Genomic DNA, 42,442 nt, shown 5'->3' on the forward strand with positions numbered 1-42,442 from the left:
CCGCCGGCGAAGAGGCCACGCTTGGGCTCCATCACCGCAAAGCGCGCGGCGGGTACTGCGATCCGGATGTCGGTGGAGCTCAGCATCTCGAAGCCGCCCGCGACGCAGGTGCCATTGATCGCGGCGACGATCGGCTTGTAGACGGGAAACCGGTGCAGGACGGCGTGAATGGCGTCTTCCTTGTTCCACCGACATCCGGATCGCAGTACCCGCCGCGCGCTTTGCGGTGATGGAGCCCAAGCGTGGCCTCTTCGCCGGCGGCGGTAGCACCGTGCGACTGCCGCGGCAAATGCCCTACCCGTTGGCGATGGAACTGCTGCTGACCGCCGACATGGTGGACGCGGACCGCGCCCTGGCGATGGGGCTGATCAATCGGGTGGTGCCGCCGGAGCGGCTGATGGACACCGCGTACGACTACGCCGAGCGCATCGCGGCGAACGCACCGCTGGCGGTGTACGCGACGAAGCAGTCCGCCGTCGAGGGGTTGGCGCTCGACCTCGAGTCGGCGTATGACAACGAAACCCGGCACAGCGACCGCATTTTCGAGACGCAGGACGCCAAGGAGGGGCCGCGCGCCTTCGCCGAAAAACGACCACCGCGCTGGCAGGGCCGCTGAGCCCTCAGGCCCGGGTGCGGCGGCCCACGTCGCGAATCACCAGCGACAGCAGCCAGCTCACGATGGACAACACGATCGCCGCCCAGATCGCCGTCCACCAGAAGTGATCGATCTGCAGACCCCAGTGCGTGGTGTGCTCGGTGATGCGGGCGGTGAGCCACAACATCAGCGCGTTGACGACGATGTGGAACAACCCAAGGGTGAGGATGTAGAGCGGGATGGACAGAATCTGGACGATCGGCTTGATGAACGCGTTGACCAAACCGAAGATGACGGCGACGACGAAGATGATGCCGACCCGCTGAAGCTTCGTGTCACCGCCGACGAACGTGATCCCGTGCACGAATTTCGTCACCAGCCACAAGGCGAAACCGGTCAGTGCGGCGCGAAGCAGAAAGGGGCCCATGCCCACGATCCTCTCACCACCGGTGCGAGAACGGCAGCCGTTCAGCTCACCGCCGCGCTAAGCGTCACCGCGCTGCGACGCCAAGTGCTTCACCATCTGGCAGAGGTTGACGACGGCGGCGCTCAACTTGGCAATGGTGGCGTCCCGATCCGCCACACAGGACTCCCAGTCGGGAAACTCCTGCGGGGGTCTCTGGTTGTCCGCATTGAGATGGATTTTCTCCTCGATCTGGTCGCAGACGTCCGCAAGGGTCAATTGTCCCGGCGCGCTGATGTCGGAGAACCACTTGTCAGCCATGCAGAACCTCGTCTCGACGCAAATTTCGGTATCGTCCGAGGCTATCGGGTCGCTTGACACGACGTTTGTGCGGGAGGCCGGCGACAACGCGGTACATCCGCGACCGTCATTGAGCCAACACCGGTCGCTGGTTGCCAGTCGCCAACCAGCAGAACCTAATTCAGGTTGTAGAAGCGCTGCGCGTTCAGCCCACCAATTTTTTCGCGCGCCTCTTCGCTGATGTCCGGGCGGGTCCGCAGGTGCTTGGTGCTTTCCGGCCATTCGCCGTCCCAGTGCGGGTAGTCGCTGGCGAACATGATGAAGTCGGCGCCGAGCACGTCGATCACCCCGGGCAGGATGGGCTCCTCCGGCTCGCACGTCACCCAGATATTGCCCGCGGCCAGATATTCGTGCGGATCGCGGCGCCAGCCGCGTTCGACCCAGTCGCCTCGCTTCTCGTAGTGCTCGTGCAGGCGATCCATGAAGAACGGGACCCACCCCGCGCCGGCCTCGAGGAAGGCGACGCGCAACTGCGGGTGGCGCTCGAAGACACCGCCGGACACCAACGCCGTCATCGCCGTCATCTGGTCGAACGGAAAACTGATGCAATGCACCTGAATGTAATTGGTGAACCGGTCCACGCCGATCTTCGGCAGGTGAATGCCCGGGGCGCCGTGGATGCCCAACGGCATCTCCAGATCCACCGCCGCGGCGTAGAAGGGGTCGAGGTCGGGGTGGTCGAGGTTTCGCGTCTTGAGCGCCGGCGGCACCAGGGTCGCCACCAGCCCAAGGTCTTTCGCTTCGGTCATGACGTCGATCGCCGCCTGGCCATGCTCGATCGGGGTGACGGCGACGCCCCGCAACCGTCCACCCGACGGTGCGCAGTAATCCGCGATCCACTGGTTGTAGAGCCGGGCGAACCCGGCGGCGAACTCGGGATCCTCGAGGGTGGGCGCGCACAGGCCGAGGCTCGGGTACAGCACCATCGTGTCGATGTGGTCGCGGTCGGCGTCGCCCAGCACGCCCTCGGTGGATCGACAGTTGATGTCGGGCGCATCGCTGATGCCGTGCTCCGGCGGACACCCCGCGCCCGGGCCCCGGTCCTCCGGGTAGTTGCGGCCTTCGAACGTCAACCGCATCCGCCCGTCGGAGCTGGGCTTGACGTACTGCGGCCAGCGTTTGATCGCTTCGATCGCCAGCGAGGGATTCTCGGCGACGTGTCCGTCGGCGTCGATGATGCGCATGTATCCGGAACTTACTCTCGCGGATTGCATGTGGAAACGGCTCTGCGACCGCGTGGTGAACTATTCGGATCTCATTCCGCTGCTACCGCCGTGCCCCTACGAGCACGTCGGCGCCGCGATCTACATCAACAGCGGCGGTCCCGGCGCACTATGGCGCCACAGCCTCTACGCCTATCGGCAAGGGCTGCGGAGGTTGGTGGGATGAGCGCGGTGTGAAACCCGCCGTCGTGGCACGCGGGCAGAAAGACTCGCCATCGCGCGCCCGGTAGGCCACGATGCTCAACGTGACAACACAAAGTCCTCGAAACAAGCTGACCGCCGATCAGCGGAACTCGTTCGTCGCGGCGTTGCTGGGCTGGACGATGGACGCCTTCGACTACTTCATCGTCGTGCTCGTCTACGCCGACATCGCCAAGACCTTTCACCACAGCAAGGCAGAGGTCGCCTTCGTCACCACCGCCACCCTGATCATGCGTCCCGTCGGCGCGCTGCTGTTCGGGTTGTGGGCCGACCGTGTCGGGCGCCGGCTGCCGCTGATGGTGGACGTGATGTTCTACTCCGTGGTGGGCTTCCTGTGCGCGTTCGCACCCAACTTCACCGTGCTGGTGATCCTGCGGCTGCTCTATGGCATCGGCATGGGCGGTGAGTGGGGCCTGGGCGCCGCGCTGGCGATGGAAAAGGTTCCCGTCGAGCGGCGCGGCTTCTTTTCCGGGTTGCTCCAGGAGGGCTACGCGTTCGGCTACCTGCTGGCGAGCGTCGCCTCGCTGGTGGTGATGAACTGGCTCGGGTTGTCGTGGCGGTGGCTGTTCGCGCTGAGTATCGTCCCCGCTCTGGTCAGCCTGATCATCCGTTACCGCGTGGAGGAGTCCGAGGTCTGGGAAGCCGCGCAGGATCAGATGAAACTGACCAGCACCAGGATCCGCGACGTGCTGCGCGACGGGGCGATCATCCGCCGATTCTTCTACCTGGTGCTGCTGATGACGGCATTCAACTGGATGAGCCACGGCACCCAGGACGTCTACCCGACCTTCCTGACCTCGACCGCCAACCACGGCGCCGGCCTGTCCAGCGCTACCGTCAAATTGATCGTGATCGTCTACAACATCGGCGCCATCATCGGCGGGCTTGTCTTCGGCACGCTGTCACAGCGGTTCAGCCGCCGCTACACCATCATCTTCTGCGCGATGCTCGGCCTGCCGATCGTGCCGCTGTTCGCCTACTCGCGCACGGCGGCGATGCTGTGCCTCGGTTCATTCCTGATGCAGCTATTCGTGCAGGGCGCGTGGGGCGTAATCCCCGCCCACCTGACCGAGATGTCGCCGGACGCGATCCGCGGCCTGTACCCCGGCGTCACCTACCAGTTGGGAAACCTGTTGGCGGCGTTCAACCTACCCATTCAAGAGCGCCTTGCCGAGTCGCACGGGTATCCCTTCGCCCTGGCGGCGACGATCGTGCCGGTGCTGATCGCGGTCGCGTTCCTGACGCTGATCGGCAAGGACGCCACGGGCATCCGCTTCGGCACCGCCGAAAGCGCGTTTCTGCCAACCGAAATGACGTGATCGGGCGTCGCTCCTAGTCGGCCGCGCTGAGCAGTCGCAGCAGCAGGTGCATCGCCACGGTCGTCGAGCGCTCCCGGATGTCGGAGCGGTTGCCGGGCAGCCGCAGGGTTCGGGTGTCCTTGCGGCCGTCGATGAGGGTCACGTTGAAACAGACCGTCCCGACGGGTTTTTCGGGTGTGCCACCGCCGGGGCCTGCGATGCCGGTGATCGCGACGGCGGTGTCCGCGCCGAAGCGGCGGATGGCGCCGGCCGCCATCGCCTCGGCCACCGGCTCGGACACCGCTCCGTGCGCCTCGATCAGCGCCGGGTCAACGCCGAGCAGCTCCGCCTTCGCCTCGTTCGAGTAGGACACCACCCCGCCGGCGACGTAGTCCGACGATCCGGGGCGGTCGGTCAGCCGCGCGGCCAGCAGCCCCGCCGTGCAGGATTCGGCCGTTGCGATCCGGCGGCCGGCCAGCGCCCGGGCCACCAGGTCGTCGACCGTGGAGCCGTCCTCGGAGAAGAGCTGCTGAGAGTGCTTGTCGCGCACCAGCTGCATCAGTTTCGCGTAGCTGGCTGCGGCGTCCGGCTCGTAGCGCGTCACCATCTCGACCTCGCCCCGCCGTAGGCAGGTGGTGATCTCGAGCGACTCGAAGCCCGGCACCGACGTCTCGGCGTCGCGCAACGTCTCGGCCAGACCCGATTCGGGCAGCCCGAACATTCGCACGGTTTCCTGCCGATAGAGCGTTCGGCCGGCGATCGCCTGCTGCGCCGCGGGCGTCTCGATGGCCCGGCTCCACATCGGCTGCAGCTCGCGCGGCGGGCCCGGAAGGACGATGACCGTCGGCTTGCCGGGGACGACCACACCGGGCGCGGTGCCCACCGGGTCGAGCACCTGCGCTCCGGCGGGAATCATCGCCTGCTTGCGGTTGGCGGCGCGCACCGCGTCGAAGTCGACGCCCTCGAAGCGGGCCATCAGCTTCTTGAGGATGTTCGCGATCTTGTTCTCGGTCTCGTCGTCCAGCACCAAGTCGCGGCCGCAGAAGCGCGCCACCACCTCGACCGTCATGTCGTCGGCCGTCGGGCCCAGGCCGCCGCTGGTGACGATCAGGTCCATGCCTTGTTCCGCCATGAAGCGCAGCTGCGCCTCGATGTCTTTGGCGCGGTCGCCGCAGATCGTGATGTGCGCCAGCTCGACGCCCAGCTCCAGGAGGCGATCCGCGATCCAGGGACCGTTCGCATCTTGGACGCGTCCGGTGAGGACTTCGGTTCCGGTGACGACGATGCCTGCGCGTGCGCTCACCGGCATGAGCCTACTGGCAGCGCGAGAAGGCATAGCCGAGCGAGGCGTTCTGGGTTAGCCGCCTTCGAGGTAACGCTCGACGGTGGCGACCTTCTGCGTGATCGCGTCGCTGACCCCGGCCCGCCAGTCCGCCTTGATCACCGTGCTGACCCGGGGCGCGCGGGCGGCGACCGCCTCCACGGCGCGCTGTACGACCCCCATCACCTCTTCCCAGGTTTCGCCCTCGATGACGGTGAACATCGAATCCGTCCGGTTGGGCAGGCCGGATTCGCGGACCACCCCAACCGCTTCGGCGACGATCTCGCCGACGCCCTCGCCCACCCCCATCGGGGTGACGGAGAACGCCACGAGCACAGACATCCAACGAGCCTACCCAAGCTCTTCCGGCCCGGCCTGGCAGCATCAAGGCCCATGCGGGTCCTGGTGCAGCGGGTGACGTCGGCGACGGTGGCGGTCGACGGTGCAGTGGTGGGCGCCATTCGGCCGGCCGGTCAGGGCTTGTTGGCCTTCGTGGGCGTCACCCACGGCGATGATCTCGACAGGGCGCGCCGGCTCGCTGAAAAGCTCTGGTATTTGCGGATTCTCGACGACGAACGATCGGCGGCCGACGTTGGCGCGCCCATACTGGTGGTCAGCCAGTTCACCCTCTACGCCGACACCGCCAAGGGCCGACGGCCGTCGTGGAACGCGGCCGCGCCGGGCGGAGCAGCCGAGCCGCTGGTCGCGGCGTTCGCCGACGCGCTGCGGCGGCTGGGCGCCGAGGTCCAGACCGGGGTGTTCGGTGCGAGCATGCAGGTCGAACTGGTCAATGACGGTCCCGTCACGGTGCTCCTCGAACTCTGAACCGACGGGTACGTTGGATACGTCTCTTGCCGGGGCCGATTGTTGATGGGAGGGGCGATCATGAGCCCGACGCCTGAGTTTGGGTCGCTCCGTTCCGACGACGACAACTGGGACATCGTCAGCAGCGTGGGTTACACCGCCCTGCTGGTGGCCGGATGGCGCGCGCTCCACGCGCTGAGCCCGCGACCACTCGTCCGGGATGACTACGCCAAGGTTTTCATCGAAGCGTCGCGAGACCCGTACTTGGCGGCCAAGCTCGCAAACCCGGGGACCTCCGAAGACGAGCTGGCCTTTCCTCGCCTCTACGGCGTGCAGACGCGGTTCTTCGACGACTTCTTCGTCGAGGCCGGCGCCGCGGGCATCCGCCAGGCGGTGATCGTCGCCGCCGGTCTGGACTCCCGCGCGTATCGGCTCGAATGGGTCCAGGGCACAAGGATTTTCGAGGTCGATCTGCCGAAGGTGCTGGAGTTCAAGGCCCACGTGCTCGCCCAGCACGGCGCCAAACCCAAGGCCCCCCGGGTCGAGGTCGCGGCCGACCTGCGCGCCGACTGGTCCAGAGCCCTGGAGGACGCGGGCTTCGACGTGGAGCGGCCCAGCGCCTGGTCGGTGGAGGGCGTGCTGCCCTACCTGACCGACGAGGCCCAGAACACGCTTTTCACCCGGATCAGCGGACTCAGCGCACCCGGCAGCCGAATCGCCATCGGGGCGTTGGGTTCCCGCCTCGACCACGACCAACTCGAGGCCCTGGAGACGGCCCATCCCGGCGTCAACATGTCCGGCGACGTCGACTTTTCCGCCCTCACCTACGAGCCCCAGACGGACCCCGCGGAACGGCTGGCCGCCCACGGTTGGTCGGTCGATCCCGTCCGCAGCACGCTCGACTTGCAGGCCGGCTACGGGATGACCCCGCCGGACGTCGACGTCAAGATCGACAGTTTCATGCGGTCCCAATACATAACGGCCACCCGGTAGCGGGCTACGGCGTCAGCAGGATCTTCACGTCGTCGCCCGACCGAGACGCCGCCGTGGCGTAGCCCTTCGCCGCCTCGTCCAGCGGCAGCGTCGTCGTGAAGATGCCGTCGACATCCAGCCGCCCGGACTGCAGCAGCGGGATCAATTCCGGCCAGGTGCGCTGCACGGGCGCGGTCGTCATCCGCAGGGTGATGCTGCGGATCAGGCAGCCCAGGGCGTTGAGCGGGAACGGATTCATGTCGTGCACGCCGACAACCGAGACGGTACCGCCCGCTCGCACCGCATTGAGAGCGTCCGTCAGGGAGGCGTCCGTGGCGACGGCATCGATCACCGCGTCCGCGCCGCGGCCACCGGTGGCGTCGAGGATGGCCCCGACCGCGGGGGCCTTCAGGGGTGTCGCCCCCCACTTGGCTGCGCGGTCCAGCCGCCCGTCCACCTGATCGACCGCGAAAACCGTTGCGGCGCCTTGGAACAGCGCGCTGCGCAGCGAGCACAGTCCGACAGCGCCCAAGCCGATGACCGCCACGGTGCCGCCGAACGGGATGTCGGCGCGTTGCGCCGCCGCCCAGCCGGTGGCGAGGTTGTCGGTGAGCAGCAGCGCCTGTTCGGTGCTGATCGATTCCGGCATCTTCAGCAGCTGGAAGTCGGCGGCGGGCACGGCCAGCAGATCGGCCTGCGCGCCACCGAGCAAGCCGCCGCCGAAGATCTGGAACCCGTTGTGGCACAAGACCGGATCGCGGGTGGCGCAGCCTGCGCAGGCGCCGCACCCGGTCACCGACGACACCATGACGAGGTCGCCCACCTTGACGGTGCGCACCTGCGGGCCCGCCTCCACCACGGTGCCGATCGCTTCATGTCCCAGCGCAATCGGCTCGGGCATCGGGAAATCGGCCTCGTAGAAGTGCAGGTCGGAACCACAGATGCCGGCAGCGGTGACCTGGACGATCGCTCCGTCGGGGCCGGGAAGGGCGGGATCTGGCCGGGTTTCCACCCGGATGGCGCGGGGCCCGTCGACGACTACCGTGCGCATGCTGGCGTGCTCACTTCCCTTGCCGTACCACGAATTGGGCCCAATCGGGCTCGCGGACCGCCGCCCAGTACTCGTTGAGGCGCCACGGACTGACGGTGTGGATCTCCCCGTCGGCGTTCTTGAAGTAGGAGTGTTTGACCGCGGGGTGCGCCCACACCATCTTCTTGATCTGGGTCTGCGTCCGCTCATGCCACGCGGCGGCGGCGTCGGGCTTCGGCTCCAGCGAGTGCACGTCCCCTTCGGCCAGCCGCGCCAGGCACTGGTCGATGTAGCGCATCTGCAGTTCGGACTGGAAGATCAGGCTGCCACCGTGGGCGAGGTGGGTCCCGGGCCCGTAGATGATGAACAAGTTGGGGAACTTCGGGACGGTGATGCCGAGGTAGGCGTACGGACGGCTCCCCCACATCTCGCGCAGGTCGACCCCGTCGCGGCCGGTGATCTTCAGCGGCCACAACACGTCGGTGTGCCGGAATCCCGTGGCGTACACGATGATGTCGGCCTCGTGCGTCTCGCCGTCTTGGGTGACGATGCCGTGTGGGATGATCCGCCGGATGGGCGTGCGCACCAGGTCGACGTTGTCGCGTCGCAGCGTCTGCAGCCAGCTGCCGTTGTCCTGCAGGGTCCGTTTGCCGCAGGCGGGATAGTCCGGCATCACCTTGCCCAGCAGTTCGTCCCCTTCACCGACCTGGCTGGTGATCCACTGGGAGAACATCATCTGGGCGGCGGCGTTGATGTCGCTGACGGCGTGGTCCTGGTCGGCGTAGTTCGGGTCGCTTTCCGCGGCGTCCAGGCCCTTGTCGGACCCGGGCCAGAGCACCAGAAACCGGTACCACCGTCCATAGAACGGCAGGTGGCGCATGGCCCAGCGCATGCCCTCGCCGACCTCGTCGTGGTACATCGGGTTGGGGAACATCCACTGCGCGGTCCGCTGGAACACGGTGAGGTGCTCGACCTCCGGGGCGATGCTGGGGGCGATCTGGAAGCCGCTGGCGCCGGCGCCGATCAGCGCGACCCGCTTGCCGCGCAGGTCGACCGAGTGGTCCCAGGCGGCGGAGTGAAATGACGGCCCCGCGAAGCTGTCGGCGCCGTCGAAGTGGGGGATGTTCGGCCGGTTCAGCTGGCCGACCGCGGTGATCAGGGCTCGCGCGCGCACGGTGCTCGTCTGGCCCTCGGCGCCGCGCAGCCGGATGCTCCAGGTGGCGTCGTCGTCGACCCACTCGGCGGCCAGCACCTCGGTGTTCCACAGCACGTGCTCGGCCAGGTCGTGCTTCGCCATGACCTTCGTGAAGTAGTCCTGCAGTTCGTGTTGTTCGGCGAAGAAATGTGTCCAGTCGTTATTGGGTTCGAAGCTGTAGCAATAGAAGTGGTTCGCGACGTCGACGCGCGCACCGGGATAGCTGTTCTCCCACCATGTTCCGCCCGGTCCGGCGTTCTTCTCCACGATGGTGAACGGAATGTTTGCCTGCTTGAGCCGGATTCCGGCCAAGATGCCCGATTCGCCGCAGCCGACGACGAGGACCGGCATGTCCGCCGCGTCGTCGGCCGGCAGGGCATGGGGGCGGCGGGGATCGACGCCGTCGAGGTCCATCTCTTCCAGGATCAGCGGCAGGTAATCGTCGGGCACGTGCTCGCAGGCCGCCCAGTCCATCATCTCCCGAATGAGGTCGAGGCTCAGGGGCTTTGGCTCTGGGCAACCGCGGTCCCGATAGTCGATGATCGCCGGCAGGGCCGCCGCGCGGGCCCGCGCCTTGTCCTCCTCGGACATGAACCCCTGAATCTCGTTGAGGAAGACGCCCATCTGTTTGAAGTCGCGGATGAACCGCGGGTCACCGGTGATGTGCACCAGCGAAAGCAACAGCGTCGGGATGCTGACGTCCGCGAGGGCGGCCTCGATCTCCGCCGTGGACGTGGTGAAGGGATCGCCGGCATAGGCGCTGCGCATCGAGCCGATCCTCTCGGAGACGGGCGTAACCCAATTACGCGACGTGCGGTGTCGTAATTGGCAGCACTACGCTACCCGCTGGCCACGGAGCGGATCAATAGTCCGATCGCTACGGCGGGTCGACGTCCTCGTCCCCGTCCGACATCAGCTTTTCGGGGTGGTGGAAGGTAGGAGTGGCCGAGAATGCGGGAAACGACATCGCTCAGCGCGGCATAGTCCGCGGCGATCTCCTCACGGTTACTCGAACGCATGTTCGAATAGTACGGCGGGCCACCGACAACAATCCGTTCGGCGACCAGACGGATGTCGAGCGGCCCCTGAATGACGAGTTTGAGCTGTCTGATCCCGCTCGCCCCGATCGCCGCTGAAACTCAAGTGGCAGAAGTGATTCCATTTCGACGTGGGGCTGGGAAACAATGGGTGCACGTCGACGCGTGCTCCCAGTGGCACGGAGATGGAGGAGCGCCATGGCCTCGTTGCTCACGGCCTGCGCCGGATTCCTGCTCGCAGTCTTGTGGATGGATCTGATCTTCGATGTGCAGGTGCTCCGATTCCGTTCTCCGCCAGCCGATCTGCCCGAGGAGGTGCTCGCTTCCATCGCGGCTTACTACCATCGCGCCACCACCACGTCTCGCCCGATGAATCGGCTGATCGCCGCCGTCATGGTGATCCTGGTGGCGGCGTTGACCTACCAGTCCGCGCTGGGGCCGGAGCCGTGGTGGCTGCTGGCACTGTCGGTCGTCCTGGCCGGGCTTCCGATCATGCTCGCGCTGACGCAAACGGTCCCCGACGCGGTGCGGCTGGGGCGGCGCGCGGACGATCCGCCCGAGCAGACCCGGCTGGCGCGCTCCGTCTGCCGGGATCACCTGGTGTGTGCCGGCTGCATGTTCGCGTTCGTGGCGCTGTGGGTCGTGCGCAGCGCCGCACTCTGACGGGGCCGACGGGTCGTAGTGACAAAACGCAGGTCAAGACCCGCTGGCCACGTCAATGCGGTTCGTACTAAACTAGAACACGTTTCAATTTGTTGAGCTTCGGTTCCGCGCCCCAGGAGTAGGCATGCACACCGCCATCTGCGATGAGCTTGGTATTGAGTTTCCGATTTTCGCGTTCACCCACTGCCGTGATGTCGTGGTGGCGGTCAGCAAGGCCGGGGGGTTCGGCGTCCTCGGCGCGGTCGGCTTCACCCCCGAGCAGCTGGAGATCGAACTCAACTGGATTGACGAGAACATCGGCGACCACCCCTACGGCGTCGACATCGTCATCCCGAACAAGTACGAGGGCATGGACTCGCACCTCTCGGCCGAAGAGCTCGCCGAGACGCTGCGCAAGATGGTGCCCCAGGAACACCTCGACTTCGGCAAGAAGATCCTCGCCGACCACGGCGTGCCGATCGAGGACAGCGACGGCGACAGCCTGCAGCTGCTCGGGTGGACCGAGGCGACCGCCACGCCCCAGGTCGAGGTGGCGCTGAAGCACCCGAAGGTGAAGATGATCGCCAACGCGCTCGGCACTCCCCCGCCCGACATGATCAAGCACATCCACGAGGCCGGGCTCAAAGTCGCCGCGCTGTGCGGCTCGCCGTCGCAGGCCCGCAAGCACGCGGACGCGGGCGTCGACATCATCATCGCCCAGGGCGGCGAGGCCGGCGGCCACTGCGGTGAGGTCGGCTCAATCGTGTTGTGGCCGCAGGTGGTCAAGGAAGTCGCCCCCGTGCCGGTGCTGGCGGCCGGCGGTATCGGCAGCGGCCAGCAGATCGCCGCGGCGTTGGCGCTGGGGGCCCAAGGCGCATGGACGGGCTCGCAGTGGCTGATGGTCGAGGAATCCTCGAACACGCCGGTTCAGCAGCAGGCGTACGTCAAGGCGGGCAGCCGGGACACCGTTCGCAGCCGGTCGTTCACCGGTAAGCCGGCCCGCATGTTGCGCAACGACTGGACCGAGGCGTGGGAGCAGCCGGACAACCCGAAGCCGCTCGGTATGCCGTTGCAGTACATGGTCTCCGGCATGGCGGTGCGGGCCACCAACCGGTACCCGAACGAGAGCGTGGACGTCGCGTTCAATCCGGTCGGTCAGGTCGTCGGTCAGTTCACCAAGGTGGAGAAGACGGCGACCGTCATCGAGCGCTGGGTGCAGGAATACCTGGAAGCGACCAACCGGCTTGACGAACTCAACGAGGCCGCGTCGGTCTGACGGCGGAACTAGACCTCGTCGTCGTCGAGCGCGTCGCGGCCGCTGAACATCTCCCTCGTCCTGTCGACCGCGTACGTGCCGATCTCGATCGAGTTCTGAACGATCCCGCTGGCGCCGCCGGAGATGTCACCGCGGATGATGTCGCTGGCGTGTTCGACGATGTCGGAGGCCTTTTCGACCGCGTTGGTCGCGATGTCCTTGGCCGCGTCGACCGCATCCTTCGGGTTGAAAGCCATCTCGAGTCTCCTTTGGTCGCAGGACAGTTGCTATGACTCTAGCCGGGGTGCGCCGGGCTAGTAGTTCACCAGGCTGCGCCAGTAGTCCTCGGGGATTTCGGCCCCGGACCGCAAGATTCGGGCCAGGCCGACGGCCATCGCGATCCCCAGCAGGCCGAGCCACAGCCCGGCCAGCCCGATGATTCCCCACAGCACGGCGGTGACCGCGGGCCACGGCGATAGCACTGCGAGGACCGGCGCGAAAAAGAATCCCGTCCCGATGTACCACGCCGAGCCGGCACGATCGGACGCGAGGACGAACCGAAGCCAGCGCGGGACGAGGGTCTCGCCGGGCCGGCCGTCGTTCATGACTCAGCCGCTCATCCGGCCGGAGGGAAGAATCCCGCCCCGGTGAACCAGCCCTCTTGCCAACCCTGCGCCCCCAGGCACAGCATCGGCAGCCCGCGATCCGACTGCGCCGCCGCCTGCGGTCCAGGGCACTTCGCGCCGGCCTGCTGCACCCCGTACAGGGGGTAGGAGATGACCCAATACCCGGTGGTGGCCGCGGGGAACTGGTTCGGCGGGGGGAAGTGGCACGCCTCGGCCTGGCCGCTGGGGCCCCGACCGAAGATGAAGCGCTCGTAGTTGTCGCACGGCGCGCCCAACGAGGCCTGATAGTTCATGCCTGGCACGTCGCCGTCGTACCCGGCTGCGGCGCTCGGCGCCATGCCGATCGCGATGCCCGCTATCGAAGCGGCGCTGAGCAGTTCCCGAATCATGTTCCACCCCGCCTGTCGTCGCCGGTGACCTGCACCAAAGCATATCCATCGAGACGCGGGCCACAAGACCGTATCGGCCAAGCGGCCCGAGAACGAGGAACACGTTTCAATTTGTGCCCGGCGATCTTGTGTCAACGCTTCCCAACCGTGGTGCGGCAATGGTTTATTTGCACAAAGACGACTAGACCACTTCGTCATCGAGGAGCGGGCAATGCCAACCGTCGAGCCAACCGCCAAGCCGGTCCCCAATCTTCCTCCCGGATTCGACTTCACCGACCCGGACATCCACGCCGAGCGGTTGCCGGTGGAGGAACTGGCCGAACTGCGGCGGACCGCGTCGATCTGGTGGAACGAACAACCGATCGGGGCCGGCGGATTCGACGACGGCGGCTTCTGGGTGGTGTCCAAGCACAAGGACGTCAAAGAGGTCTCGCTACGCAGCGACGTCTTCTCCAGCCTGAAAAACACCGCGCTGCCGCGCTACAAGGACGGAACGGTCGGCGAACAAGTCGAACGCGGCAAGTTCGTCCTGCTCAACATGGATGCGCCGCAACACACTCGGCTGCGCAAGATCATCTCGCGGGCGTTCACCCCCCGGGCCATCGAGCGCCTGCGCGACGACCTCGCCGAGCGGGCGCGGCGCATCGTCGCGGAAGCGGCGGCGGAGGGGCGCGGTGACTTCGTCGAGCAGGTCTCGTGCGAGTTGCCGTTGCAGGCGATTGCCGGGTTGATGGGTGTGCCGCAGGAAGACCGCAAGAAGCTCTTCCACTGGTCCAACGAGATGGTCGGCGACCAGGATCCGGAGTTCGCCAGCAACGACGCCATCACCGCGTCCGTCGAACTCATCATGTACGGCATGCAGATGGCCGCCGACCGGACGGCGAATCCCGGCGAAGACCTCGTCACCAAGTTGGTCCAGGCGGACATCGACGGCCACAAGCTCTCCGACGACGAGTTCGGCTTCTTCGTCATCCTGCTGGCCGTGGCCGGCAACGAAACAACCCGCAACTCCATCACCCAGGGCATGATGGCCTTCACCGACTTCCCCGATCAGTGGGAGCTGTTCAAGAGGGAGCGCCCCGCCACCGCGGCCGACGAGATCGTCCGGTGGGCCACCCCGGTGACGTCATTCCAGCGCACCGCGCTCGAGGACTACGAACTGTCCGGCGTGCAGATCAAGAAGGGCCAGCGGGTGGTGATGGTCTACCGCTCAGCCAATTTCGACGAGGACGTCTTCGACGACCCGTTCACCTTCAACATCCTGCGCGACCCGAACCCGCACGTGGGTTTCGGCGGGACCGGCGCGCATTACTGCATCGGCGCGAACCTGGCGCGCATGACCATCGACCTGATGTTCAACGCCATCGCCGACGGCATCCCGAACCTGGAATCGATCGGGAAGCCCGAACGGCTCCGATCCGGCTGGCTCAACGGGATCAAGCACTGGCAGGTCGACTACCACACCGACGGCGCGAAATCCCCTGCCGCCCAGTAGCCTCAACTGCATGGCAACCCATCGAGCAGTTCACGTAGCGTCGGCCGGGGCACCGTTGGAACTGGTCGATGTCGAAACCAAGCCACCGGGACGCGGTGAGGCGCGGATAACCGTGACCGCGTGCGGAATCTGCGGCACGGACGCACACTTTGTCGCCGGTGGCTTCCCCGGCATGACGTGGCCGTTGACGCCCGGGCACGAAATCGCCGGGACGATAGCCGAACTCGGTGCGGGTGTGGACGGTTTCGCCGTCGGCGATCGTGTCGCGGTCGGGTGGTTCGGCGGGTGCTGCTACCACTGCGATGAATGCCGGAAAGGCCACTTCATCCATTGCGAGAACGGGAAGGTCCCCAGCTACCAATATCCAGGCGGGTACGCGGAATCGGTGACCGTCCCGGGGAGCGCGCTCGCTCGCACACCGGAAGGGCTTTCCGACGCGGAAGCCGCGCCGATGGGATGCGCCGGTGTGACCACCTATAACGCGCTGCGCCATACGAAGGCGGTGCCGGGCGACCGGGTCGCCATCCTCGGTGTCGGCGGGCTCGGGCACCTCGGGGTGCAGTTCGCCCGGGCGATGGGCTTCGAGACCATCGCCATCGCTCGCGGCACCGGCAAGGAGGGGGACGCCCGGAAGTTGGGCGCCCACCACTATATTGACTCCACCGCCACCGATCCCGCGGAGGCGCTGAAGGCCTTGGGTGGGGCCGCGGTCGTGCTGGCGACCGCGGGCAACTCGCCGGCGATGGCCGCGACCGTCGGCGGGATATCGCCGCAGGGCGAGCTCGTCACCATTGGCGTCACGCCGGAACCGTTGCCGATCAGTCCCGTCCAGCTCATCACACCCGGGATCAGCATCGTCGGGCATCCCTCGGGCACGGCGAAAGATGTTGAAGACACAATGCATTTCGCCGTGCTGTCCGGGGTGCGGGCCTGGGTCGAGGAACTGCCGCTGTCGCAGGCCGCCGAGGGCTACGCGGCGTTGGAGCAGGGACGCGCGCATTACCGCACGGTCCTGACGATGTGATCGCACATCGGCCCATGACCGACGAATGGCGACTGGACGCGTCCGACGGCGAACTACTGCTTGCCACGGGAGTCCGGGGCCGCGCCGCCCGGATGGGGCACCGGCTCACGATCGCGATGACCCGCTGGCACGCCACCGTGAGCTGGGCCGGTTCCGAGCCGGCCGCGGTCGAGCTCGTGGTCGAAACCGACTCGCTTGAGGTGCTGCGCGGCGAGGGCGGTGTCAAGGGATTGTCCGCGCCCGAGAAGGCCTTGGTGCGGTCCAACGCCCTGAAGTCGTTGGATGCCAGCCGGTTTCCCGAGATCCGTTTCGTCGCACGGGCGGTCGACAAGACCGGCGATGGATACCGGCTCAGCGGCGAACTCACCGTGCGGGGGAAGACGCGGGACCACGTAATCGAGCTGCGGACAGAGGACCTCGGGGACGCGTGGCGCATGTCCACCGAGTCCACGGTCCGGCAGACGGACTACGGCGTCAAGCCGTACTCACTGCTGATGGGTTCGCTCCAGGTCGCCGACGACGTTGCGTTGTCCTTCACCGCGACGCACGCGAAGGACGCCTGAGCGGTTCGACGTCAGGGCTGCGGCAGCGCGGGCGCCTGTGGCGCCGAGTCGCCCGTCGGCTCACCGGCGTCGGCCGGTATGTGCTCGAGAACCCTTGTCAGGTAGGGCTGCCGGGTACCGGGTTCGGACTGCTGCACCTCTGGGGCGGCGGGTTCGGTAATCGGTTCACCGGCGGGCACCTTCGCCTGCGGGGTCAGCGGCGCTACGACCGGGGGCGGCGCCACGGCTTCGGCGATTTGTGGTGTGGGCGGCTGCACCGCGTGCCGTGGGCCAGGCTTGCTGGCCGGGGCCAACTGAATACCCACGGCGAGCGATAACGAAGAGACGAACGTGACCACACCGGCGGCCAGGGTGGTGACGGCGCCGGCGTATGAAAGCTTGCGCGGCGGTGCGGGCGGTGCGGCGGGCGCACTGTCCTGCATCACCAACTGCTCGTCGGTGAACTCGGTGCTGCGGGCGGCGGTCAGCGCCGCGCCCCGTGCGATGGTCACCTGCGCCATCGTTTGCACGAAAACCGGTACCGGCAGCGTCTTTTCGAGTTGCCAGGAGAAACCGTCGACGTCGCTCTGCGCGCCGACGACGACGACCCCGCCCGGCTGCCAGCCATTGCGGTCGAACATGCCGCTCAGCCAGCGGGTCAGGCCGTCGAAGCCGCCGCCCACCTGCTTGGTGGCCGTCCGTGTCTCCCCGTCGTGAGTGTCGACCATGGCAACGGTCGTCCCCTCACGTTCGAGCAGGCAGACGGCGGTCTGCTCGTAGCCGATGACCGGCGCGATGGCCTGGGCCAGTGTTTCGACCGCGTCGAGCGCACGGACCGGCACGACGTTGTCGAGGCCGGCGTCGGTAAGCGCTTCCAGCAGCAGTGCCGCCTGGGCGGACGCTTCGTCGTTCCAGGTAACCCCGATGACGCGCAGCCGGCGATCGCTGGCAGCCGCCTGCGCTTCCACCCGCAATACCTCGTCGGCTACTTGCTCTGCGGTACTGAGGGCGCGGACGCCGCGGCCTGGGACCAGCGCCATCTCCCGGTGGTCCAGGATGGTGCCGTCCGCGCCGTGTCCCTCAGCGAGGACCCACCCAATGGCGGTCGGCGTCACTGATAGCCCAAGTACCGTGTCCAAAACTTATGCCCCAATCGGTCCCGGACCTCCGACACCCTCACCGCACCGCGCGCACCAGTAATTCCCCTGGTGAGGTGGTTCGTGAGAGCCGGAACGGACCGAGAAAATGTGGTCTCCATCGGCTTGCTCCGTGAGAGCCTACGCGGTCGGCGCAAGTCCGGCTGCCCCGGTTCGGCTTCGCCCCCGGGCGACAACCGCCGCCCGCGGACGGGACGCGCCGGTGAGCGAGCGGCCCGCGGCGCCGCGAAACCGTCGCATGTTTCCGCCGTGATAAAGCTCTTGCGCACCGAATCGGCCTTTTCCGCGGCGGTTAGCCGTCGCGGGGCGGGCGCCCGTCACGGCGGGACCGAGAATGGGCCTTTGTGCCATTGAGTAAAACCCGGGCCCAGCCACCGCTGCCAGGCGTTTTGGACCGGTCCCCGGTGGTGCCGGGTGGCGAACCGGCCGGCCGGTAGGGCTGCCGTGCCCTAATCCGGGCCGCGAAATTGCCGGAAGAAAAGCGATACCAAATCGAGACGACACCGCGTCCCGATCGACATTCGGCCTATTCACCCGGTAAATTCCTGCTGAGACCGCCATCACATACGACAAGGGGCAGGTATGACAGAACTGAGCGAGAAGGTCCGGGCCTGGGGGCGCCGGCTATTAGTCGGTGCGGCAGCGGCAGCGGCCCTGCCGGGCCTGGTCGGTCTTGCCGGCGGCGCGCCGACCGCGGGCGCGTTTTCGCGCCCGGGTCTGCCCGTCGAGTATCTACAGGTGCCGTCCGCCTCGATGGGCCGCAACATCAAGGTCCAGTTCCAGAGCGGCGGAAGCGGCTCCCCGGCGGTGTACCTCCTCGACGGGTTACGCGCTCAGGACGACTACAACGGCTGGGACATCAACACGCCCGCGTTCGAGTGGTACTACAAGTCGGGTCTCTCGATCGTCATGCCGGTCGGCGGGCAATCCAGCTTCTACACCGACTGGTACCGCCCCGCGTGCGGAAAGGCCGGCTGCTCGACCTACAAGTGGGAAACGTTCCTGACCAGCGAACTGCCCGGGTACCTGTCGTCCGAGAAGGGTGTCAAGCCGAACGGCAGCGCCGCGGTCGGGATCTCGATGGCGGGTGCTTCCGCGATGAACCTGGCGAATTACCACCCGGCCCAGTTCGTCTATGCCGGGTCGCTGTCTGGCTACCTCAGCCCGTCCACGGGGCAGGGCTGGATAGGTTTGGCGATGGGCGACGCCGGCGGCTATAAGAAGGAAGACATGTGGGGGCCTGACAACGACCCCGCGTGGCAGCGTAACGACCCCTTGGTCAACGTCAACCTGCTTGTCGAACACAACACCCGGCTCTGGGTGTACTGCGGCAACGGGACTCCGAACGAACTGGGCGGTGCCAATTTGCCGGCCACGTTCCTCGAGAGCAACTTCATGATCGGCGTCAATAAGAAGTTCCAAGACGCCTACAACGCGGCCGGCGGCCACAACGCCGTGTTCAACTTCCCGCCCTATGGAACCCACAGCTGGGAGTACTGGGGCGCCCAGCTCAACGCCATGAAGGGCGACCTGCAGAGCAGCCTGGGCGCCACCCCCGGCGGCGGATAACCTCAGCTGTACCGAGCTCACCGCTGCGCCCGACGACGACGCCGTCGGGCGCAGCGGTGCGTTTCCCGCCCGATCAGCTCGGCCTGGCGAACTCGCCGGTGATATCGGTCCAGGCGGTCGCGTCCGCGCGGTGATCGGTCATGTTCCGGCATTCGCCGTAGACGCGCAGCACGCCCACATTGGGCTCGTCGTCGTGGCGGTAAACGATCACCGTGACGGCGTCCTTGGTAAACGTCGTGGCGAAGGCGTGATTGTTGGGCGGCAGGCCCTCGGTCCAGCCGTGGTCGGTCAGCGTTGCGGCGATTCGGGCGAAGTACATGTCGGCCCGCGGCGCGGCGGGCACCGAGAACGTCAGGTAGACCGCGCCTTGGTACGGCGGGTCGTCGCGGTTCTTGCACGACATCAGCGAGTAGCCGGCCGACGCCGTCCGCAAGGCCGCCGCGGCCACGACGTTCCGAGCCGATTGGACAACCTGAGTCCTCGACTGATCGTCACTCACCGGGCTGGCGGGATGGTCGAGGGCGTCGGCGGGCGTGGAATGCAGGCGGTCGATCATCAGGATCGCAGCGCCCAATAACAACGAAAGCGCCAGCGCAACCGCAATCAGCGCACGAATCTGCTTCGAACGCAACGACTTTCCGCGCTTCCCGCCAACGCGCTGCGGGCCGCGCCTGCCCATGATCGACGACATCAGCACTTCAGGCTAACTCCGAAGTGCCCCGCTGCCGCAGAATCATGGTCATGACCTGCCGCCGCATCAGCCTGACCGCGCGCTGCGGCGGCTTCGTCGGCGCGCTGGCCGTGTTCGTCGCATCGCCGGCGGCGGCGGACGACGCGGACGCGCTCACCGAGTTGGTCGACGCCGCCGCGCAGCGGTTGCAGATCGCCGAACCGGTGGCCGCGGTCAAGTGGCAAACCCACGGGCCTATCGAAGACCCCGACCGCATCCAGCAAGAACTCGCGAAATTGGCAACCCAGGCCTCGGCCCGGCAAGTCGACCCCGACTACGTCACCAAGGTCTTCGGCGACCAGATCAACGCCACCGAGGGCATCGAATACCGCCGGTTCGCGGACTGGAAGCTCGATCCCGCGGGCGCACCGACCCAGTCGGCGGACCTGGCGGCATCCCGGTCGGCGATCGACGACCTCAACCAAACCATGCTGAACCAGATAGTGGCCGACTGGGACCTCCTGCATTCGGCCGCCTGCCCCGCGCAGCTCGACCTCGCCAGGGACGGCGTCGTCCGCACGCGCCGGCTCGACGCCATCTACCAACGGGCGCTGGCGTTAGCAACCCGGTCATATTGCCAGCAATAATTTATTTTTTCCTCAACGGTTTCTAACACTTTCTTCCCGTGCCGCAATAAGGCCATTTCCGCAGCTGGAAGGCATATCTCGCACCATTTTCGAATAGGTAACGCTTTGGCCACAGAGGCCGAAATCCATCACATGAAAATTCTCTGCAAGCCTCTCGTCAAGTCCCTGGCGGTCGGCGGGTTCGTTGCAGCGTCGATAGCTTCGTCCACCGGTATCGCCACCTCCGCCCCCACCCCCAACTGGGACGCGGTCGCCCAGTGCGAGTCCGGCGGTAACTGGCACGCCAACACCGGCAACGGTGAGTACGGCGGACTTCAATTCAAGCCGGCCACCTGGGCCGCGTACGGCGGTGTCGGCAACCCGGCGGCCGCCACCAGGGAGCAGCAAATCGCCGTGGCCAACCGGGTTTTCGCCGACCAGGGCGTGGAAGCGTGGCCGAAGTGCGGCGCGCAATCGGGCCTGCCGATCGGTTGGTACTCGCACCCCGCGCAGGGCATCAAGGAGATCATCAACGGGCTGATCCAGGCGGCGGCTCCGCACTGACGATCAACCACCGTCGCGGTCTATGACCGAGCGGGAAGCTGTGTTTGGATCAGCGCATGGAAGGTTCGGCCACTGTTCATATGGCGGCGTCCGCGGACAAGATCTGGGATCTCATCGCGAACGTTCGCAATATCGGACGGTTCTCCCCGGAAGTGTTCGAAGCCGAGTGGCTGGGTGACGCAAGTGGCCCGGCCCTCGGCGCCAAATTCCGCGGCCACGTCAGGCGCAACGAGATCGGACCGGTGTATTGGACGACCTGCGAAGTCACCGCGTGCGAACCCGGCCGCGAATTCGGTTTCGCGGTGCTGCTCGGTGATCGGGCGGTCAACAACTGGCACTACCGGTTGGCGCCCAGCGGCGGCGGCACGGACGTGACCGAGTCGTTCCGGCTCAACCCCGCCCCCTGGCTCGGCCTCTACTGGCTGTTCGGTGGCTTTCTGCGCAAGCGCCGCAACGTCCGCGACATGACCAAGACGCTGAACCGCATCAAAGATGTGGTCGAGACGGGCTGACGCGCAGTGAAATCGGTCTTCATCACCGGCGCGGGCAGCGGCATGGGCCGCGAGGGCGCAAAGCTCTTCCACGCCAAGGGCTGGCGGGTCGGTGCCGTGGACCGCAACGAGGACGGCTTGGCCACGCTGCGCGACGAACTGGGCGGCGACCGGCTGTGGACGCGCCGCGTCGACGTCACGGACAAGGCGGCCCTGGAGGGTGCCCTAGCCGACTTCTGCGCCGGCAACACCGGCGGCGGGCTCGACATGATGTGGAACAACGCCGGCATCGGCGAATCCGGCTGGTTCGAGGACGTGCCCTACGAGGCCGCCATGCGCGTCGTCGACATCAACTACAAGGCCGTGCTGACCGGCGCCTACGCGTCGTTGCCATATTTGAAGGAGACGCCGGGCAGCCTGATGTTTTCGACGTCGTCCTCGTCCGCGACCTACGGGATGCCGCGCCTCGCGGTCTATTCGTCGACCAAGCACGCGGTCAAGGGCCTGACCGAGGCGCTCAGCGTCGAGTGGCAGCGACACGGCGTCCGCGTCGCCGACGTGCTGCCCGGTCTGATCGACACCGCCATCCTGACCACGACGACTAATCACTCCAACGACCGCCGCGCGCCGATGACGGCGGAGGAGCTGCGCGCCACCGCGCCCAAGAAGGGCATGCTCCGATTGATGCCGGCGAGCAGCGTCGCGGAAACCGCGTGGCAGGCTTACCACCACCCGAAGCGGTTGCATTGGTACGTGCCCAAGAGCATTCGGCTGATCGACTTCTTCAAGGGTCTGAGTCCGGAGTTCGTGCGACGCAGCATCGTCAAGTCCCTGCCCAGGATGATGCCGGATCGGCAGTGAAGGAGGTGAACCGGTGCGAAACCGGTTACTCGCGGTTGTCGTCCTCGTGATCGCCGGTTTCGGCCTCGCGGGGTGCGGTCAGGCCCAGACCACGCCGCGGAAAGCGGCCCGCCTGACCATCGACGGCGCCACGCACAGCACGCGGCCGCCGTCGTGCAGCCAGAACCAGCAGTACCGCACCATCGACATCAAGGACCGCGACGGCGCCGTCGAGGCCGTGGTGCTCACCAGTGGTTACCGGGTGATGCCCCAGTGGGTGAAGATCCGCAACGTCGACGGGTTCACCGGCAGCTTCTGGGAAGGCGGGGTGGGCGACGCGCACGCCGAGGTCACCAACGACGCGTACACGATCACCGGCAGCGCCTACGGCATCAACAGCAGCAACCCGAACAAGGTCATCACGACCGACTTCAAGATCATCGCCGAGTGCTGACCCGGTCAGGGATTCGGGCCTAGGCTCGGAAGACATCGATCGTTGGAGGGGGCGGTGAAGGAACGACTGCACTGGTTGGCGATGCACGGTTTCATCCGGGGCGTCGCGACGCTCGGGGTCCGGCGGGGAGACCTGCACGCCCGGCTGATCGCCGATCCGACGGTGGCCGCCAATCCGGTGGCCTATTACGACGAACTGCGGGCCGCGGGCCCATTGGTCAAGGGCCGCGTCAGCTACCTGACGGCCGATCATGCGCTCGCCCACGAGCTGCTGCGTTCCGACGACTTCCGCGTGGTGATGTTCGGCGCGAATCTGCCGGGGCCGTTGCGATGGTTGGAGGGCCGCACCCGCGACGACCTGCTGCATCCGCTTCGCGCGCCGTCGCTGCTCGCCGTCGAGCCGCCGGACCACACCCGGTATCGCAAGACGGTGTCGGCGGTGTTCACTCCCCGGGCGGTCGCCGCGCTGCGGGACCGCGTGGAGCAGACCGCCACCGAGCTGTTGAACCGGCTGGCCGCCGAGTCCGGCGCCTCCCAGGTCGTCGACATCGTGGGGCGGTTCTGTTCGCAGCTGCCGGTCGCGATCATCAGCGACATCCTCGGCGTACCCGAGCCGGACCGGCGGCGGGTGCTGGAGTTCGGTGAGCTCGCCGCGCCGAGTCTCGACATCGGGCTGACGTGGCAGCAGTACCGCAGTGTGCAGCGAGGGCTGGCCGGCTTCAGCTCCTGGCTCGACGAGCATCTGAGCCGGCTGCGGCGCGCCCCGAGCGACAATCTGATGAGCCAGCTGATTCAGATAGCCGAAAGCGGCTCTGCCGAGACATATTTGGACTCCAACGAGCTGCAGGCGATCGCCGGGCTGGTGTTGGCGGCCGGATTCGAGACCACGGTCAACCTGCTGGGCAACGGGATCCGCATGCTGCTGGACGCGCCCGACCGCCTCGACACCCTGCGGCGCCGCCCCGAGCTGTGGCCCAACGCCGTCGAGGAGATCCTGCGGCTGGAGTCGCCGGTGCAGCTGACCGCACGGGTGGCATTGGGCGACGTCGAGCTGGCGGGCCAGCGGCTCCGGCGCGGCGACCTGGTGCTCGTCTATCTGGCCGCCGCCAACCGCGACCCGTCCGTCTTCGCGGATCCGCACCGCTTCGACATCGAACGATCCAACGCCGGAAGGCATCTCGCGTTCTCCGGGGGCCGGCACTTCTGCCTGGGCGCCGCGCTGGCGCGCGCCGAAGGAGAAGTGGGGCTGCGCACGTTCTTCGACCGGTTCCCCGAGGCGCGCGGGGCGGGCGCGGGCAGCCGGCGCGACACGCGGGTACTGCGGGGCTGGTCGTCGCTGCCGGTGGCGCTGGGACCGGCGCGGTCCATGGCTCGCGTCGACGGCTAGGGATCCGCGCGCCAACGAAAAGTCAGGCGCGCCAAGATGACCGCCGCCGGCAGGGCGCCGGCACCGAAAATGGCCAATTGCCAGGCCCACCCGGTCGCCTTGCTGGCCAGCCCTTCGCTGTGCGTGACCTCGTCACCGGCCGGCGTTCTGGCCAGGCAGCCGCGGCTCTTCGCCCACCAGTCGTCGTGCACCAGCCGGTAGCCGTTGCCGGCTACCCACTCCCGGCAATCCTGGCTGACGGCCCAGAACCCGTACGCGATCGCTGCGCAGCTCCCGGCCAGCAGCGCGCCGACGGCTACCGCGATCAGGAGCTTCGCTCGCCCGCTCACGGATTCATCCTCTACGAACGGTGTTGACACTCGTCCGGCAACCGAGTTTATTGGCGCTATGACAGACGTATCTATGATCTCGGTCGAGGATGTCGTATTCGGGCTATGGCAGGCGCTCTCGCGGCGGGACTGGGAGGCGGTCAAGACGTTCCTGTCCGATGACTGCCTTTACGTCGACATGCCGGTGCCCGCGTTGTCGGCGCGCGGACCCGAAGACATCGTCAAGCGGCTGAAGATGGGCCTCGAGCCGCTGGCCGCTTACGAGAATCACGACGGCGTGCTGGTGTCCAACGGTTCCGACGTGCTGTACGAGCACTCCGAGACGTGGACGTTCACCACGGGTGAGCAAGGCGTGCTGAGATTCGTGACCGTGCACAAGGTCGCCGACGGCAAGATCACCGTGTGGAAAGACTATTGGGACATGAACTCCTTGGTGGCCTTCGCTCCCCCGAACCACTTCGAGAACCTCGCGACGGCCGACACCAGCTGGGTCTTCGACGCGACAAGCTTGGTCTAGCCGACTCGTCCACTCATTTCTCTCCTGGTGTGAGCGCACAAGCGCTCCCCCTCAACTGACCAAGCGGAATGTTCCGGGCTGGGTAGCCAGACTGAGAAACGCTTCGGCGCGCCCAACCACGTTGTCGCCGTGGCAGGTTGGGCAACCCGCGTTCGAGTACTCGAGACGAGTGACTGCGGCGCCGAACATCAGATTTTCGGGCGTGGTCCTCTGACGACTTCAGGGCTCGCGCGACAACCGACACTGGTTGCACTCGATCACGCGAATGCTTGCCAAATGGATAGGAAACCCTATCCCTAGGGGCAACCCAAATCTGGCTTCCCGGTCATTCCGCAAGCGGTGCTTCGTCGGTGACCATTTCCTTCATGACTCGAACGCAAGTCAACGAGGAGAGTGCCATGGCCGGCAGTGACATCCACCCGTCGCCTGCCGTCGACCAGCAGAAGCCTCTCCGGTCGGCGCTCTCCAAAAGCTTCCGGGCCGCCTTCATCGTGGCGGTGACTGGGGGCACCCTGGCGGGCACCGGATTGGTCCTGTGGCTGTTGAAAGCGCTCGCGACGAGCAGGTACGGCGTCTACTTCGGGGTCTAGCCCGAAGCGATCTCGGAACCTTGAGGAGGTCCCATGTTGAAGTCGGAGATCGCCGTCGTGCTCGCCCTGTGCGCCGCGCTGGCATCCGCGATCGGCGCGGTGAGCCGTCAACGGTCCGCGCACGAGGTCACCGACGGGCCAGTCGGCCACTGGGAGTTGTTCCGCATGTCGTTGCGCGACGCCCGGTGGTGGCTCGGCGGCGGTGGAGCCGTTGCCAACTACAGCCTGCAAGCCGCCGCGCTAGCTGTCGGGTCGGTGATGTTGGTGACGGCGCTACAGGTGACGGCGCTGCTATTTGCCCTGCCGGTCAATGCGCGGCTGACCCGTCAGCGGGTGACCCGCCGTCAGTGGATGTGGGCGATGGTGCTCGCCGTCGCTTTGGCGGTGGCCGTCACGGTTGGCGACCCGAAGGCCGGGCAGACGCAGGGGTCGCTGACAACCTGGACTGTGGTGGCCCTGGTGTTGGGTCCGCTACTGGTGCTCTGTGTCCTGGGTGCGCGCATTTGGCCCGGTCCCCGCGCGGCTGTACTGCTGGCGGTGGTGGCCGGTTCGTCGCTGGCCCTGTTCGCGGTGCTGACCAAAGCCGTCGCAGCGGCGGCCGGACACGGTTTCGGGGCGCTGCTGTGCGCGCCGGAATTCTATGTCTGGATACTGGCGGCGTTGGCAGGGATGATCTTTCAGCAGTCTTCGTTTCGCGCTGGTGCGCTGACCGCCTCGATGCCGTCGGTGACCGTGGCCAAACCAGCGGTGGCATCGGTTCTGGGCATCGTGGTGCTCGGCGAGACCCTCAACGCCGATGGCGTGGGCATGATCGTCCTGGCGGCGGCGGCGATAGCGGTGATTGTCGCGATAGTGGCTCTAGCCCGCGGCGAGGCCCATCCGGACGCGCTCAGTAACGTGCGAAACGCGGAGACCTCTGATCGGCCTACGGTGCTCGAGACGCTCACGCGGCCGCGCGTAGCGTCGGGTCCGCGGTGCCATCGACACCTATGCCCGGCCGGCTCGGCGATCTCGGTCGCCTAGCTAATTCCTCTGCACTGCAACGTGTTCGGCGATACCGGCCCGAACCGCCGGGATGGTCACCCCTCGTACGTCGACCATCCCGGCGCCGGACCGCTATAAGTACTGCTGTACTCCCCCGTGTCCGTGGCACGTGCCGCCCGAATGCGGATGCTGGCTGAACGACCAGCTGCCGTCCGCGCATTGCGCGGTGGCGCCGGGTGGCTGCGACGGGCCCTGCTGCGGATAGGGCACGCAGTCGCCGGAACTGGCGATATAACAACCGGGCGACGAGTTGGCCGGTGCTGCCATACCACCGGCGGCGGCCGCGATGGCCGCTGCGACAAGAGTTGCTCGGAGCAACATCCCCCAAACCTTTCCTCTTCGATGCGTTTGGTGACGTTGCCCGATTCGTCGATCGGAGCGTATGCCGCGCGGCGATTGATTACATGCCAAATTGGAAAAATGGCTACGACTCGGCCAGCTTCCGCAGGCGTTTCAGCGTTTCGGCGAGATTGCGTCCCACCTGGCCGACGGCGATCCGGTCGGCGATGTAACCGACGATGCCCCCCGGCGCCTGATACGAGAGCCGGAACGTGACCTTCGTGCCGCCGTCGCCGCGGTCGCGCAGCCGGATCCGCCCGCGCAGCGTGACCCCGGTGATGCCCACCCAGGCCAGGTCCCGGCCCTCGTCGAATTCGACCACCTCGATGAGGCCGCCCACGGGTACGGAGCCGATCTTCCAGTGGACGGTGTAGCGGGCGCCGACGCCGGCCGGCTTGTCGTTGGACGACTCCCAGCGTTCCAGGCTCGTCATGAACGACGGGTAGCAATCCGGGTCGCTGACGATCTTCCAGACCGCGTCGCGGTCGGCGTTGATGACGCAGCGGCGTTCGACGCGCATCAGCCGATCACCGGGAATCGCCGTTCGGCCGCCAGTCGGTCGACCCCGCCCTGCAGGCTGGCCATCACCTTGTCGTGCACCGCCTGGTCGTCCCCGTCGACCTCGATCGGGTCCTGGACCTCGATCACGATCTTGGTGGGCAACGGGATGTGGCCCGCCAGGTCGCTGATGTTCAGGCCCCAGGGCAGTGCCAGCGATATCGGGACGCTCTTGAGGCGGAGCAGCCTGTCGGCCATCAGCAACTTGGCCAGCCACTGCCCGCGGTTGAGGAACAACGCGCTCTCCTGCCCGCCGACGCTGGCGACGGGCACGATCGGCACCCCGGCCTCACGGGCCAGCCGCACGTAGCCCATGCGGCCGCCGAAGTCGACCTTGTGGCGCTCCCACGAGGGCCGGAACACCTCGTAGTCGCCGCCGGGGTAGACCAGCAGGGCGGCACCGGAATCCAGTGCGAGACGGGCGTTCTCGGGGTTCGCGGCCACGGTGCCGAACTTGCGCAACCAGCCCAGCGGCGGAGCGGAGACGACGAGGTTGTGGGCCAACTGGTAGAAGGGCCGCTCGACGCCGAAGTAGGAGCAGAACGCCAGCGTGAAGACGAAGGTGTCGGGTGGCACGTTGCCGCCGCTATGGTTGCCCACCAACAGCACCGGCCCCTCGGCCGGGATGCGATCCAGGCCCCGCACGTCCGCCCGGAAGTAGAACGACGCCAGCAGCCAGGTCCCCGGCAGCTGATCGCGGATGTAGTCGGGGTCCCGCTGGTCGAGGTCGGCCTTGGGCACCCACGACACGACCTTGTCCCGGGCCCACTCCAAGACGCCCCTCGCGGTCGCCATAATCGCCCGTATACCCCGGTGTCACCGGGGGTCAAACGCGGTAAAGCCCGGCGGCGTTGCCGTGGGCGATCAGGTCGACCACCCGGATGGCGTCGGCCTCGCTCCAGTCGTCGTCGACCACGAAACCGCGCAACACCCGATGAATTGCCCTGCGCCACAGGGCCGCACCGAGGAAATGGAGCTCGGCGGGGCCGAACCCGTCCGACGAGTAGAGGACCTTGCCGAAGGGGGCCAGCTCCAGCAGCCGCGCGATGAAGGCCGGCGCCCGCGCCCCGAGCTGGTTCACGCTCAACCCGCCGTCGACATATACGTTGTTGAAGGCCTGCGCCAGGTACCCGGCCTCGCGCTCGTAGGGATAGCAATGCAACAGCACGATCGGGGTGTTCGCTGACTGCCGCAGGAAGTCGAGCAGCAGCAACGGGTTGGTCTTGTGCAGATCGCAGTCCCGGTCGCCGAGGCCGACATGGAATTGCAGGGGCTTGCCCAGCCGCAGCGCCTGATGCAGCCCGAACCGCAGCAGCACCCGGTCCTGCACTCGGGTGCCGCCGCGGTCGCGCCACCGGTCGGCCGCCTCGGCCACCTGCGCGGGCTCCGGCTCGCTCAGGTCGCCGTCGAACCCGCCCCGGTAGGCCAGGATCGACTTGGTGCCGACGGCCGTCGCCGCGCGCCGGTGCAGGATGTCCTCGAAAGCCGACGCGTAGTCGCCGGGCGCCTGAGCGGCCTGCTCGGCGACCTGCTCGAGGCGGATCACCTCGTGCGCTCGGTTGCCGGACAACTCGGCCATGTCGGCGGGGGCGGCGGTGTCCGCGCCGATCCCGGTGTCCACCAGCCAGTCGCTCACCCCGGCGGCCGGCAAGAACATGCGGGCCAGCTCCGCCTCGCCGAACACGTCGCGACGCTCCCAATACGATTGCGGGTCAGCGTGTTTCGGGAGCCCGAGGACAGGGCCGCAGTGGGCACGCACGGCGAAGCCGAGTTGGGTGTCGAATCCCGAGCCCACGAGCGGTTCGGTGTTGGCCTCGTTGAGCGCGTTTTCGAAGCGATGGCGATCCCCCGCGGTCGTCCAGCAACCGTGGACGTGCTGGTCGATGAGGGTCACTACGTCGATGTGCTCGGCCAGCGCGTGCGGGTTGGAAGCCATGGAAGCCCGTCACAGGCTCCAGGCCATGCGGAACTTCTCCGCCAGTTGCTCGGGGTCCAGGTTGCCGTACCGCTCCTGCTCGAGCGTGCGGACGGCGACCACCATGTCGACCGCGGCATCGCCCAGGATGCCCCGTATCAGCTTCGAATCATTCAGTGCGGCAATCACTTCCGCCTGGTTACGGTCAAGGCTCACGATACCGTCGCGCTCCCGCTCGGAAGCGGCGAGGTCCGCCGGGTCGATCGTGACCTCCGGGGGCAGCGGTGCTTGGCGTTCAATCCCGTCCAGCGCCAGCCCCAGGATCGCCGCCGAGGCCAGGTACGGGTTCGCTGAGGGATCGACGATCTTCACTTCGACGTTCCCGCCGCGTGGATTGCCCGGCCCACCGGTGATGAATCGCACCGCGGCCTCGCGGTTTTCGGTTCCCCAACACGCGTACGCGCCGGCCCAGTTGCCGGGGTGCATGCGCAGGCCGGACACGATCGACCCGCACAGCAGGCCCTGCGCCTCCGGCAGCCCGCGGACCACCCCGGCCACCGCGTGTTCCCCGGCGGCCGTCATGCCCCGGGCGCCCGCGCCGTCCGAGAACAGCGGTCCGTCCGGCATTGTCAGCGAAAAGTGTTGGTGAGCACCGGAGCCCACACCGTTGGCGAAGGGCGCCGGCGACAGGCTGATGCGCAGCCCGTGACGGCGGGCCACCCGCCCGACGATGAGCCGCAGCAGCACCAGCTGGTCGGCGGCGGCCACCGGCGACTGCGGCGCCATCGACAGCTCGAATTGGTTGGCCCCGTATTCGGGGTGGAACTGCTCGATCGCGATGCCCGCCGCGCCGGCCGACCGGGTGACGTCGCGGACGAACGCCTCATGCTCCAGGACGCCCGCAAGACCGTACTGCGCCCACAGCGTCGACGGCAGGCGGTCACCGTCGGGCCCCACCAACAGGAATTCGACCTCGTGCCCGATCAGCGCCTCGACTCCGGCTTCGGCGAGCGCGGCTTCCACCCGGCTCAGCGTGCCGCGGGCGCAGGCGGGGACGGGTGTTCCGTCCTGGGAGAAGAATGCGGCGGGCGCCCACGCGAGGCCGTCGCCGACGATGCGCAGGGCGGACAGGTCGATGCGGAGTCGCTGGTCCCCGATCACGCCGACATCGGGGGTGAAGGCGATGCCGCTCTGATCGATCGCGAAAGCGTGCCACGAGGGGCTGGCCCCGAGGCCGGGATCGGCGAAGGTGTTGGTCCGCCGGATCGGGACGGTCTTGGCCAGGGTCAGCCCGGCGGGATTCACGACGGTCCCGATGACGGTGTCGACGCCCTCGGATTCCAGCTGGGCGATGGCCGCGGCGGCAAGCGGTGTGCCGGTCATGGCAGTCATTGTGCAGGGGCGAGAGGCGGGGGCTCGCGAATTCAGTTCTGGCGGGCGGTCAGCTCCGTGACGAACCGGTCGAGGAACCCGTCCAGCGGCGCCCCGCCGGCGGGCCGGATGACGAATTTCGTCAGACCCGCGTCGATGTAAGCGTCCAGCTGCCGGTGCAGCCGATCCCATCCGACGGCGATCAAATCCGCGGGGTCGACGTCCGGGCGACGGCTGCGGGCCGCCGCGGCCAGCGTCGCGGGCAGCTCGCCGTCCACCCCGTCCACGATGGCCAGCGAGATCCCGAAGTGATCGGGCTCGATCTGCCTGCCCGCCTGCGCCGCGGCGTGTTGGATCGCCTCGCGGCCGGTCCGCGCCTCCGCCGGTGTCAGGAAACTGCCCAGCCAGCCGTCGGCAAGCGTGCCGATGCGCCGGTACGCCGCCGGCGCCGAGCCGCCGAGCCAGATGTCCAGCGGGGGCTGCGGTCTGGGCATGACGGCGGCCCCGCTGACGGTGAAGTACCGGCCGTCGTAGCTCGCCGAGTCCTCGGTCAGCGCCGAACGCAGCACCCTCAGCGACTCGTCGAACACCGCGGCGCGCTCGCCGTCGGGGACCACGAACACCTCCCGCTCGGCGGGAATCGCCGACCGCAGACCGAAGACGGGAAGGACCCGCTTCGGTGCGACGGCCGCCAGCGACGCCAGCTGCTTGGCGACCAGCACCGGGTGCCGTCCGGGCAAGACGGCCACCGAGGTGCCGACCTTCAGCCGGGTCGTCCTGGCCAGTGCGTACGCCATCCCGACCACCGGGTCGACCGCCGGGGAGTACACCAGCTCGGAGAACCACAGGGAATCCACGCCGTTGGCCTCCAGGTAATCGACGATGGGGGCCAGCTGGTCCGGGGCGGTGTCCGAGCCCAACCCGACGCCGAAGCGAATCTTCACGGCTACGGCAACGCACCGGTGTCGCGGTTTGTGCCCGCGAGACATAAACCGTTGAGGCGTCTAGCGGCGTGTCCTCGCAGACGTTTATGTGTCGTGGTGGTCAGGCGCGGCTGGGGATCGTCAGCTTGCAGGCTTGGCCGATGTCGAGGGTCCGCAGGACGCGACCCATGCCGACCCACAGGGCGCACGAGAGCGCGAGATCGGCCAGCAATTCGTCGGAGAAGTGCTCGGAGCAACGGCTCCAGAAGTCCTCGTCGTCGCGCAGACCCGTGTGATCGCTGGCGAAGCGGTCCGCGAATTCGGCCGCCAGCCGTTCCTGCTCGCTATAGCCGGGCCAGGTGCGCCACTCCTGTGCGTGGTCGTACAGCTCCTCGTCGACGCCGGCGGCGGGCCCGTCCTCGTCGCGGGTGTTGACGCACACGACGCACTCGTTACGGTGCGCGATCACGGCGCGCGCCAATTCGCGGGTGCGCAGCGGCAACCGGTTCTTGGTGTAGACCGCGTTGCTGAAGCCGCCGAGGGCACCGCCGATGTCGGGGGACTTCACGAACCAGCCGGCCAGGTCGTCGTCAGCAAATGTTCCGATTCGGCTCATGGCGTGATGGTACGCCCGCACCGCCCGTTTCAGGGTGTGGTCGCCGGGATCTTCGTGGTGGGACGGTCGTCGCTCCAGTCCCGTTGCGCGAGAACGCGGCCCGCGACCCGGTTCAGCGCCGCCTCGACCACGCGACGATCCGGTCGCCCGTCGAATCCGGGTGACCGGGCGAGCTTGTCGACCAGCCAGGCCACGAGCAGGGAGTGCACGTAGTCCACCTGCTGGGCGCCCGCGGGTGTCAGCCACATCTGGTCGCCGTCGCCGCGGGCGTACCCCGTGGCGATCAGCCGCGAGAAGGTGGGCTCCAGAACCTCGAACGGTATCCGCAGGTAGTCGGCGATGTCGGTGAGCCGGGCCGTGCCATACATCTGTCCGTAGCGGTTGATGCGCAGGACGCCCCACAGCCCGGCCACGTCGAGCCGGCAGTCGGGTCGCATGGCGATGCTGCGCAATCGCATGCCGGGCACGCCGCGCAGCATGCGCTCGACCGCGCCCTCCAGCATCTGATCCGGGGTCTCGGTGCTGGGCATGCCGAACGCGTCGCCGAGATCGATTGTGCTGTCGTGCATTTCCCGCAGAGGCACCTGGCGCAGGAATAACGCCAGGACGAACCCCACCAGTGCGACCGGAACCGCCCATCCGAACACGTGGGTGAGCGACTCGGAGTAGGCGGCGACGATTGGAGCGGCCTCCTCTCGGGGCAGCCGGTGCAGCGCCTCCGGAGACGCGGCGGCCGCCGCCGGCGCGTGGCCGGCCGCGATAGCCGGGCCGATCCGGCTGTGCAGAAAGTTCGTGAACAGCGAACCGAAGATGGCCGCACCGAACGAGCTGCCGATCGTGCGGAAGAAGGTGACGCCGGAGGTCGCGACGCCCAGGTCGTCGAAGCTCACGGTGTTCTGCACGATCAGGACCAGAGTCTGCATACACATCCCGATCCCGGCGCCGAGGATGACGAGGAACAGCGATTGAACCAACACCGATGTCGACGGGTCCATCCGCGACATCAGGAAGAACGCCACCGCCATGACGGCGGTGCCGGCGACGGGAAAGACTTTGTACCGGCCCGTGCGGCCGACGATGACGCCACTGCCCATCGAGGTGGTCAGCATCCCGATCACCATCGGCAGCGTGCGCAGGCCCGACGTCGTGGCCGAGACGCCGTCGACGAACTGCATGTACGTCGGCAGGAACGTCAGGGCGCCCAGCATCGCGAAGCCGACCACGAAGGACAGGACGCAGCACACCGTGAACACCGGGCTGCCGAACAACCGGGTCGGCAGGATCGGCGCGGCCGCGCGGCTTTCCACCCAGGCGAAGAGGCACAACGCGACCACCGAGCCGGCGAACAGGCCGATGATCGTCGGCGATCCCCACGGGTACGTGGTCCCGCCCCAGCTGGTGGCCAGCGTCAGCCCGGCGGCGCCGAGCCCGACCAAGAGGATGCCGGTGTAGTCGATGACCGGTTTGGTGCGCTCGGACAGCGGCGGGATGGCGGCGGCCGCCACGAAGAAGACCACGACCGAGATCGGCACGTTGATCCAGAACGCCCAGCGCCAGGTGAAGTGGTCGGTGAAGTAGCCGCCGAGCAAGGGACCGATCACGGTGGTGACGCCGAACACGGCGCCCATCGCACCCTGGTAGCGGCCGCGGTCCCGCAGCGGGATCACCTCGCCGATCAGCGCCATGGCGGTCACCATCAGCCCTCCGCCGCCGATGCCCTGCAGCGCCCGCGACGCGACCAGCATGCCCATCGAGCTCGAGAGCCCACACAGCACCGACCCGGCGACGAAGAACACGACGGCCGCCTGGAACACCCGCTTGCGGCCGAACAGGTCACCGAACTTGCCGACGAGGGCGGTGATGATGGTCGAGGCGAGCAGGTAGCTGGTGACAACCCACGATTGATGGCCTGCGCCACCAAGATTGGCGACGATAGTGGGCAACGCGGTCGCCACGATCGTCTGGTCCAGCGCGGCCATCAGCATGCCGAGCAGGATCGCCACGAAGATGAAATTGCGCCGCTGCGGGTCGACCGCGACGTCCGCGGGGCCGGAGTCCGAAGCGCGGCCGGCCGGAGCCGCCGCTGGTGTCGCCCTCGTCATGCCCGCCTTCCCACGGATTTCGATGGTAGTGAGTGCCCACGGTCAACCCGTGGCAACCAAAACCCGCGAAGGCGTGGGCTGTGCTAGCTCGGCGGCCGCGAAACGCACTGCGCGGAGTAGAGCTCCACGCCGAGCTTGTCCATCAGCTCCAGCTGGGTTTCGAGGTAGTCGATGTGCTTTTCCTCGTCCGCGACGATCTCTTCCAGCAGGTTGGCGCTCGTGGTGTCCTGCTTCTCGCGGCACATGATGATGCCGGGCTTGAGCCGGTCCATCACCTCGTATTCGATGGCCAGGTCGGCCTCGAACTGCTCGCGCAGCGTCTGACCGATGCGCAGCGAGAACAGCCGCTGGTAATTGGGCAACCCGTCGAGCAGCAGGATGCGGTCGGTGATCGCCTCGGCGTGCCGCATCTCGTCGAAGGACTCGGCCCGGGTGTGCTCGGCGAGCTCGGTGAAGCCCCAGTTGTCCTGCATCTTGGAGTGCAGGAAGTATTGGTTGATCGCGGTGAGCTCGCCGGTCAACTGCTCGTTGAGCAAGCGCAAAACATCCGGATCCCCTTGCATGATCACTCCCCTACGGTGACGGTCGAAACGGTGGTCATTCCTGGCCTTGGCGGGGTGCGCTGGGCTGCGCGCACCATGCGGGGCCGTAGTCGCACTTTGCCATGCCGAAGTTCAATCTGCCAGCAAGGTATGGCTGTGCTCAGTGTGTGTCCTGCGCCGCCCCCGTGACCGACGTTGCTGGCGACTAAGGTTAGACTGCGCTAACGAACTTAGGTTAGACTCAACTAATATGGCTGTCGGTTCGGCATTTTCTTCGGGAATCCCGTTGACACGGGATGCCGAGAGGGAGGACGAATTGCGCACGCGTGGCCAGGCCGTCGGGCAAGAGAACGTCGCCCGCATGCAAGGGATGCGCTGATGTACGTATGCCTGTGTGTCGGCGTGACCAACCACACGGTGTCCGAGGTGGTCGCGCGCGGCGCCTCCACCTCGAAAGAGGTCATGGCCGCGTGCGGGGCCGGGGGCGACTGCGGCCGTTGCAGGCGAACGCTGCGGGCGATCATCGCCGCGTCGGCGAACCTCGAGGCCGCCCCGTCGCGTTAGCCGGCGTCAGCGTTTGTTGAAGTCCGCCAGCGCCGCGGCGTTGGCCTGGGCACCCATCAGCTCGGCGAAGTGAGCGTTTTCCCGCGCAGTGGCCGCCGCGATCTCGGGCCGGACCGGCTCCACGATCGTGTGCTTGACCGCCATCAGGCTCGAAATGGGGCGGCTGGCAAGGATTTCCGCGTGCCGACGGGCTTCGGGCAGCAGATCGTCGGGCTCGCAGACCCGCCATACCAGACCCATCCGCAACGCCTCGTCGGCATCCACCCACTCCGAAGACATCAGCAGCCATGCGGCGTTCTGCCGGCCCACCAGTTGCGGCAGCAGGTATGACGACGCCGCCTCCGGCGCCACCCCCAGGCTGGTGAAGGGGCACTTCAGCCGGGCGGTCGATGACATGAATGCCAGGTCGGCGTAGCCGAGGATGGTGGCGCCGATGCCCACCCCGACGCCGTTGACCGCGCAGATGAGCGGCTTGGGGAACGCACTGAGGGCATCGATCAGGCCGATGAAGCCGTGCTTGCCCGGCGTGAAGTCCGGATCGGTGATGCGGGCCTGCATCTCGGCGAGATCGGTTCCGGCGCTGAAGCCGCGGCCCGCGCCGGTCAACAGCACCACGGCGACCTCGGGATCCTCGGCCGCGGCCAACAGCGCCTCCGCGGTGGCGTCGTACAGTGCCTCGTTGAACGCGTTCAGCGCCTCGGGCCGGTTCAGCGTGAGGGTGCGCACCCGCTTGTCGTCATCGATCTGCAGCGTCACGGCTGCAGCCTAACCAGGTCAGCCGTTGCTGTAGACGCGGGTGGGCGCGATCAGCACAACCGCGCGCCGCTCCCGGGCCATGACGCGGTCGTACTCGTCCCAGTCGTCGTGCGTGCCGCCCGCGGCGGTGAAGACATCGCGGAGCAAGAGTCGCAGCTGGTCGTCCGTGGTCAGCCAGGGCTGGGCGTCCTCCGGGCCGGCCAGCTCCGCGCGGCCCTCGACGGTCGCCCATTGCCAGCCCTTGCGGAAGGTGACCGCCAGCTGGGGCCGCGCGCGCAGGTTGGCCAGCTTGATCTTGCCGTAGGTGGTGAAGCCCAACGCCTCCTGGCCGGTCGCGGGATGCGGCAACAGGCCGACGTTGACCAGCGACGCCTGCACCGTCGCGTCGGCGCGAACCGTGGAGACGACCGCCAGGCCACTTTCCGCCGCGGCCAGGGCCGTGGCGTCGCGCAGAGATGTCATGTGGGTTCCTCGATGAACGGTGTCTTGAAGACGTAGCGGCTGGTGGGGACGGTGTCGATGTTCTCGTTGGCGCCGAACGCCGTGGTGCTGGCGACCATTCGGCCCAAGCGGTCCTGCAGGTCCTTGTCGTCGGCGGCACCGAAGAACGCCTTGAGATCGGTGATCGCCTCCGCGGGGAACAACTCCTCCACGATGCCCGCGATTCCCGGCGCGCCCGGGGTGAGGGCACGCACCACCCAGTTCTGGGTGTAGCCGAAGGTCGACTGCGTCTCGATGGCCACCGAGGTGTGGTCGCGCTGCCACCGGTTCAGCCAGCTCACCTGGTCGAGGGCCTCGGGCCGGCGCAGCAACGCGATGTTGGCCAAACCCGTTGTGCGCGAACCCGGCTCGGTGCTGGGCCCTTTCAGCGGCACCGATTCGGTGACGAGGTACGCGGCGAGTTGGTCGCATTCGGCGGACAGCAGGTCGAGGGCCGCGGTCATCTGCTCGCCGTAGCACTGCTGCGTCCACATGCTCACCACCGCGCCGACGGGCGGGTCCAGCGTCGTCAGCGTCATCAGCGAATGGCGCACCGCGTCGTCGCGCACGTTGACCGACAGCCCGGGCAAACCCAGGTCCAATAGCGCGTCGGCGACCGGTCCCCGCTGGCGGGCACACCAATCGTCGCCGAAATCCGCCGTCCTGAGCACCGCGATCACCTTTTCCATAGGCAGAACCTACAGCCGCGCTCTGGGCGCAATGCAGTAGTCGTTCCCTAGTCGGGACGAAAAGTGCAGTAGTGCGTCCCGGACCGTTTTTCGTCGTTTCGGTCGACGATGGTCGGCGACCGCGCCGGCCGACGAGAGCAAGGATTCATGGACTTTTGGTCGTTGCCCCCGGAGGTCAACTCGGGGTTGATGTATGCGGGCCCGGGGTCGGGGCCGCTGTTGGCCGCGGCAACCGGCGCGCCGGGCCTCGCGGGAACCGCGGGCATCCAATCTCAGCTCAACGTCGACGCCCTGATGGACGCGCTGGCCACCGCCGCCGAGTGACGCTCTTTGACCAACCGCACCCGCTGTTCGCCGCCGATCGACTCTCCGATGATGGCGGCCAGCCGCCGATAGGATTCGTCGCGGCCGCTCGACGACCGGAACACCAGCCCGATGCGCCGGCCCGGGCGTGGATTCGCAAACTGCGCCAGCCCGAGCCGGCTGCGTGCCGCCTCGACGGGCGCGGCGCTCTGCGGAATCAGCGTCACCCCCAGCCCGCCCGTCACGCACTGCACCGCGGTGGCCAGCGATGCTGCCCGGGTGTCCGCGAGTTCGGCTCGCACACCGGCCTTTTGGCAGACATCCAGGGCTTGATCGCGCAGGCAGTGGCCCTCGTCCAGCAGTAGCAACGGCAAATCCGCCAGCGCCGACGCCGGCACCCGGCGCTTGCCGGACAGCGGGTGCCCCGGCGGCACCGCGAGCAGAAAGTCCTCGTCGTAGATCGGGACCTCGGTGAGTCCGGTTGCGTCGGCGGGCAGCGCGATCAGGGCGGCGTCCAGGGACCCCCCGCGCAATGCGGTGAGCAGGCGTTCGGTCTGGTCCTCGATCACCCGCAGGGTCAGCGCGGTTAGGCGATCGGCGACGCCGGCCAGCACGGTGGGCAGCACGTAGGGCGCTACCGTGGGGATCATGCCCAGCCGCAGGGTGCCCTGCAGTGGGTCCGACGTTCCCGTTGCGGCGGCCGCGAACGCCTCCGCCGCTTCGACCACGGCCTGGGCGCGCGGCAGCAGTTGCGTACCTTCGGGTGTCAACAGGACACGCCGCGTCGAGCGCTCGACGAGCTGGGTTCCCAGCCCGGTTTCCAGCGCCGCCAGCGCCTGTGACAGTGTGGACTGGCTGACGCCGAGAGATGTTGCGGCGCTGCTGAATTGGCGCCTTTCGGCGACCGCGACGAAGGCGCGCAGGCCGGCGATAGTCGGCTGATAACTCTTATCGGGCATGCCTATAAGTGTAGTGGGAAATATCACCTTTACTTCAGACAGGGTATGCGGGCAACATGACAGGGAAAGCTAATCTTGAGTAAATCCAAATTAGGAGAGCCATGCCTTTGCTGACCATCGGCGACCAATTCCCCGCCTACGAGCTCACCGCCCTGATCGCGGGCGATCTGTCCAAGGTCGACGCCAAGCAGCCCGAGGACTACTTCACCACCGTCACCAGCGAGGACCACGAAGGCAAGTGGCGCGTTGTGTTCTTCTGGCCCAAGGACTTCACCTTCGTGTGCCCGACCGAGATTGCCGCGTTCGGCAAGCTCAACGACGAGTTCGCCGACCGCGACGCGCAGGTGCTGGGCGTCTCGATCGACAGCGAGTTCGTGCACTTCAACTGGCGGGCCCAGCACGAGGACCTGAAGAAGCTGCCGTTCCCCATGCTGTCCGACATCAAGCGGGAGCTGAGCCTGGCCACCGGCGTTCTGAACGCCGATGGCGTCGCCGACCGGGCCACCTTCCTGGTGGACCCCAACAACGAGATCCAGTTCGTTTCGGTCACCGCCGGATCGGTGGGCCGCAACGTGGAGGAAGTGCTGCGGGTGCTCGACGCGCTGCAGTCCGACGAGCTGTGCGCCTGCAACTGGCGCAAGGGCGACCCGACGCTGAACGCCACCGAGCTGCTCAAGGCCTCGGCGTAATCACCTAGGGTCTGATCAGGGAGGCGAGATGAGCGTAGAAAACCTCAAGGAGGCGCTGCCCGAGTACGCCAAGGACCTCAAGCTGAACCTGGGCTCTATCACGCGCACCACGGAGCTCAACGAGGAACAGCTGTGGGGCACCCTGCTGGCGAGCGCCGCGGCGACTCGGAACACCCAGGTGATCAGCGAGATCGGCGCCGAGGCGGCCGACGTCCTGTCGGCCGAGGCGTACAACGCGGCGCTGGGGGCCGCGTCGATCATGGGCATGAACAACGTGTTCTACCGGGGCCGCGGCTTCCTCGACGGGAAGTACGACGATCTGCGCGCGGGATTGCGGATGAACATCATCGCCAATCCCGGTGTGGAGAAGGCAAACTTCGAGCTGTGGTGTTTCGCGGTGTCGTCGATCAACGGATGCCCGGACTGCGTGGCCGCCCACGAGCACACGCTGCGCGAGGCGGGCGTGAGCCGCGAGACCATCCAGGAGGCGCTGAAGGCCGCGGCCATCATCTCCGGCGTGGCGCAAGCGATCGTCGCCTCCCAAACGCTGGCCACCGTCGGCTGACGCGGTGACGGAACCAGCCTGGGTAGAACACGCGATCTGGTGGCAGGTCTATCCGCTGGGGTTCGTCGGCGCCTTTCCCGCGTCGTCGGAGCCGCCGCAACCGGGCGAACACCGGCTGCGGCGGCTCGTCGACTGGTTCGACCACGCCATCGCCCTGGGGGCGTCGGGCGTTGCGCTGGGGCCGATATTCGCCTCGCGCACACACGGTTACGACACCACCGACCATTACCGCATTGACCCGCGGCTGGGTGACGACGCCGATTTCGACCACCTCGTCGCCGAGGCCCGCCGCCGCGGCCTGCGCATCCTGCTCGACGGCGTGTTCAACCACGTCGGCGTGGATTTCCCGCGCTACCAGGAGGCTTCGCACGATGACGCGGCCGCGCGCTGGTTCCGCGGACGCCCCGGCGCCTTTCACACCTTCGAGGGCCACTCCGAGCTGATCACGCTCAACCACGACAACCCCGAGGTCGTCGACTACACCGCGGATGTGATGGCGCACTGGCTGGGGCGCGGCGCCGACGGCTGGCGCCTCGACGCGGCTTACACGGTGCCGGAACGCTTTTGGGCGGCCACGCTGCCGCGGGTTCGCGAGCGCTTCCCGGATTCCTGGTTCGTCGGTGAGCTCATCCACGGCGACTACGCCGCGGTGGTGCGCGCCGCCACGTTCGACTCGGCCACCCAATACGAGCTGTGGAAGGCGATCTGGAGCAGCCTCAACGACGGCAACTTCTTCGAGTTGGACTGGGCGTTGCAGCGGCACGCCGAGTTCCTGGCCGGCTTCGCACCGCTGACCTTCATCGGCAACCACGACGTCACCCGCATCGCCAGCCGCCTCGAACGTCCTGAGCACGTCGCGCACGCGCTGGTGATCCTGCTGACCGTCGGCGGCGTGCCCAGCGTGTACGCGGGCGACGAATTGGGCTTCCGCGGCGTCAAGGAAGAACGTTACGGCGGCGACGATGCCGTGCGACCCGAATTCGGCTCGCCCCCAATGCAACTGGATAGGTTCGGCACCGATATGTGGGCGTTGCACCAGTTCCTCGTAGGGTTGCGCCGCCGCCACCCGTGGCTGCACCGGGCGACGACGAGCGCGCTGCGGCTGGAAAACCGGCACTACATCTACGAGACCCGCAGCGGCGACGACGCGCTGCTGGTCGCGCTCAACATCGGCGACGAACCGATGCGGGTGGCGGCCTCGGAGCTGGGCACCGCCCACCGGCGGGTCATCGGCGGGTCCGCCGCGCCGCCCCAGGAGGTCCTCGACGCGGTGGTCGTCGAGCCGCACGGCTGGCGGATCCTAAGCTCGGGCTAGGCGCTCCAGCGTGAGACGGTCCTGCCGGCCGTCGTAGTACTTGTCGAGCAGCGCGACGAAATCCTCGTTTTCTTCCGTCGCGTGTGCGAACAGCGTCATCGACGAGCGAAGTTTGAGGTCGTCGGGCGAGCCGAAAATGTCGCCGACCGATCGGCCCTGCACCTCGTTGACCAGCCGCGCGCATTCGCGCAGTCGCGGCCCGAGCAGGTCGTGGCGCAGGTACGCGCGGGCCTCGTCGAGCGACGAGATGCCGTAGTGCACCGCGGTGGGGCTGCCGCCCAGACCGCGCAACTGCGGGAAGACGAACCACATCCAGTGGCTGCGTTTCCGCCCGGACCGCAGCTCTTCGACCACGTTGCGGTACACCGGGGCCTGCGCGTCGATGAAGCGCTGGAGGTCGAAGGGGTCGCTCTCCGGTTCCATGTGACTACGGTTGCACACTGTGGAATTGAAAAGACGGAAGGCCGTCCGACGACGAGTGCCCAAGGTGCGCGACCTCGCGCCGCTGATCAAGTTCAAGCGTCCGCAGTTCGACGCGACCAAGCGCCGCCTCGACGCCGCGTACACCATTTACGATCTGCGACGCATCGCCAAACGGCGCACGCCCAAGGCGGCATTCGACTACACCGACGGGGCCGCCGACGACGAGCTGTCCATCGCGCGGGCCCGACAGGCTTTCCGCGACATCGAGTTTCACCCGACCATCCTGCGCGACGTCTCCAATGTGACCGCCGGATGGAACGTCCTCGGTCAACCGGTCGTGCTGCCGTTCGGCATCGCGCCCACCGGATTCACCCGGCTGATGCACACCGAGGGCGAGATCGCCGGCGCCCGGGCGGCCGCGCGGGCGGGGATCCCGTTCTCGCTCTCCACGCTGGGCACCACGGCGATCGAAGACCTGGAGACCGCTGTTCCCCAGGGGCGCAAGTGGTTTCAGCTTTACATGTGGCGCGACCGCGACCGGGACGTCGACGGTGGCCAGCAGGGTGTCGAACCCCGCGTCGGCCGCGCGCTTCACCAGCGCCATCGAGCGGTCGCGGTCGCGCCACATGTAAAGCTGAAACCACTTGCGCCCCTGGGGAACAGCGGTCTCCAGGTCTTCGCTCG

51 protein-coding genes and 3 pseudogenes are annotated in these 42,442 nt (G+C 67.4%); 26 read left to right on the forward strand and 28 right to left on the reverse strand.

The genetic code is table 11. The features are described 5' to 3' along the window. Positions 1–86 (reverse strand): annotated as a pseudogene (locus tag A5691_RS28770) (carnitinyl-CoA dehydratase); the annotation flags it as partial. 143 nt (positions 87–229) lie between these two features. Between A5691_RS28770 and A5691_RS20555 the strand changes: the two are divergent. Beyond that, positions 230–616 (forward strand): enoyl-CoA hydratase-related protein, encoded by a 387-nt coding sequence (locus A5691_RS20555; protein WP_231980954.1) that lies wholly within the window; start codon positions 230–232, stop codon positions 614–616. A gap of 4 nt (positions 617–620) precedes the next feature. Here the strand turns inward: A5691_RS20555 and A5691_RS20560 are convergent, their stop codons facing one another. From A5691_RS20560 to A5691_RS20570, 3 genes are all read right to left on the reverse strand, one after another. Next, positions 621–1,022 (reverse strand): phage holin family protein, encoded by a 402-nt coding sequence (locus A5691_RS20560; RefSeq protein WP_067890306.1) that lies wholly within the window; start codon positions 1,020–1,022, stop codon positions 621–623. Between the two features lie 57 nt (positions 1,023–1,079). Further along, positions 1,080–1,319, reverse strand: coding sequence for a hypothetical protein (locus A5691_RS20565; protein ID WP_067778451.1), 240 nt, complete (start codon positions 1,317–1,319; stop codon positions 1,080–1,082). A 155-nt stretch (positions 1,320–1,474) separates the two neighbouring features. Next, the gene (locus A5691_RS20570) at positions 1,475–2,542 is read right to left on the reverse strand and encodes an amidohydrolase family protein (RefSeq protein ID WP_068015321.1); all 1,068 of its coding nucleotides are present in this window, start codon (positions 2,540–2,542) and stop codon (positions 1,475–1,477) included. A 28-nt stretch (positions 2,543–2,570) separates the two neighbouring features. Here A5691_RS20570 and A5691_RS28145 point away from each other — a divergent pair, with 28 nt between their 5' ends. Both A5691_RS28145 and A5691_RS20575 read left to right on the forward strand, forming a co-directional pair. Then, positions 2,571–2,747, forward strand: a complete 177-nt coding sequence (locus tag A5691_RS28145; RefSeq protein WP_156675525.1) for a hypothetical protein — start codon at positions 2,571–2,573, stop codon at positions 2,745–2,747. Between the two features lie 70 nt (positions 2,748–2,817). Continuing rightward, positions 2,818–4,101, forward strand: coding sequence for a sialate:H+ symport family MFS transporter (locus A5691_RS20575; RefSeq protein ID WP_156669960.1), 1,284 nt, complete (start codon positions 2,818–2,820; stop codon positions 4,099–4,101). Between the two features lie 13 nt (positions 4,102–4,114). On the opposite strand, the gene A5691_RS20580 is transcribed toward A5691_RS20575, so the two are convergent. Together A5691_RS20580 and A5691_RS20585 are read right to left on the reverse strand one after the other, a co-directional pair. Next, positions 4,115–5,389, reverse strand: a complete 1,275-nt coding sequence (locus A5691_RS20580; RefSeq protein ID WP_067890313.1) for a competence/damage-inducible protein A — start codon at positions 5,387–5,389, stop codon at positions 4,115–4,117. Between the two features lie 48 nt (positions 5,390–5,437). Continuing rightward, positions 5,438–5,743, reverse strand: coding sequence for an MTH1187 family thiamine-binding protein (locus A5691_RS20585; protein ID WP_067890316.1), 306 nt, complete (start codon positions 5,741–5,743; stop codon positions 5,438–5,440). 51 nt (positions 5,744–5,794) lie between these two features. On the opposite strand from A5691_RS20585, the gene dtd reads away from it, so the two are divergent. Both dtd and A5691_RS20595 read left to right on the forward strand, forming a co-directional pair. Then, entirely contained in the window at positions 5,795–6,226 is a 432-nt protein-coding gene (gene dtd / locus A5691_RS20590; RefSeq protein ID WP_067750077.1) for a D-aminoacyl-tRNA deacylase, read from the forward strand. A 60-nt stretch (positions 6,227–6,286) separates the two neighbouring features. Further along, the gene (locus A5691_RS20595; RefSeq protein WP_067750075.1) at positions 6,287–7,198 is read left to right on the forward strand and encodes a class I SAM-dependent methyltransferase; all 912 of its coding nucleotides are present in this window, start codon (positions 6,287–6,289) and stop codon (positions 7,196–7,198) included. 4 nt (positions 7,199–7,202) lie between these two features. On the opposite strand, the gene A5691_RS20600 is transcribed toward A5691_RS20595, so the two are convergent. Then, positions 7,203–8,228 (reverse strand): alcohol dehydrogenase catalytic domain-containing protein, encoded by a 1,026-nt coding sequence (locus A5691_RS20600; protein ID WP_067750069.1) that lies wholly within the window; start codon positions 8,226–8,228, stop codon positions 7,203–7,205. Between the two features lie 10 nt (positions 8,229–8,238). Beyond that, positions 8,239–10,170, reverse strand: a complete 1,932-nt coding sequence (locus A5691_RS20605) for an NAD(P)/FAD-dependent oxidoreductase (RefSeq protein WP_068015324.1) — start codon at positions 10,168–10,170, stop codon at positions 8,239–8,241. Between the two features lie 467 nt (positions 10,171–10,637). Between A5691_RS20605 and A5691_RS20610 the strand changes: the two genes are divergently transcribed. Together A5691_RS20610 and A5691_RS20615 are read left to right on the forward strand one after the other, a co-directional pair. Next, positions 10,638–11,102, forward strand: coding sequence for a hypothetical protein (locus tag A5691_RS20610; RefSeq protein WP_067750065.1), 465 nt, complete (start codon positions 10,638–10,640; stop codon positions 11,100–11,102). 124 nt (positions 11,103–11,226) lie between these two features. Next, a complete protein-coding gene (locus A5691_RS20615) occupies positions 11,227–12,357 on the forward strand; it encodes a nitronate monooxygenase (protein WP_067750060.1) in 1,131 nt (376 codons plus the stop codon). 8 nt (positions 12,358–12,365) lie between these two features. Here A5691_RS20615 and A5691_RS20620 read toward each other — a convergent pair whose 3' ends face one another. The 3 genes from A5691_RS20620 to A5691_RS20630 are packed head-to-tail and all read right to left on the reverse strand — an operon-like array spanning position 12,366 to position 13,351. After that, on the reverse strand, positions 12,366–12,593 hold the full coding sequence (locus tag A5691_RS20620) for a hypothetical protein (RefSeq protein ID WP_067750059.1): 228 nt from the start codon (positions 12,591–12,593) through the stop codon (positions 12,366–12,368). A 57-nt stretch (positions 12,594–12,650) separates the two neighbouring features. Continuing rightward, positions 12,651–12,941, reverse strand: coding sequence for a hypothetical protein (locus A5691_RS20625; protein ID WP_067750058.1), 291 nt, complete (start codon positions 12,939–12,941; stop codon positions 12,651–12,653). Between the two features lie 11 nt (positions 12,942–12,952). Further along, positions 12,953–13,351 carry a hypothetical protein gene (locus A5691_RS20630; protein WP_067750056.1) on the reverse strand — a complete coding sequence of 133 codons (399 nt, stop codon included), beginning with the start codon at positions 13,349–13,351 and terminating at the stop codon, positions 12,953–12,955. A gap of 211 nt (positions 13,352–13,562) precedes the next feature. Between A5691_RS20630 and A5691_RS20635 the strand changes: the two genes are divergently transcribed. Genes A5691_RS20635 through A5691_RS20645 form a run of 3 tightly spaced genes read left to right on the forward strand, consistent with a single transcriptional unit; the run spans position 13,563 to position 16,433 of the window. Further along, the gene (locus A5691_RS20635) at positions 13,563–14,846 is read left to right on the forward strand and encodes a cytochrome P450 (RefSeq protein ID WP_068015326.1); all 1,284 of its coding nucleotides are present in this window, start codon (positions 13,563–13,565) and stop codon (positions 14,844–14,846) included. A gap of 10 nt (positions 14,847–14,856) precedes the next feature. Next, the gene (locus tag A5691_RS20640) at positions 14,857–15,870 is read left to right on the forward strand and encodes an alcohol dehydrogenase catalytic domain-containing protein (protein ID WP_068015328.1); all 1,014 of its coding nucleotides are present in this window, start codon (positions 14,857–14,859) and stop codon (positions 15,868–15,870) included. 14 nt (positions 15,871–15,884) lie between these two features. Beyond that, complete coding sequence (locus tag A5691_RS20645; protein ID WP_068015330.1) at positions 15,885–16,433, forward strand: YceI family protein; 549 nt, start codon at positions 15,885–15,887, stop codon at positions 16,431–16,433. An 11-nt stretch (positions 16,434–16,444) separates the two neighbouring features. Here A5691_RS20645 and A5691_RS20650 read toward each other — a convergent pair whose 3' ends face one another. Continuing rightward, entirely contained in the window at positions 16,445–17,551 is a 1,107-nt protein-coding gene (locus A5691_RS20650) for a hypothetical protein (RefSeq protein ID WP_067750048.1), read from the reverse strand. A gap of 600 nt (positions 17,552–18,151) precedes the next feature. On the opposite strand from A5691_RS20650, the gene A5691_RS20655 reads away from it, so the two are divergent. Beyond that, on the forward strand, positions 18,152–19,138 hold the full coding sequence (locus tag A5691_RS20655; RefSeq protein WP_067750046.1) for an esterase family protein: 987 nt from the start codon (positions 18,152–18,154) through the stop codon (positions 19,136–19,138). Between the two features lie 73 nt (positions 19,139–19,211). Here the strand turns inward: A5691_RS20655 and A5691_RS20660 are convergent, their stop codons facing one another. Then, on the reverse strand, positions 19,212–19,829 hold the full coding sequence (locus A5691_RS20660) for a hypothetical protein (RefSeq protein ID WP_197498852.1): 618 nt from the start codon (positions 19,827–19,829) through the stop codon (positions 19,212–19,214). Positions 19,830–19,873: 44 nt separating this feature from the next. Between A5691_RS20660 and A5691_RS20665 the strand changes: the two genes are divergently transcribed. The 6 genes from A5691_RS20665 to A5691_RS20690 all read left to right on the forward strand — a co-directional run bounded on the left by A5691_RS20665 (position 19,874) and on the right by A5691_RS20690 (position 24,169). Then, a complete protein-coding gene (locus tag A5691_RS20665; protein WP_067778422.1) occupies positions 19,874–20,455 on the forward strand; it encodes a chorismate mutase in 582 nt (193 codons plus the stop codon). A 132-nt stretch (positions 20,456–20,587) separates the two neighbouring features. Next, positions 20,588–20,998 (forward strand): resuscitation-promoting factor RpfC, encoded by a 411-nt coding sequence (gene rpfC, locus A5691_RS20670; RefSeq protein ID WP_197498608.1) that lies wholly within the window; start codon positions 20,588–20,590, stop codon positions 20,996–20,998. Positions 20,999–21,036: 38 nt separating this feature from the next. Beyond that, the gene (locus tag A5691_RS20675; RefSeq protein ID WP_197498853.1) at positions 21,037–21,510 is read left to right on the forward strand and encodes an SRPBCC family protein; all 474 of its coding nucleotides are present in this window, start codon (positions 21,037–21,039) and stop codon (positions 21,508–21,510) included. Positions 21,511–21,516: 6 nt separating this feature from the next. Beyond that, a complete protein-coding gene (locus A5691_RS20680; protein ID WP_067778412.1) occupies positions 21,517–22,350 on the forward strand; it encodes an SDR family oxidoreductase in 834 nt (277 codons plus the stop codon). A 13-nt stretch (positions 22,351–22,363) separates the two neighbouring features. Further along, complete coding sequence (locus tag A5691_RS20685) at positions 22,364–22,783, forward strand: lipoprotein LpqH (protein ID WP_067750038.1); 420 nt, start codon at positions 22,364–22,366, stop codon at positions 22,781–22,783. A gap of 54 nt (positions 22,784–22,837) precedes the next feature. Further along, complete coding sequence (locus A5691_RS20690; protein ID WP_067750036.1) at positions 22,838–24,169, forward strand: cytochrome P450; 1,332 nt, start codon at positions 22,838–22,840, stop codon at positions 24,167–24,169. Here A5691_RS20690 and A5691_RS20695 read toward each other — a convergent pair. Beyond that, entirely contained in the window at positions 24,166–24,498 is a 333-nt protein-coding gene (locus A5691_RS20695) for a hypothetical protein (RefSeq protein ID WP_067750035.1), read from the reverse strand. The genes A5691_RS20690 and A5691_RS20695 overlap by 4 nt on opposite strands. A 73-nt stretch (positions 24,499–24,571) precedes the next feature. Between A5691_RS20695 and A5691_RS20700 the strand changes: the two genes are divergently transcribed. The 3 genes from A5691_RS20700 (at position 24,572) to A5691_RS20710 (ending at position 26,628) form a co-directional block, all read left to right on the forward strand. Then, on the forward strand, positions 24,572–25,015 hold the full coding sequence (locus tag A5691_RS20700) for a nuclear transport factor 2 family protein (protein ID WP_067750034.1): 444 nt from the start codon (positions 24,572–24,574) through the stop codon (positions 25,013–25,015). A 365-nt stretch (positions 25,016–25,380) separates the two neighbouring features. Beyond that, positions 25,381–25,605, forward strand: a complete 225-nt coding sequence (locus tag A5691_RS20705) for a hypothetical protein (RefSeq protein ID WP_156669957.1) — start codon at positions 25,381–25,383, stop codon at positions 25,603–25,605. A 33-nt stretch (positions 25,606–25,638) separates the two neighbouring features. Beyond that, positions 25,639–26,628, forward strand: coding sequence for a DMT family transporter (locus A5691_RS20710; RefSeq protein WP_068015334.1), 990 nt, complete (start codon positions 25,639–25,641; stop codon positions 26,626–26,628). Between the two features lie 93 nt (positions 26,629–26,721). On the opposite strand, the gene A5691_RS29010 is transcribed toward A5691_RS20710, so the two are convergent. From A5691_RS29010 to bfr, 9 genes are all read right to left on the reverse strand, one after another. Then, positions 26,722–26,970: a DUF3761 domain-containing protein gene (locus A5691_RS29010; RefSeq protein WP_082950430.1), complete on the reverse strand. Its 249-nt coding sequence runs from the start codon at positions 26,968–26,970 to the stop codon at positions 26,722–26,724. A 103-nt stretch (positions 26,971–27,073) separates the two neighbouring features. Further along, entirely contained in the window at positions 27,074–27,508 is a 435-nt protein-coding gene (locus tag A5691_RS20715; protein ID WP_067750030.1) for an SRPBCC family protein, read from the reverse strand. Next, positions 27,508–28,341 carry a lysophospholipid acyltransferase family protein gene (locus A5691_RS20720; protein WP_067750029.1) on the reverse strand — a complete coding sequence of 278 codons (834 nt, stop codon included), beginning with the start codon at positions 28,339–28,341 and terminating at the stop codon, positions 27,508–27,510. Before A5691_RS20720 ends, A5691_RS20715 begins: the two co-directional genes overlap by 1 nt. Positions 28,342–28,372: 31 nt before the next feature. After that, positions 28,373–29,482 (reverse strand): amidohydrolase family protein, encoded by a 1,110-nt coding sequence (locus A5691_RS20725; RefSeq protein WP_067890345.1) that lies wholly within the window; start codon positions 29,480–29,482, stop codon positions 28,373–28,375. 9 nt (positions 29,483–29,491) lie between these two features. Further along, positions 29,492–30,844, reverse strand: coding sequence for a glutamine synthetase family protein (locus A5691_RS20730; protein ID WP_067890349.1), 1,353 nt, complete (start codon positions 30,842–30,844; stop codon positions 29,492–29,494). Between the two features lie 41 nt (positions 30,845–30,885). Next, the gene (locus tag A5691_RS20735; protein ID WP_067890353.1) at positions 30,886–31,776 is read right to left on the reverse strand and encodes a TIGR03854 family LLM class F420-dependent oxidoreductase; all 891 of its coding nucleotides are present in this window, start codon (positions 31,774–31,776) and stop codon (positions 30,886–30,888) included. Positions 31,777–31,876: 100 nt separating this feature from the next. Further along, positions 31,877–32,371, reverse strand: coding sequence for a carboxymuconolactone decarboxylase family protein (locus tag A5691_RS20740; RefSeq protein ID WP_067750023.1), 495 nt, complete (start codon positions 32,369–32,371; stop codon positions 31,877–31,879). A gap of 29 nt (positions 32,372–32,400) precedes the next feature. Then, the gene (locus A5691_RS20745) at positions 32,401–34,473 is read right to left on the reverse strand and encodes an MDR family MFS transporter (protein WP_067778400.1); all 2,073 of its coding nucleotides are present in this window, start codon (positions 34,471–34,473) and stop codon (positions 32,401–32,403) included. Between the two features lie 83 nt (positions 34,474–34,556). Further along, positions 34,557–35,036, reverse strand: a complete 480-nt coding sequence (gene bfr / locus A5691_RS20750; RefSeq protein WP_055405255.1) for a bacterioferritin — start codon at positions 35,034–35,036, stop codon at positions 34,557–34,559. A gap of 357 nt (positions 35,037–35,393) precedes the next feature. On the opposite strand from bfr, the gene A5691_RS20755 reads away from it, so the two are divergent. Beyond that, positions 35,394–35,579: a bacterioferritin-associated ferredoxin gene (locus A5691_RS20755; protein WP_055405246.1), complete on the forward strand. Its 186-nt coding sequence runs from the start codon at positions 35,394–35,396 to the stop codon at positions 35,577–35,579. Between the two features lie 6 nt (positions 35,580–35,585). On the opposite strand, the gene A5691_RS20760 is transcribed toward A5691_RS20755, so the two are convergent. Genes A5691_RS20760 through A5691_RS20770 form a run of 3 tightly spaced genes read right to left on the reverse strand, consistent with a single transcriptional unit; the run spans position 35,586 to position 37,504 of the window. After that, entirely contained in the window at positions 35,586–36,335 is a 750-nt protein-coding gene (locus A5691_RS20760) for an enoyl-CoA hydratase/isomerase family protein (RefSeq protein ID WP_067750020.1), read from the reverse strand. A gap of 18 nt (positions 36,336–36,353) precedes the next feature. After that, positions 36,354–36,797, reverse strand: coding sequence for a TIGR03618 family F420-dependent PPOX class oxidoreductase (locus tag A5691_RS20765; RefSeq protein ID WP_068015337.1), 444 nt, complete (start codon positions 36,795–36,797; stop codon positions 36,354–36,356). Further along, the gene (locus tag A5691_RS20770; protein WP_067750018.1) at positions 36,794–37,504 is read right to left on the reverse strand and encodes a hypothetical protein; all 711 of its coding nucleotides are present in this window, start codon (positions 37,502–37,504) and stop codon (positions 36,794–36,796) included. The genes A5691_RS20765 and A5691_RS20770 overlap by 4 nt, the downstream gene beginning before the upstream one ends. 147 nt (positions 37,505–37,651) lie before the next feature. Here A5691_RS20770 and A5691_RS29195 point away from each other — a divergent pair. Then, positions 37,652–37,756, forward strand: a pseudogene (locus tag A5691_RS29195) (PPE domain-containing protein); the annotation flags it as partial. A 20-nt stretch (positions 37,757–37,776) separates the two neighbouring features. On the opposite strand, the gene A5691_RS20780 reads toward A5691_RS29195, so the two are convergent. Further along, the gene (locus tag A5691_RS20780; RefSeq protein WP_067750015.1) at positions 37,777–38,766 is read right to left on the reverse strand and encodes a hydrogen peroxide-inducible genes activator; all 990 of its coding nucleotides are present in this window, start codon (positions 38,764–38,766) and stop codon (positions 37,777–37,779) included. Positions 38,767–38,867: 101 nt separating this feature from the next. Between A5691_RS20780 and A5691_RS20785 the strand changes: the two genes are divergently transcribed. From A5691_RS20785 to A5691_RS20795, 3 genes are read left to right on the forward strand one after another with little or no spacing between them, the layout of a single operon-like run. Continuing rightward, positions 38,868–39,455: a peroxiredoxin gene (locus tag A5691_RS20785; RefSeq protein ID WP_067750011.1), complete on the forward strand. Its 588-nt coding sequence runs from the start codon at positions 38,868–38,870 to the stop codon at positions 39,453–39,455. 28 nt (positions 39,456–39,483) lie between these two features. Continuing rightward, a complete protein-coding gene (locus A5691_RS20790) occupies positions 39,484–40,020 on the forward strand; it encodes an alkyl hydroperoxide reductase (RefSeq protein ID WP_067750009.1) in 537 nt (178 codons plus the stop codon). A gap of 4 nt (positions 40,021–40,024) precedes the next feature. Further along, on the forward strand, positions 40,025–41,335 hold the full coding sequence (locus A5691_RS20795) for an alpha-amylase family protein (protein WP_067750007.1): 1,311 nt from the start codon (positions 40,025–40,027) through the stop codon (positions 41,333–41,335). Here A5691_RS20795 and A5691_RS20800 read toward each other — a convergent pair. Then, the gene (locus tag A5691_RS20800; RefSeq protein WP_067750005.1) at positions 41,321–41,758 is read right to left on the reverse strand and encodes a DUF1810 domain-containing protein; all 438 of its coding nucleotides are present in this window, start codon (positions 41,756–41,758) and stop codon (positions 41,321–41,323) included. The two genes, A5691_RS20795 and A5691_RS20800, sit on opposite strands and share 15 nt — an antisense overlap. 25 nt (positions 41,759–41,783) lie before the next feature. Between A5691_RS20800 and A5691_RS20805 the strand changes: the two are divergent. Beyond that, positions 41,784–42,305 (forward strand): annotated as a pseudogene (locus tag A5691_RS20805) (alpha-hydroxy-acid oxidizing protein); the annotation flags it as partial. Positions 42,306–42,442: the final 137 nt, after the last annotated feature.

Origin of the sequence: Mycobacterium sp. E183 (genome assembly GCF_001667735.1) — a bacterium.
Classification (GTDB): Bacteria; Actinomycetota; Actinomycetes; order Mycobacteriales; family Mycobacteriaceae; genus Mycobacterium.

Excerpts from the sequence above, each read along its gene's own strand:
- A5691_RS20600 (WP_067750069.1), bottom strand. The coding sequence starts at position 8,228 with ATGCGCACGGTAGTCGTCGACGGGCCCCGCGCCATCCGGGTGGAAACC.
- A5691_RS20715 (WP_067750030.1), bottom strand. The coding sequence starts at position 27,508 with ATGCGCGTCGAACGCCGCTGCGTCATCAACGCCGACCGCGACGCGGTC.
- dtd (WP_067750077.1), top strand. The coding sequence starts at position 5,795 with ATGCGGGTCCTGGTGCAGCGGGTGACGTCGGCGACGGTGGCGGTCGAC.
- A5691_RS20645 (WP_068015330.1), top strand. The coding sequence starts at position 15,885 with ATGACCGACGAATGGCGACTGGACGCGTCCGACGGCGAACTACTGCTT.
- A5691_RS20790 (WP_067750009.1), top strand. The coding sequence starts at position 39,484 with ATGAGCGTAGAAAACCTCAAGGAGGCGCTGCCCGAGTACGCCAAGGAC.
- A5691_RS20725 (WP_067890345.1), bottom strand. The coding sequence starts at position 29,482 with ATGGCTTCCAACCCGCACGCGCTGGCCGAGCACATCGACGTAGTGACC.
- A5691_RS20575 (WP_156669960.1), top strand. The coding sequence starts at position 2,818 with ATGCTCAACGTGACAACACAAAGTCCTCGAAACAAGCTGACCGCCGAT.
- A5691_RS20630 (WP_067750056.1), bottom strand. The coding sequence starts at position 13,351 with ATGATTCGGGAACTGCTCAGCGCCGCTTCGATAGCGGGCATCGCGATC.
- A5691_RS20615 (WP_067750060.1), top strand. The coding sequence starts at position 11,227 with ATGCACACCGCCATCTGCGATGAGCTTGGTATTGAGTTTCCGATTTTC.
- A5691_RS20610 (WP_067750065.1), top strand. The coding sequence starts at position 10,638 with ATGGCCTCGTTGCTCACGGCCTGCGCCGGATTCCTGCTCGCAGTCTTG.
- A5691_RS20705 (WP_156669957.1), top strand. The coding sequence starts at position 25,381 with ATGACTCGAACGCAAGTCAACGAGGAGAGTGCCATGGCCGGCAGTGAC.
- A5691_RS20640 (WP_068015328.1), top strand. The coding sequence starts at position 14,857 with ATGGCAACCCATCGAGCAGTTCACGTAGCGTCGGCCGGGGCACCGTTG.
- A5691_RS20770 (WP_067750018.1), bottom strand. The coding sequence starts at position 37,504 with ATGGAAAAGGTGATCGCGGTGCTCAGGACGGCGGATTTCGGCGACGAT.
- A5691_RS20585 (WP_067890316.1), bottom strand. The coding sequence starts at position 5,743 with ATGTCTGTGCTCGTGGCGTTCTCCGTCACCCCGATGGGGGTGGGCGAG.
- A5691_RS20635 (WP_068015326.1), top strand. The coding sequence starts at position 13,563 with ATGCCAACCGTCGAGCCAACCGCCAAGCCGGTCCCCAATCTTCCTCCC.
- A5691_RS20655 (WP_067750046.1), top strand. The coding sequence starts at position 18,152 with ATGACAGAACTGAGCGAGAAGGTCCGGGCCTGGGGGCGCCGGCTATTA.
- A5691_RS20720 (WP_067750029.1), bottom strand. The coding sequence starts at position 28,341 with ATGGCGACCGCGAGGGGCGTCTTGGAGTGGGCCCGGGACAAGGTCGTG.
- A5691_RS20660 (WP_197498852.1), bottom strand. The coding sequence starts at position 19,829 with ATGTCGTCGATCATGGGCAGGCGCGGCCCGCAGCGCGTTGGCGGGAAG.
- A5691_RS20625 (WP_067750058.1), bottom strand. The coding sequence starts at position 12,941 with ATGAACGACGGCCGGCCCGGCGAGACCCTCGTCCCGCGCTGGCTTCGG.
- A5691_RS20560 (WP_067890306.1), bottom strand. The coding sequence starts at position 1,022 with ATGGGCCCCTTTCTGCTTCGCGCCGCACTGACCGGTTTCGCCTTGTGG.
- A5691_RS20570 (WP_068015321.1), bottom strand. The coding sequence starts at position 2,542 with ATGCGCATCATCGACGCCGACGGACACGTCGCCGAGAATCCCTCGCTG.
- A5691_RS20665 (WP_067778422.1), top strand. The coding sequence starts at position 19,874 with ATGGTCATGACCTGCCGCCGCATCAGCCTGACCGCGCGCTGCGGCGGC.
- rpfC (WP_197498608.1), top strand. The coding sequence starts at position 20,588 with ATGAAAATTCTCTGCAAGCCTCTCGTCAAGTCCCTGGCGGTCGGCGGG.
- A5691_RS20765 (WP_068015337.1), bottom strand. The coding sequence starts at position 36,797 with ATGACATCTCTGCGCGACGCCACGGCCCTGGCCGCGGCGGAAAGTGGC.
- A5691_RS20755 (WP_055405246.1), top strand. The coding sequence starts at position 35,394 with ATGTACGTATGCCTGTGTGTCGGCGTGACCAACCACACGGTGTCCGAG.
- A5691_RS29010 (WP_082950430.1), bottom strand. The coding sequence starts at position 26,970 with ATGTTGCTCCGAGCAACTCTTGTCGCAGCGGCCATCGCGGCCGCCGCC.
- A5691_RS20555 (WP_231980954.1), top strand. The coding sequence starts at position 230 with ATGGAGCCCAAGCGTGGCCTCTTCGCCGGCGGCGGTAGCACCGTGCGA.
- A5691_RS20730 (WP_067890349.1), bottom strand. The coding sequence starts at position 30,844 with ATGACCGGCACACCGCTTGCCGCCGCGGCCATCGCCCAGCTGGAATCC.
- A5691_RS20565 (WP_067778451.1), bottom strand. The coding sequence starts at position 1,319 with ATGGCTGACAAGTGGTTCTCCGACATCAGCGCGCCGGGACAATTGACC.
- A5691_RS28145 (WP_156675525.1), top strand. The coding sequence starts at position 2,571 with ATGTGGAAACGGCTCTGCGACCGCGTGGTGAACTATTCGGATCTCATT.
- A5691_RS20595 (WP_067750075.1), top strand. The coding sequence starts at position 6,287 with ATGAGCCCGACGCCTGAGTTTGGGTCGCTCCGTTCCGACGACGACAAC.
- A5691_RS20780 (WP_067750015.1), bottom strand. The coding sequence starts at position 38,766 with ATGCCCGATAAGAGTTATCAGCCGACTATCGCCGGCCTGCGCGCCTTC.
- A5691_RS20580 (WP_067890313.1), bottom strand. The coding sequence starts at position 5,389 with ATGCCGGTGAGCGCACGCGCAGGCATCGTCGTCACCGGAACCGAAGTC.
- A5691_RS20620 (WP_067750059.1), bottom strand. The coding sequence starts at position 12,593 with ATGGCTTTCAACCCGAAGGATGCGGTCGACGCGGCCAAGGACATCGCG.
- A5691_RS20745 (WP_067778400.1), bottom strand. The coding sequence starts at position 34,473 with ATGACGAGGGCGACACCAGCGGCGGCTCCGGCCGGCCGCGCTTCGGAC.
- A5691_RS20740 (WP_067750023.1), bottom strand. The coding sequence starts at position 32,371 with ATGAGCCGAATCGGAACATTTGCTGACGACGACCTGGCCGGCTGGTTC.
- A5691_RS20710 (WP_068015334.1), top strand. The coding sequence starts at position 25,639 with ATGTTGAAGTCGGAGATCGCCGTCGTGCTCGCCCTGTGCGCCGCGCTG.
- A5691_RS20700 (WP_067750034.1), top strand. The coding sequence starts at position 24,572 with ATGATCTCGGTCGAGGATGTCGTATTCGGGCTATGGCAGGCGCTCTCG.
- A5691_RS20605 (WP_068015324.1), bottom strand. The coding sequence starts at position 10,170 with ATGCGCAGCGCCTATGCCGGCGATCCCTTCACCACGTCCACGGCGGAG.
- A5691_RS20785 (WP_067750011.1), top strand. The coding sequence starts at position 38,868 with ATGCCTTTGCTGACCATCGGCGACCAATTCCCCGCCTACGAGCTCACC.
- bfr (WP_055405255.1), bottom strand. The coding sequence starts at position 35,036 with ATGCAAGGGGATCCGGATGTTTTGCGCTTGCTCAACGAGCAGTTGACC.
- A5691_RS20800 (WP_067750005.1), bottom strand. The coding sequence starts at position 41,758 with ATGGAACCGGAGAGCGACCCCTTCGACCTCCAGCGCTTCATCGACGCG.